The following is a 57,671-nucleotide window of genomic DNA, read 5'->3' as shown; positions in this document are numbered from 1 at the left end:
TTGTAAAGCTCCTGCATCATGAGGGCTGATTTGTCTGCGCTTATTGATTTTGCGATCTTGCGCTGTACAAGGAGGAAGAAGTCGATTTCTTCAGGGATTGCTGCAACGAGTTTTGACCAGATTTCGTTTGCAGAGTTGATGTTCTTGTTGTTTACATAGCGGAGAAGGGCTTTCTTGTAGAATTCGTTTGCCTTTTCTGCGTCATTTTCTGCTGCATAGTGGTCAGCGAGTTTTTTTGCGATTTCTGCCTCTGTAAGGTCTACTTTTACGATTCTTTCGTAAATTGACCACAATTCGGCATTGCCTTCCTGCTCGTAGTTTGCTGCGAGTGTGCGGAGGGCGAATTTATTTGATTTGTCATCAGAGAGGATCGTCTCACACATGTAAACGACGATAGGCTCTTTGTGATTGTTCTGGAAAATGTCAACGAGAGCTTCGAGTGAAGAGTTATCGAGAGAACCCTGCTTGAGGCCGAGCATTCCTGAAATGTAAAGGGCAGTGATGCTGTCTTTTGTGTGAGAAAGCTGCTCGTCACAAATTCCTTTGATTTCGCCTGCGCAGTTTTCACTTCTTGCCTTCTCGACGATTGCTGTCAGCTCAATCAGGTTGTTTTTTGTGTAATTGCTGATTGTTGCACGGGTCCAGGTGTCCTCTTTGAGTTTGGCCTGTACCAAATCCACGAGCTCTTTTGACATAATATACTCCTAAAAATTAAAAAAAGTTCTCTTTTAGCGGGATATACAAAACGGAAGATAGTTATTTTGTATACATTCGATAGATGTTTTCATCATGAACGCGGATCTGAAGAAGACAATCGTTGATTTTCTCCTTGCCTTCATTTGAGCGCGCATAATGGTCGATCAGCCAGAAATACATGTTTATAAGCCGAGGAATGAGAATTCGGGAATCATTTGACGGATCCTTGATTTCGTTTTCTTTGGCGAATATTTCCTGCCTGAGCCTGCCTGGCTCTTGAGCACGAAGCTCTCTTTTTACATTGAAAACTCCGTAAAGAACACCGTAAACAGGAATCCACTCCTGAAGAACGGCACCGATATAACCCTTTTCCTTTACCTGACGAATCAGGCAGCATATTAACTCTGAATCGAGGAAATCAATTTCGATGCGCTGGGCATCGATGAAAAATGCCTCCCGAAACAGGACTTTTGCGTTTTTGTCTTCGCCGCATAATGCGAAACAGTCTGCCATCTCAGCCAGGATTGCAGCAGATTGCGGGGCGATACGATATGCTTCGGTAAGAAGATTTAAGGCCTGCTCGTATTTGCCGAGCTTTTTGCAGCACAAGCCTTTCTTGCGGAACAAATCTGCTTTCTGGCTGGCCGTGCCTTCTTCTTTTGCATGTTCGTATGCGTTGAGCGCGAGCGAAAAAATGCCGCGCTGAAGGGCGTAAATTGTCTTCTGCTGGAAATTTTCTTTTTGTTCGTAATCCTGCTTGAAGCTCTTCCAGCGGGTAATCAGCCCGTCCCCCTGCTCGTATGCCTCCAGACGAGGAAGCCCCTGGACGAAATCGACCCAGTATGAGCAGCACCAGTGGGCAAAGTTGATTTCTGAATTGTCAAAGTTGTATCCGATTGCCTGCTCCAGCACTTCACGCGCCTGAGCCAGCATTCCTTCTTCGAGGAATTTATACGCCTTTGTTAATTCTTCATCAGTTTTAATTCCCATAGTGTACATAATTATTATTATAAAAATGGAGATTTTAGTCAATAAAAAGTTAAAAAAATACAAAAAAGTGGGGTAAAGTTTATAAAGCCTTTTACGCATTATGTCAATAGTTATTTAAGAAAATTTTATAAAAAAATTCCCATTTCTGAATGATTTTCTTCCATTACTCTAATTTTGTTTACAATATCCGCTTCTTTTGATATTATTTAATAGTATGAAAAAGACTTTGTTGGCTCCGTCTTTGCTTTCGGCGGATTTTTCGGATTTGTCTGGCGCAATCAAAAAGATTGAAAATGACGGCGGAAGCATCGTTCATATTGATGTTATGGACGGGGCTTTTGTTCCTCAGATTACTTATGGCCAGCCTGTAATAAAATCTATCCGTAAACTTACGGATTTGCCTTTTGATGTTCACCTTATGGTCGAAAAGCCTGAGCTCATGGTCGATTCTTTTGCCGAGGCCGGGGCTGACTGGATTACATTCCATTATGAGTCAACCGTTCACCTTGACCGTCTTATCCATCACATTCACGATCTTGGTAAAAAATGCGGTATTTCAATCGTTCCGTCCACACCGGTCTCTTTCCTTTCCCAGATTCTTCATCTTGTAGATCTGGTTCTCGTTATGAGCGTTAACCCGGGTTTTGGCGGCCAGTCTTTCATTCCTTATACGCTTGATAAAATCTCTGAACTCAAAAAAATCCGCGAAGAGCAGGGGCTTGATTTTAAGATCTCTGTTGACGGCGGAGTAAACGAAAAAAATTTCGCAGAAATTGCAGATGCGGGAGCAGACATCCTTGTTTCCGGTTCTTCATTTTTCAGCGGAAAGTTAAAATGGGAGAAGTAGCTTGCTGAAAAAGGTCCTTCTTCTTGCTTTTTTGTCGGTTTTCTCTCTCTTTGGCGCTTTTTCCCAGACTTCAGCAAAAGCCAAGTTGAATTCGTCTGACAGCGCAAATTTAAAGCAGGGGGCCGAAGCATACAAAAAAGAAGACTGGACCAGCGCGATTTTCTTTTTGCGCAAGGTAGTTGCCGTTCCAGGTTTTGCCAGCGACGAAAATCTCTTCATGCTCATAAAAAGTGAGATTTATGCAGGAGAATACCGTCAGGCTCAGAATGATTGCGAGAAATTCCTGGAGCAGTTCGCCTTTTCTCCCTATGCGGAATATGTTAAATATCAGAACGGACGGCTTCTTCATCTCCTTGCCCGGAACGAGGATGCGGTCCTTTCACTGAGCGATTTCTGTCATCAGCATTCAGAAAGCGAGCTTTATCCCCTTGCCATCTTCTGGATTGCCGAGAGCTTTTATGACGAATACAATTTTGAAAGCGCCCGCGGACTTTACGAGAGGGTTGTAAATGATTATCCTGCCTGTGAAAAGGCTCCCCAGGCCCAGTACAAGCTTGATTTGATTGAAAGACGGGCCCGCGAGGAAAAACTCCTTTACCTGCTCAAGGTAATCGGTGAGGAAAATCTTTCTACCCGTGAGGAATACGAGAGGCAGCTTCGGGTCTACGCCCTTGAGGATGAAAACGGCGTAAGGCGCTCACTTCTTGACGCTCAGGCCCGCATTGCAGAACTTGAGGCCCTGCTCGGTGACGGTCTTCCTGCTTATGAAGAGGGAATTACTGCTGCCACCGAAGAAAAGAGCCAGCCTGCCGAGCCCGAAAAATGCGAATACTCAAAAAATGATGAGTCATCATCCGGAGTTTCAAAGCCCAAAAATCCTACGGTTCATGTGATTCAGAACGTCAACGAGCCATCCTTCCGGGTCAAGCAGACAAAGACAGGTCAGGGAACTACGGCTTTAAAGAAAGCCGAGGATGCAGAAAAAAATGCTGATGTTCAGGCGTTAAAGCGTAAGGCAAAGCAACTTCAATATTTGCTGGAAGAGCAGTCGGATAAGTCGGAGGAAGCCGAAAAATGAAAAAATACTTTGCCCTTGTCCTTGTGGTTTCGCTTTTGCTTCCTGCTTTTGCAAAAAATTCCAAGAAATTTGATTTGCACGACGGATTTTTTGATGCGGATTATTGTCTTGAGACATATTACGTTCTTTCCGACAGCCTTATTCGCGTCGAGCTTTTTGGAAAATCCGGCACCTTTAATATTTACTGTCTCTCAACCGAAGAAAAGGAAAAGCCTCTGCTTTCTTCCTCAGATTTGAGCGACACCACAGGCTTCCTTCTCAAAGTCGACGAAACCCTTTACCGCCTCAATAAGGACAAGAGAGTTCATCGTGAGCTCAGGCATTTTGAGAACGGTGCCCAGCTGGTTTACACGACAGACGTCAACGTCCGCTTCATCATTGACTTTTCTTTCGAGGCTAGCCTTGAAGACCGGGCCGCTGACATCATAAAAGTCAGCACTTACGTCATAAATCTTTCAAATACACCCCATTATATCGGGCTTAAGGGAATTTTCGACACATCCTGCGGTGAAGTGTCCGCCGTTCATTTTACGACCGACGCCGGCTCAAGAATCCGCAACGAATGTGCCTTTACAAATAAAAACCTCGTAAAGGAGCGGGCTGTTCTTTCTTCTGACGGCATCGTTTCCTTTCAGTTTGTCCTCGACGGACGCATTGTTTCTCCTGTCGACTCGGTAATTTTTGCCAATATCGATGAATTGTACCGCATGAGCTGGGATCCCCTGATCAGAAAGGGGCGGGGCTTCACGAACAGCCGTTCTTACGATAACTCTGCCATTATGATAAAGTGGCCGGGCTTTACTTGTGCGGCTGATACAAAAACAGAAAATACCTTCTATATTGCGGTCGCTGACAAGGGCGAGTCTCCTCGAGGCCTCTTCCATGTTGACAAGCTGCCAAAAACAGACGGAGCAGAAGAGCAAAAAGAAGAGCCTGAGCCAAAAGCACCGAAATTTGACAAACGAAGCGGAGTAGATTTTATAATTCCGCCAATCAGGGACTATCAGCTCGATCCTGCCTATATTCAGGACTTAATCGACCGGATTGACGCCCTGCAGTCTTCTGACAATGTTGACCAAAAAACGGTTTCACGGCTTAATGCGGAACTTGATGCAATCCTTGAAAAGTTGAGGCGGCAGTAAAGAAATGAGTCATTCACCTCTTGAAAAAGCACATTCTCTGCTGCAGCGAAGAAAGTTTTCACATGCAATTTCTCTCCTTGAGTCAGGCAATAATCCTGAGTTCTACCGCGAAAGTTTTGATTATTTCCTTACGGCTGGAATCGCCTGCCTTTACCTTGGCGACACCGGCACTGCAAGCGCATATTTTCAGCGGGCCCGTCATATCCGCATGACCGACCCCACTTTGCTTTGTGCACAGGCCGTGATTTTTTTAATGCGTGGGTATACTGACAAGGCAATCAATTATTATGTCGATGTGCTTGATTATGACCCAAACAACAAAGTTGCTCTTGCCGCCATGGAATTTATCCGCACTCACGGAACTTACGAGGAAGTGATCAAGGCTGTTGATGCTGGTGAAATCAAGAGATTCTATCCTCCGCTTGGCATAAATCCAGACCTTATCAAAAGAATCGCACTCTCAGCACTTGCGGGTCTTGTCCTTGCCTTTCTGATTCTCAATTTCGGCAATTTTTCCCGGACTGCGCGTGGAATCCGCCTGCCTTCTTCCAGCGGAAGGGCTGATTTAAGTTCTCTCTTCCTTTCGGTTGATGAAATGGGTAATGCCCATAAGCAGGATTTGTCCGGAGGTGTCTGCAAGTATATCCTCACCGATTCCCAGATAAAAAAATCCTACGACCTGGCCATGTCAAATTTCCAGAATTACCGGGAAAATGCTTCTCAGGTCGAGATTAACCGGCTTTTAAATTCCAATGCCAGCGATTCAATCAAGGCAAAGGCCAACATGATTTCTACATATTTCAAGGAGCCAACTTTTGACTCTCTTTCTGATTATAACGATAATGTTGAGTACCTTGATGTCGCCAAGGAGCCGGAACTGTATCTGGGCTGCACGGTCGCCTGGTCTGGCCGCGTTTCAAATGCCGTCACCGAAAACGGCTCCTACCGCTGTGATCTGCTTGTCGGCTACGAAAACATGGAAAGGGTCGAGGGCTTTGTTCCCCTTTTCTTTGAGACGGCCCCTTATCCTGCGATTGACGGTGAGAGGCCTGTAAAGGTTCTGGCAAAAATTGAAGTTGAAAATGGCAAGATTTTGCTGAGGGGCAGGGCGGTTTATCAGCCTGTAAAGCGACCTAGTTAAAAAAAATGGAGATATTGGAGATTTTAACCTCCTTTTCTTCAATAAAATTTGTAAAATAATTGAGAATTTTCGGTCTGCATTGCCGAAAATCGAAAAATTCCGCCTATATAAAGGTGGGTGGGGAAAGAAAACATATAAGGTGGATTTATGGCAGAAAAGACACAGAATCAGCCGCCAGCAGACATGGCGGAAAAACTGAAGGCCCTGGAGGCTGCCCGATTGCAGATTGAAAAGCAGTTCGGTGCAGGTTCTTTGATTAAGCTCGGCGCGCAGACTGATTTGACGGGAGTTGACGTAATTCCTTCAGGCTCAATCCTGCTCGACGAGGCTTTGGGTGTCGGCGGATATCCCCGCGGACGAATCATCGAAATGTACGGTCCTGAAAGTTCAGGTAAGACGACCCTGGCTTTGCACGCAGTCGCTGAGGCTCAGAAAATGGGCGGAATCGCGGCTTTCATCGATGCAGAGCACGCTCTTGACCCTGTTTATGCAAAAAATCTCGGCGTTGACATCGACAACCTCTGGGTTTCCCAGCCGGACAACGGTGAACAGGCTCTTGAAATCACTGAAAACCTGGTCCGTTCCGGGGCAGTTGACATCATCGTAGTTGACTCAGTAGCAGCCCTTACTCCTCAAAAAGAAATCGAGGGTGACATGGGTGACAGCATGATGGGCTTACAGGCCCGCCTCATGAGCCAGGCTCTCCGAAAGCTCACCGCAATCGTCGGCAAGTCAAAGTGTATGATTATCTTCATCAACCAGATCCGAATGAAAATCGGAATCATGTTCGGTAATCCTGAGACTACAACCGGCGGTAACGCCCTCAAATTCTATTCGTCAGTCCGACTTGAAATCCGCCGTATCGAGTCAATCGAGGGCAAGGGTGAAGAGGACGCAATCGGAAACCGTGTCCGCGTAAAGGTCGTAAAGAACAAGGTTGCGCCACCATTCCGCAAGGTCGAGCTGGACATCTACTTCGGAAAAGGTATTTCTGCAACTGCTTCGCTTTTGGATTCAGCCGTCAAGCACGGAATCATCGACAAGCGCGGTGCATGGTATACCAGAGGTGATGAAAAGGTCGGTCAGGGTAAGGAAAACGCAATCAACTTCCTCAAGGAAAATCCTGATTACGCAAAACAGATTGAGGCTCAGATCCGCAACGAAGTTTTCCCAGGTCAGATTCTCCGCACCCGTGAGGGAACGGCAGTCTATCCTGAGCAGGAAAAAGCCGTAAACGATGCAAAAAAAGCCGCTGAAAAGGCTGCCAAGGATGCAGAAAAGGCCGCAAAAGCCGCAGCTAAGGCAGATGCTCCAGTTCCGGAGCCGGTTGTTCCTTCTGCAAGCGACGCCCTCTTTTAAATGATTACAGTTTTAGGTCTTGGTTCCAATAAGTCATTTGCTTCTCTTGATTCGCTTCACCTGCTTGCAAGAGCCTCTGCCTTATTGGAGCCGCTTTTTTCAGATTTCAGATTCTCTTCGGTCTACCGCACCAAGCCCATGTATGTCACCGATCAGTCGGATTTTTATAACATGGCTGTTTCGGGGCGCACTGAGCTTTCTCCTCATGAACTTCTTGCAAGGATTCATGAAATTGAGGAGCTTCTTGGCCGTGACCGTAAATCTGAAATCAGGAACGGCCCCCGCTCGGTCGACATTGACATTGAGCTTTACGGGAACGAAGAAATCAATTATTCCGATCCTTCTGATCCCATGAAAAATCTTGAAGTCCCGCATCCCAGACTTTGTGAAAGGGCGTTTGTTTTGATTCCACTTCTTGAAGTTTTGCCGCCAGATGCCGATATAGAAAAGAGAGATTTTTTGGAAAAGTCTCTGGCAAAAACCGGCAGTCAGGGAGCAGAAAAACTTCTTGATTCAGGAGAATTTGCCGGACTTATCGCGGAAACAGGGGCTCAATATGGAAGAAAAGACACTTGCACAGTCGCAGACGACAGAAAATCAGGCAGTAACTGAAGATGACGAGGAGCACAGCGGAAGGGAAAAACGCCGCTACAAGGTCGGAGAATTTGACGGTCCTCTTGATTTGCTCTGGGCTTTAATCCGTGACAACAAATTCAATATTTATGACATTCCTATCGCCGAAATCACCGAGCAGTTCCTTGAATATCTGGATTACGCTGCGGCTGTTGATTTGGGCGACCTCTCTGATTTCTACAAGTGGGCTGCCCGCCTCATTTACATCAAGTCCCGCATGATGCTTCCTGTTGAAGTTAAAATTGAGGATGACCTTGACTTTGACGATCCGCGCGAGGAACTTGTCGAGCACCTTATCGAATATCAGAAATTCAAAAAACTCTCAGACCTTATCGAAGCCAAGCAGGACGAAAATGACTGGAATTTTGAGCGCAATAAGGTTCAGAGACCCCTTCCTTTTGATGACGAAAATCTCTGGGAAAAAATCGACACATGGGACTTGCTTGAGCAGATGCAGAAAATCTTCAAGACCCTGATGAGCCAGTACACTGACCAGAAAATCCTCGATGTTTACGAAGAAATCTCGGTTAACGAAAAAATTACCCTGATGCGTGAGCTTCTTGAGAAAAAAAATGAGTGCATGTTTACGGATTTGCTTGTAAGAAAAGGAAATATCCTCGACGTAATCTGCGCTTTCATGGCGATTCTGGAGGCCGTAAAATTCAAAATGGCCGCAATCTACCAGAACCGCATGTTCGGCGACATCAAGATCTGCCGTTTTGATGCAGCCTAAACTTTTAGTGACATTGAAGAAAGTGCTCTGATTTATTATAATATTCTTTACTTATGGATATAAATCTTGAAAAAGAAGCTGGGCTTGTTGAGGCGGTTTTATTTTTGGAAAGCGAACCGCTCACTGTTGATGCTATTTCTGCCAGCACTCAGCTTTCTGTCGATGTCGTTAACGAATGTATTGAAATCTTAAAAGAAAAATACTCCGCTCCAAATTCAGGCGTGGAGCTTTCTGTGATTACTGGCGGATTTGCACTCACTCCCAAAAAAGAATACTGGGAAACCCTCAAGGAAAAATACGGAAACAAAAACGAGGGTAAGCTTTCCCGCTCTGCCCTGGAAGTCCTTTCGATTATTGCCTACAAGCAGCCTATAACCCGTGCTGAAATTGAGGCTTTGCGAGGCGTTTCTCCGGACAACATGATCCGTCTTTTGATTGAGCGCCAGCTTGTTAAGGAAGTAGGCCGCCGGGACACACCAGGCCGCCCTGTTGAATTCGGTACCACTAAAGAATTCCTGAAGTTCTTCCGCCTTAACTCAATTGCGGAGCTGCCTCAGCTTGATGAAACTGAAAATGAGAGGTTCGTACTTGCCCGATAATTCAAATTCAGCTGCAAATGAAGAAGTCCGATTGCAGGTTTTTCTCGCTCATTCCGGAGTTGCCAGCCGCCGTGCCTCAGAAAAAATCATTCTGGACGGTCGTGTTGCCGTAAACGGTGTCATTGTTACTGAACTTGGCACAAAGGTTAGCGGAAAGGACAAAATCACTGTCGATGGAAAGCCTGTGTTTCTTGAAGAACAGAAGCGTTACGTTCTTTTGAATAAGCCCCTTGGCTATGTCTGCACCCAGTCCGACGAAAAGGGCCGGCCCTGTGCGGTTGACTTGCTCCGTGAAAAATACAGCGAGCGCCTTTACAATGTGGGCCGACTGGATATGTTCAGTCACGGTGCCCTTATCTTTACGAATGACGGTGATTTCGCCGCAAAACTGAGCCATCCGAGCGCAGAAATCGAAAAGGAATACATCGTAGAAAGTTCTCTTCCCTTGCCCCGCTATCTTGCAGAAGATTTCAGGCGGGGAGTCCGTGTGGAAGGTGTCTTTTACAAGGCAAAGGATGTCCAGGAAGTCAATTCCCACAAAATGAGGGTCGTTCTCGTAGAAGGCAAAAACCGTGAAATCCGCCGGGTCTTTGAAAATGCCGGAGTAGCAATCCGAAACCTCTGTCGTGTCCGAATCGGAAGCGTAGAGCTTGCCGACCTTGGTCCAGGCGAATTCCGTGACTTAACGCCGGAAGAAGTATCAAATTTACTGAAATTATGTCGGAGTAAGATAAATTCAGACATTACATAAATTAAAGGAAGGTATTTTATGATAATCGCAATGGACGGACCTGCGGGAACCGGAAAATCTACAATCGCATCTTTGATTGCGAAAAAACTTGGAATCACTTACTTGAACAGCGGAAGTTTTTACCGCGCCCTTACAATGGCCCTCAATGACACTGATATTGAGCTGTCGGACGAAAAGGCCGTGCTTGATTTCTGCAAAAAGCAGAGCCTTGATTATGAGAATTCCCACCTCATTTTGAACGGTAAGGATGTTGAGTCCCACCTTCACGATGACGCGGTTTCTGCAAGGGTTGCCCAGGTTTCATCAATCGTTGAAATCCGCCACCTCGTAAACGAAAGAATGCGTGAGATTACAAACCACCTCGACATCATCTGCGAGGGACGTGACATGACTACGGTTGTATTCCCTAACGCTGACTATAAATTCTATCTCGACGCCTCGATTGACGTTCAGGCCCAGAGACGCTTTGATCAGGGCGTTTCAAACATGACTCTCGAAGAGGTTAAGGCCGCCATCATCAAGCGTGACGAGATTGACCGCAACAAAAAGGAAGGAGCCTTAAAGAGGGCTGAAGATGCCTTCTATATCGATACTTCCGCCTTGACTATTGACAAGGTTTGTGAGATAATATTAAGCAAAATTCAGAAATAAAGGTACAAGTATGGAACAGATGGAAGTGGAAAAGGATGAATCTCAGGAACAGGGTGCAATCCAGACACAATTAGAAGAGTCTCTCAAGGGCCTCAACATTGAAGATGGTCAGATTGTAGATGGAACTGTAATTCAGGTAGCTGATGGTTATGTGTTCATCGACATTGGATACAGAACCGAGGGTCGAATCCCTGTACAGGAATTCGGCAGCAAATTGCCAAATGACGGCGATAAAGTTACTGTAGTTGTTCTCCGCAAAGACGGCCGCAACGGTCCGGAGATTTCTTACACAAAAGCTCAGGCAAAGCAGCTTTGGAAAGATTTCCGCAAATATTTCGATGAAAAACTGCCAATCGAAGGTACAATCGAAAAAGAAGTTAAAGGCGGATTTGATGTAAATCTCGGTGGTGAAATCCACGCTTTCCTGCCAATCAGTCAGTCTGACAGCCAAAAGGTTGAGAATCCTTCTAAACTCATCGGAACTGTTTCTAAGTTCTACATTGAGCGCTTGTATTCAGATAACAAACAGAATGTTGTCGTCAACCGCCGCAAATATCTCGAAGAGCAGATCAACACAGAACGTGACAAGTTCTTCGCAGAAAAGCAGATTGGTGACACCGTAAAAGGTACTGTAAAATCATTCACAAGCTTCGGTGCATTCATCGACTTGGGTGGTTTCGACGGTCTTCTCCACATCAACGATATGTCTTGGGGACACGTTACACGTCCAAAAGACTTCGTAAAGAAAGGCCAGGAAGTTGAGCTTAAGGTTATCCGCCTCGAGCCAAATGAAAAACGAATCAACCTCTCCCTCAAGCATTTCTCAGAAGATCCTTGGGTACACTTCGAGGATAAATATCATGTTGATGACATCGTTGAGGGCACTGTTACAAAACTTACTGACTTCGGCGCATTTATCGAGCTTGAAGAGGGAATCGAGGGCTTGGCTCACATTTCTGAATTCAGCTGGACAAAGAAAGTCAACAAAGCTTCTGACATGGTAAAAATCGGCGACAAAATCAAATGTATGATTTTGGGCTACGATATTCCTGCTGGCCGCGTTTCACTCGGTCTCAAACAGGTTACAGCAAATCCTTGGGACACAATTTCTGACAAATATCCAGAAGGAACAAAAATCACTGGTAAAGTTGTAAAACTTACAAATGCTGGTGCTTTCATTCAGCTTGAGGACGGAATCGACGGCTTCCTCCACGCAGAAGACATTTCTTGGACAAAGAAAGTTAAACATGCTGGCAGCGAGCTCAAAGTTGATCAGGAAGTTGAGGTTGTTGTTCTTGAGGCAGATTCAGAGAATCACAGAATCCGCGTTGGAATCAAACAACTCACAGACAATCCTTGGAAAAAGTTCGCTGAGGAATACAAGGCTGGTTCTACACTCGAGGGCGAAATCACATCAATCACTGATTTTGGTGTATTCGTAAAAGCTCCTGATGGAATCGAAGGTCTTGTTAACAAGGCAAACTTGAGCGATGATCGTGACGTTCCTTATGAAGAGGCTGTCAAAAAATACAATGTCGGCGACAAAATCAATGTCTTCGTTGTTGATGTCAGCGTAGAAAAGGAAAAAGTTGCTTTCTCTGTTAAAGAGTACAAAAAAGCACAGGCTCGCAAAGAGATTTCACAGTACATGTCATCTGCAGAAAACGACGATGACGGTGCTTACACTCTCGGCGACATGATTAAATCTCAGAAAAACAACTAGTTTACTTCGATGAGTGACCTTAATTCGCTTTCGCTTGAACAGTTAAAAACACTCATCGAAATAAATGGTCGAATAAATTCAAATTATTCTGACATAAACGCATTGCTGGTTTATATCCTTGAATCGGCAATGCGTCTTGTTCATTGTGAATCATCTTCACTTCTTCTAAACAAGGAGAACGGTTCGCTCCGTTTCGTAGTTGCCCTTGGTCCAAAAGGTGCCGAGGCAAAAAACATTCCTGTCGCAAAGAATTCCATCGCCGGCTGGGTAGTCGAGAATAACAAATCCCTTATCTTGAATAATGTTGCTTCTGATCCTCGTTTTTCTACTACAGTTCAAGAGAAAACTGGCTATGTAAGCCGAAACATGCTTGCGATTCCAATGCGCGTAAAAGGAAAGTGTATCGGAGTTATCGAGCTTTTGAACAAGGCTGAGCAGCTCGCCTTTAACGACGATGATCTGGCTGTTCTTGAAAGTCTGGCTGATCAGGCTGCAATTGCTTACATCAACGCTGATTCATACCGTTCTGCAAAAGATAAAATTTCCGTCCTCAGTTCAAAAATTGAGAACGGTTCGGATTATCATCCCTTTGTTGCACGAAGTGCGGCAGTTCTTGATTTAATCCGTGTGATTGATGAAGTTGCAAAGACAAACACTACAATCCTTATTACAGGCGAGAGTGGTGTAGGCAAAGAGCTTTTTGCTGAGCAGCTTCATATCAAAGGTTCCCGCCGTGAAAAGCCTTTTGTCCGCGTAAACTGTGCGGCTCTTTCACCGGCCTTGCTTGAAAGCGAGCTTTTTGGTCATGTAAAGGGTGCTTTTACTGATGCCGTTACTGACAGAATCGGTCGTTTTGAGGCGAGTGACGGGGGCACAATCTTCCTTGATGAGATTGGTGAGCTTTCCCTTGACTTGCAGGCAAAACTCCTCCGGGTCTTGCAGGAACATAAATTTGAAAAAGTTGGATCTAACGAAACGATATCCGTTGATGTCCGCGTAGTTGCTGCAACAAACCGTAATCTTGAGCAGATGGTTCAGGACGGTAATTTCCGAAGTGATTTGTATTACCGCCTTAACGTCGTGCCGCTCAATATTCCGCCCTTGCGGGAGCGAAAGGATGACATCGAGCCACTGGCTTCCTTCTTCCTTGACAGGTTCAGCCGCGAAACCAAAAAGAATTTCACAGGTTTTTCTCAGGCTGCCCTGCGTACCTTGTATGACTATTACTGGCCTGGAAACGTCCGTGAGCTTGAAAACTCAATCGAACGGGCCTGCGTTCTTGGAAAACCGCCTATGGTTCAGGCCGAGGACTTACGGATTAATGCCCTGCCTTCTGCAGACTCAGCTTCTTCCGCCAGCAAGGAAATCTCTGATTTTGCCTCGGAAGTTTATGATGAAGATGATAAAACACTAAAAACAGCGATAAACAGATTTAAAGCTGCTTATATAACGAAGATTCTGAATGAAACGTCATGGAATCAGACTGAAGCTGGTAAAATACTCGGCATTCAAAGAACTTACGTTTCGCGATTGCTTAATGAGTTGAATATACGCTAAAATATAGCTAGGAGTAAAAAAATGATTGAAAAAACAGAAAAACAAACTATTGAAACTTCTTTGAACTCTGTTCTGGAAAAATCAAAAGGAATTGTTTTTGCGGTTGCCGCTGTTGTTGTTGTCGTAATTGTAGCAGTTGCAGTATTTGCTACTGTTCGTTCAAAGTCAATTGAGAAGGGGATTTCTCAGGTTGATTCTATCGCTTACAATCTCACAAATGAATCAAAAGATCTTTCTGAGACTGATATTGCTGCACGTCAGGACAAGGCCCTCGAGGAACTTGCAAAACTTTCTGACAAAAGCGGTGTTGTAGGTCTTCGTGCCAACATGCTCGCTGCTGAAATCAATTTCGCAAAAAAGAATTACGATCAGGCTCGCTCTGCATGGCTCAAGGCTATCCAGGCAAAGGGCAAGAACTACACAACTTCACTCTGCTACTACAATGCAGCAGTTTGCAGCGAAAACCTCAACGATTCAGAAAACGCAATCGCTTATTACAAGTCTGCTTCTGAGGACGAGGATTTCCTTCTTGTTGACCATGCTCTTTTCTCTCTCGCTCGTGTAAACGAAGATGCAAAAAAATATGATGATGCAAAAGCAGCTTATGAAAAGCTCAACGAATTGCATTCTTCATCAAGCTGGGCTCAGCTCGCAAAAACACGTCTCATTGCTTTGAAAAACGCAGGAAACATTCAGTAATAAAAGGTGCCGGCAGATGCAGAAGAATTTTCTTTTTCCGATTTTATGCATGATTGCCGGCATTTTTTTGTCCTCATGCGGTCTGGAAACTGTTTTAACTGTAAAGGAACCGACCGTTACCCGTAACGCGCCCCTCTACAGTACGGACGAATATACGAAATGGTATTTCAGTTTTATAACATCTGATGATGACGGGACAAATTTTCTCGGCACGGATGTTTATTACAAGATTTATAACAGCTCGTCAACTTTGAGCAGTGAGCGTTCTTCAATTCTTTCCGTAAATACAAGCACAAACTCTTCTGCCGCACCCACCCGAATGATAGAAACTTATTCCTATCAGCCTTTGGGAACGAGCAAGTCAATTGATTCTTCTGTCTTCTTTCCCCAGGTCAACCGTTCTGTCGTCTTCCGCCTTTTGACTTATGCAAATGCCGATGATTCTTCTGCTGATACGGATGAAAGATACATCGACCATGCCTGTGTCGGAATAAAAAACGAAGGCGACACTGTCTATAGCTATACAGATTATATTCCATTCAGAAACGGCAACCGTAAGTCTTTTGATTTTTTTGACAATAATGAAGATGATAAGGAAAAAAAGACCAGGGACGTTCTGCCTGAATATGGCGATGCGGACTATAAGTGTGCCGAAGCCGACAAGGATAAAACTTTTGATGAATATTACGTACAGATGTTCGCGGTTGGTGTTGCTTTAAATGACGAAACAGTTACTTCAAGCTACAGCCTTGTCCTCGATCTGGGCTCAGTTCCAATTAAGAAGGGCGAATAATTTAATCCTTTTTTACAAGCATTTTTCCTTTCCTTTGCTAGAATATTCCTTATACCAATCTACTACTTATAAGGAGTGTGCTTATGAAGATCAGGGAACTTTCTCAAACAATGTTCGTGCGTGGCGAAGATCAGGTTGCCCGCCTTGAGATGCTTGGTAAAAACCTTTCAGACAAAACGCTTTCCCAAAAAAGAAGGCTGCTTGACCTTATTGTTGGACGTTTTGGCGAGGAAGATATTGAGTCAATTCCAAGTGCCAAAATCGTCAAATACCTCTTTTCGCTTGACCTTTCCAGAAGCTCTTCATGGAAAAATCACTATCTTCAGGTATTTAAGGAATTGTATGGAGAATATGTCTGGAGGACAGGCCTTGAAATCCTTGTGCCCAATTTTCCGCGCTTTTCCAACAGTTCGAAAAAGGCTGACGTTTTTTCTACCGAAGAACTGAACCTCTTTTTTAACAGCGCACTTTGGGAGAACGAGGCTGAATTCCTTCTTTTTTATGTGACGGTGAACTGTGGCCTTAGAATGGGAGAGGCCAGGGGCTTGAAGGCCAAGCAGTTCAATTTCAGGAAACACATTCTTCTTGTGGACGGATTTATCCGCTTTGACGGCTCCAGGACGAATTTCAACAAGTCCGGCAGCATCCGGGAAAAGAAAATCCGGGTCGTGTTTTTGCCGACCGAGCTTGAAAGAAAGATAAAGTCCTATTTCAAGAGAAATGATTTTTCGCCCGAAGACTATATTTTTACGAAAAACGGCAAGCCTTTCCGGGCGGAATTCTGCGACCGGCTTTTTAAGAAAATGCTGGACAGGTCTTTGATTGAAGCCAAGGGGCGGAAACTGACTCCGCATTCACTCCGCTACACTTATGTCACAAGAATGAGGCGCTATCTGAACGGAGAGGTCGTCAGGCTTTTGGTGGGCCATACTTCCCAGGAAATGACCGACTATTACACCAAGCCTTTGATTGAGGACATGATAAAGCAGATTGCTGAAAGCAGGGAGGCGGCTGAAAAAATCTTTTCTTAGAATTTTCATGCTCAATCCGATTGCAAAAAGTCCTACAATCTGATATATTATTTGTCACGAGATTGTAGCTCAGTTGGATTAGAGCATCTGCCTTCTAAGCAGAGGGTCGCGTGTTCGAATCACGCCAGTCTCAGAAGCGGTTCATTTTTGAGCCGCTTTTTTTATGTCTTGAAAAAAAAGCCTAAGTTTGATTTAATAATAGAATAAAAAGGAGTTCTCGATGAAACTGTCTAATAAGTTTTTGGTTTTACTTGGTCTTTTTGCTTCAGCTTTCTTAATTTCCTGCGGGTCTACTGCAACAATGGAAAAATCACAGCCTGCAAAACCTGCTGAAAAAAAGCAATCAATGGGCAGTTCCGGGGGAATTTCAAGCCGTTCCGAGCTTAGCGTTGGTTCAATTAAGAGCCATGGGCTTGATAAGCTGCCAAAGCGCCTTACAGAAGCTCCAAAGTTCGATTTTACAGGCGATTCATTGCAGATTGAACTTGAGAATATGTATTACGACGGATTTGAGGTGATTGCCGACGATTCAGCTTCCGGCTCTTTTGGTCTCCGCCTCGAAAATGAGTCTTCTTGGGCTATCGCAGAGGTCAATTTCCCGGCTGGAACTTATCAGGGAATGGCCAGCGTTTATGCTCCTGACACAAAAAAATCACGCTTCAATGTTTACATCAACAAGGATTCTTACCTAGTTTACGGCTCAGAGCCTCCAATCGGCAAATATGAGCTTACAACCCGCTCTGTCGTAAGCTTTACCCTTGATCAGCCGACTACCGTTACCCTTAAAATTCAGCAGAATGATGTAAATAATCCTGCCAATAACGGCCAGAACGGCATGACTCTTGATTACGTCCTTTTCAAAAAAGTAAACTAAGCAATTAAATGGCCACCCGAATTTACCGATAATGGGTAAGGGGTGGTCATAGTGAAAAAGTTTTTCCTTCTTTCTTTTGTTTTTATCTCTTTTTTTAGTTTTCCTTCAAATCTTTTAGCCCAGAATCTGGATTCGCCAATTGAAAGCCCTGCACCTGAAGAAGAAGCGCTTTCTTTTAAGGAGATTTGGGGCTATGTCATGATTGGAGAAGAAAGCTGTTTTTCCAATGACTATCCGGTTACTGACGTGGGCTATTTTGTCAGCGCCGTGAGCAATTTTTCGGATTTCAGGCCTGTTCCCAAGCGGTCTGAGAAATTCCCGGATTTTAAAGGGCGTATTCATATCGTTTCCAGCGTGGATTCCAAGGCTCAGACCCATCTTCTTCTCGACCCGAAACTTCCCCTTCGCAATAAAATCATAAAGCAGCTGGTAAAGGAAGCCAAGGACTATGACGGCGTTCAGATTGACTGGGAACTTGTAATGAAGGAAGATGCCCACAATTTCTGGAATTTTTTGAAGCAGCTGAAAAAACGCCTGCACGGAAAAATGCTTACGGTTGCGATTCCTGCCAGAACGAGGACTCTGGAAAAAGACGCCTACAACTACGCTGAACTTTCAAAAATCGTGGACAGAATAATCGTAATGGCTTATGACGAGCACTGGTCTACGAGCTCGCCGGGCCCCATTGCTTCCCTTGCCTGGTGCAAGAGAATCGCTGATTACGCAAAGACTGTGATTCCCGAAGACAAACTTGTCATGGGCTGTCCTTTTTATGCCAGGGCCTGGAACAACGAGAGCGTGGGGCAAAAGGCCTACAGAATGTACCGCGTGGACAATGTAATAAAAGACGTTCAGGCTAAGGCCTTTAAAATTTCCGCCAACGGAGACTTAAGCTTTTCTTTCGACACGACGACCAGAGTTACAATGTTTTATGATACAGTCGAGTCCTCTGTTAAAAGATGCAGAAGCTACAGGGAAAACGACATTACCCGCCTTGCATTCTGGCGGGTAGGCCAGGAAAACACGGAATTCTGGGAGAGGCTGAAAATCGAGGGAGCGGATTAGAATCCCGGAACTTTGGGCGCTGTGAATTTCTTTTTCATCTGCTGGAGCAGGTCTATTGCCATGTCTGCGCTCACTTCTTTCTGGGGCTCGTGGTATTCTACCAGGTGCGGCGGAATTTCGTCCAAAAAGCGGCTGGGCTGGCTTTCTACAGAACTGTTCTGTCTGCGACGGCTGCGGCAGCTTGAAATAAGGAGCTTGTCGCGGGCCCTGGTAATTGCAACATAGAAAAGACGCCTTTCTTCTTCGACCGCCGCATCTCCGCCCTCATCAACGGCCCTTCCGTGAGGAATCAGGCCTTCTTCGGTTCCTGCAATGAATACGACCGGGAATTCCAGTCCCTTTGAAGCGTGAATGGTCATCAGGTTGACTTTGCCAAGGTTTTCGTCATCGTCAAGGTCGTCACGGCTTAAAAGGGTGATTCGGTTGAGGTAGTTGTAGAGAGTAGGCTCGCCTGATTCCGGGTTGTTTTCCCAGCGCTCGATTGAGCCGATCAAGCTTTCGATATTGAGCATCTTAAAGCGGGCTGCCTTTTCGGATTTTGGGTTTTCGCCAATCAGATAATCAAAATAACGGATGTTTTCGACCATCGTGCGCACTTTTTTTGCAAGTCCGTGGCCGCCCAGCATCGACTTGTTTCCTTCAATTATGTCAACAAAGGCCTTGAGGTTCTGTTTTGTTCCCTCAGAGAAAGATTCGTCGTCGAAGTCTGGATGAGAGGATTTTTCTGAAATCGTTCCTCCCTGCATGAATAAATCTGCCTCGTTGTCGCCCACTTCAAGCAGGGCGTTGATTGCTTCCCAGAGGGAGCAGGAAAGGTTCTTTGCGATTTCGTTGAGCTTTTCGATTGTAGCCCTTCCCAGGCCCCTTCGCGGTGTGTTTATGATTCGCAAGAGGTTTACGTCATCGTCGTGGTTTGAGATTACGCGCAGGTATGAGATTATGTCCTTGATTTCCTTTCGCTGGAAGAATGAAGTTCCGCCGCTCATGGTGTAGGGAATGTTTTCTGCAAGAAAGGCTTCTTCGATTGCGCGTGACTGGGTGTTTGCCCTCATGAGGACGCAGAAATCATCGTACTTGCGTTTTTCTGAAACACAGATTCCCTGAATCGTCTCAGTGATGAAAGCCGCTTCCGCAGTTTCGTTTTCCGGCATGTAGATTTCAATCGGCTTTCCGTCGCCCTTTCCGCTCCAGAGTTCCTTGTCCTTGCGGTTGGTGTTGTGCTTGATGACGCCGTTTGCAGCCGCAAGAATAGTGCCTGTCGAGCGGTAATTCTGCTCCAGACGGATTTCCTTTACGTCCTTGAAGTCTTTTTCAAAATTGATGATGTTCTGATAGTCGGCACCCCGCCATGAGTAAATAGACTGGTCATCGTCACCAACGACGGCGATATTGTTGTCTGCAAGAAGACGCATGAACTCGTACTGCTGGTGGCTTGTGTCCTGGAACTCGTCGACCATGATGTACTTGTAGCGTTCCTTGTACTTGGCTAAGATTTCCGGATGCTCTCGGAAAAGCTTAATCGGCAGGGTAATCAAATCGTCAAAATCAACCGCGTTGTAGAGCTTGAGTCCTTCCTGATAGCCTTCATAAAGGTCCTTGTACATTTCGTTTTCGATTGTCCACTGCTTGCGGCCAGTCTTGATGTCTGAAATCAAAATTCCAACCTGATAGACGTCGAGTGCGTCAGGGGAGTAGGCAAGTTCCCGGCCTGTTTCCTTAATCAAGGCATTGCGGTCAGTTTCGTCGTAGATTGAGAAATTTTCGCGGTAGCCCAGGGCTGAGATTTCCTGCCTTAAAATACGTACACCGAAAGCGTGGAATGTGGAGATTGTGAGAAGAGGCAGCTTTTTGCCCGTCAAATCCTTGATTCGCTCGCTCATTTCGCGGGCAGCCTTGTTTGTAAAGGTGAGGGCCAGAATCGCGCTCTGAGGAACGCCTGCATCAAGCATGTGAGCAATTCTGAATGTAATTACGCGTGTCTTTCCGCTGCCGGCCCCGGCAATAATCAGAATGGCGCCGTTGATTGTCATTACGGCTTCATACTGCTCGGGGTTCAGCTCGTTTTTAAGATCTGATAAGTCTGTCATGATAAATTTTAATCCAAAAGGAAGTTGTAGTCCGGTGCATTTCCAAATTCGTCTTCCTGCAGGAAGTCGTAAGATGAACTCATAGAAGAATCCATGCGGGAAGTGCCGTCAAGGTCAAATGTAAGCGGATTATTGTCCTTGATAATCAAGTCACTTGCAAAACCGGCCCTGTATAATTCCTGTTCGAGGCGGTAGAGGCCCAGAATCCTTCCTGCTGAGTTTCCAGAATGAACAGTGCAGAGTTCCGTCGGCTGAGTTCCGTCGAGGAAGGTGAGGGTGATTTTGTGGTCTTCGCAGTCTTCTGTTGGCAGGGCGCCTGATACAGAGCAGACTGTGACGTCAACCGTGCCTGTTGAAGGACGGACGAAATTCTTGTATGGAAGGCCTTCGTGTGCTTTCTGCATGAAGCTGGCCATTGCGTAACCTGCCAGAGTAGAACCAGTAAGCTGAAGGCCAAGTGACTGACCCGGTTTATCAAAGCCGAACCAGAAAATTGACGTGTAATATGGTGTAAAACATGCCGTCCATGCGTCTGCCCAGTTCTGGGTGGTTCCTGTCTTGCCGGCTGCCGGAATCGTGTATTTGCGGCCGCTTGAGTCACGGTAGGTGAATTTGGCACCGTTGCCTGTCGGACCTGCCAGAGTACCCGATTTGACTGTGTTTTCAAGCAGTTTTGTCATTGTATAGGCTGTCTGCGGAGAAATAATCTGGGATGCGGCACCTTTTGCCTGCTGCTTCTGCCTTACGTCCTTTTCAGGATTGAGGAAGACATTTCCGTTCTTGTCCTCGACATTTCTAATGGCGATTGGAACGACTTCCTTGCCGCCGTTAGCAAAGCAGGCGTAAGCGTGGGCAAGCTCGATCGGGCGGACTGAACATACGCCGAGGCCAATCGGATAGCCCGGAACAAAGCCACGGTTTGGAACTTCTTCCTTTGGAATGCCGAGAAGGTCGATTGCCCGGTTGATGGCTGTGTCAAAGCCGATTCCGTCAAGAATCTTGAGTGATGGAACGTTCATTGAGTGGGCCAGGGCGTACCAGAGTTCTACGTCGCCCTTCCATTCACCGCGGAAATTCTGAGGAATGTATGGCTTGCCGTCTGCCGTGTGGAAGACGACCGGAGTGTCTGAAATGATTGTGCTCGGAGTGAACTGCTGGGAATCAATTGCGGCGCTGTAATAAAGGGGCTTGAAAGATGAGCCCGGCTGCAATTTAGCCTGAACAGCTCGGATAAACTGGTTTTCGCCGTCGAATTTGCTTCCTCCGACCAGGGAAGTGATGTAGCCTGTTGAGTTTTCGATGGCAATCATCGTTCCTTCGATGACGTTCTTTCCGACATTGGATTTTGCTACGGCATTTGCCTTGTTTGCGATTCCGACTTTGAGTGAATCGACGCCACAGACCAGGGAGAGGACATCGACGATAGGATTTATTGTTTTTGTGTATGTCGAAAGGGCAAGAGCCTCGTTGCGCTGCTGGGAGACCTTGAGCTCGCCAAGATTGAAGGTGAGCGTGAGAAGCTCAGTCAGCGGTGTATAGATTTTGAAGGCCTCGTTCTGGCGCTCTGAACTTGAACGCTGGTAGCTGCGGTTTGCGTAAGCTATGTAGCGCTCCATCGTGTTCTGGGCCGCAATTTGATTTTTGAGGTTGAGGGTTGTGTTTACGGTAAAGCCGGAAGAATAAATGTCGTCCGTGCCGTAAATCATGTTTGAAAGCTCGCGGCGTACATATTCGGAGAACCAAGGGGCATTGTCATCGCGGGTGCGGATCTGGGTGTTTCCTGTTCGCGTGTAATCGAAATTTGCCCAGTATTCTTCAAATGATGAGTCTGACTGTTCCTGAGTGATGAGGCCGCTTTCGACCATGGCTGAAAGAACATATTTCTGCCTGTCCATTGCCCTGTTTGGGTACTCGAATGGATTGTAGTGGGCCGGGTTTGAAAGCTGAACTACGAGAATGGCTGCCTCGGCCGGTGTGATTTCCGTGGCACTGTGGCCGAAATAGTATTTGCTTGCGGCGTTGACACCGTATGTGCCGCCACCGAAGTAGATTTTGTTCAGATAAAGCTCAAGGATTTCGTTTTTGGAGAAGCGGCGCTCCATCTGGATTGCCCACCAGAGTTCCTTGAGTTTTCGCATGTAGGACATGTCGCGGCGGTCGCAATAGATGGTGCCTGCAATCTGCTGGGTGAGGGTAGAACCGCCTCCCAGTGAAAGGTGCAGGGCCTGACCGACTACGGCACGGAAAAGCGCCTTGATTGAGAAACCGTGATGGCTGTAGAAAATGCGGTCTTCGCGTGAGACGAGGGCGTCAATCATGTGCTGGGGAAGATGATTGATGCTGATGATTTCACGCTTTTCTTCGCTGGCAAGTTCAGTGATTAATTCGCCGTTGATGTCAAGAATCCTTGTGGGAAGAGCCGTGTCAAATTCAGTGAAGTTTTCGTTGTCGATTATGTATTTTGTATTTGAAAGGGCAAGACCAAGCGAAATTCCAAAAACGCCTGCAAAGAAAAAAAGCCCTGAAATCATTACGACAGTAAATTTGCTTAATTTTTGCATTTACATAGAATACAATTTATAGAAGATAATGTAAAGATTTGCCGGGATTTTGCTTAGTCAAAGAAAAGGGGCTGCCAATTGGCAGCCCCAATTGCCCATCAGGCAAGTCGGGCACCAATGGGTGGGAGGGGATAATTGCGTGCCCGACTTTTATATTATCGCTAGAATTTGCCGAAATCTTTAGTGGAATTGAAAAAGAATTTTAGTCTTCTTCGGAGATTGATGCGTCTACGTTGAGGTTGACTGAATATGTGCGGCCGTTCATTGCAGAGACAGTTTTTACGATTTCGTAGTCGCCCAGAATGAACTTGACCGTGTGCTCGCCCTGAGTGACGATTATCGGCTCAGATGAGACTTTAATCGGATTGCCGTCGAGGAAGACCTGAGTGTCCTTGGGGCAGAGAAGCTTTAAGAGAGGCTCGATTCCGCGGAGATTTACGGAAAGGGATGTGGTTTTTGCCTGCTCGATACGGAAGGTACGCAGTTCGTTGCGGTATGAGTCGCTGACAATGGAAAGATGATGCTCTCCTGTGGTAAGGATTTTGTGCTTGTAATCCTGAACCGGAAGGTCATCAATAAAGACTGAATATTGCTTTTCTTCGGAAGAGGGCGGATTGGTTGTCAGGGCCAGGGCTCCCTTGTTTTTGAGAACAGGTTTTGCCGTAATTTCAAGAATGGAATTTTCGAGAGACTCAGGAACACCCTTCATTACCATCATAAAGCGCAGGAAAATGCCTGGAAGGGCCGGCTGCACCGGTAACTTGACGGAATAGGGATTGTCCTTGATTGAAAAATCATTTGAGACAGGCGCGTAAATTGTGAGCGAGAAATTGCCCGGAATTGTAGCGACGTGAATGTGCTCTCCGTAATAGCTCTGGGTGTTTTCGCTTGGGCTTGGTTCCAGTCCTTCGTAAAGCATGTAGGCGACTGAATCCCGCCAGGTGACTAGGTCTTCCGGAATTTTGAGGTTAAGCTCGACTCCGCTGATGTATGTGAGGTCTTTGGGAAGGGTGACCCAGAGGGCATCGTTGATTCCGCTTTCGACCGTGATTTTTTCTGTGATTCCGTTGAAAGCGATTGGAATGAGTTTTCGGACGCGGAAATTCTCAGCATGGGCAGAAAGGCCTGCAAGAAAGAGCAAAGAGAAGATTATTGATTTCCTTGAAAAGCTGATTTTTGATTTTTTGCGTGAAAAATTCATAATTCCAATCAATATAAACAAGTATAGTACATGAAGAATTATTTTTCTATGGCAGGGAGAGGAAATTTGCTGAAATTTATCTAAAATTTTAGAACATTTTTGCCGGATCTTTTGGAGTTCCGTTTTCCCTGACTTCAAAATGCAGGTGGGGTCCGGTTGAAGCTCCTGTCGTGCCGACAAGACCTATGCATTCCCCGGTTGATACCGCTTGTCCTTTTTTTACGAGGATTTTTGAAAGGTGGGCGTAAAGGCTGGTCGTGTTTTTGTCATGGAGAAGGACGATGTAATTTCCGTAGATTTCGCTGTAGGCCGCTGTCTTGACCCTTCCGTGCTTGCAGGCGAAAACTTCCGTTCCGATCGGGGCTGCAAGGTCTATTCCTGCATGGAATTTCCATTTGCCTGAAATCGGGCTTGTTCTGTAGCCGAATTCTGACGTGATGATTTTTTTGCTCAGGGGCAGCTGCATTCCCGTGTCGTGGAAAAAGGCTATCTGGGTTGGTGAAAAGGTCAGTGAGGGAAGAAAGTAGAATTCCCGGTCGTCGATTTCAAAGACTTTCGTTTCCTCACTGATAAAAGAAGCAAATTCCTTTTGGAGAAGGATTTCAAGGGCTGACGAGGCATTTTTTGGAATGTAGAGTCCCTGCTGGACCGGCAGAATCAGCTGCATTCCTGGCTTTACGGCCTGGGGATTTGAAATTCTGTTTATTGTAGCGAGTGTTCCCTGGCCTGTCTGAAAGCGGGCGTAGAGTCCGTTGAAAGTGTCGAGATATTTGTCCGGATCTTTCGTGACGGTGTATCTATAGAAAAGATTTTTCGGCTTTTCCATGTTTTTTGTGCGGCTTTCGCTCATGTTTTTGATTTTGCTCTGGAGCTGCAGGTCTTTTTGGTATTGAAGCCAGATTTCGTTTTCCTGCCGGATTCTTTCGTTCTGTTCCCTGATTTCTTCGAGTTCTTCCAGCGAACTTGCCTTTCCCTCTGGCTTGGGAGACTGATTGCGGGGATTTTGAATCTGCGGAAAATCTTCTGAATACAGCGGAATGATTTTGGGGGCTTCTTCGCCTGTGTAAGGAATATCAGAAATTTCCTGAGACTGGATTTGCGGGGAGAAGAGGCTTATTAATATGAGAAGGGATGCGGGCTTGAATTTTCTCATTTTTACAGATTTTCTGATGAAAGTTCAGTGCTTTTGGATTTCAGGATTTTTGATGCAAGAATGAAGAGGGCAGTGGCGGCAAGTAAAATCAAAAGGGCGGGCAGCCTTGAGCCTTTGGTTACGAAAATGAAGGAAAATGAAAGGCCTGCCGCTAGAATCAGAAATTTTACCAGAAAAAAGACTGCGGCTTTCGCTCCATGTTTTTTGATTTGCTTTATGAAGATGAAAATTAAAAAGGCTGCGATAAGGAAAGTGACCGTAAAGGAATAGAAGGTTGAAAATGTGGTTGCGCAAAAATAAAGTGGGAAAATAAGAAGTGAAGATAAAAGCGCACATGCAAAAATCAGAAAAACAAACATGAAAATATTGTAAAGCAAGACTTCGAAAAAAAAAAGGGCTGCCCTAAAAATGAAGGACAGCCTTTGCAAAAATATTAAGAAAACTTATGCCTCGCTGATTGCGCTTGCAGGGCACTCAGATGCACATGTTCCGCAGCTAACGCATTTTCCTGCGTCGATTTCGCGGTGTCCGTTGTTCTCTGAGATTGCTCCGACCGGGCAGTCAGGTTCACAAGTTCCACAGTTTACACATACGCTTGGATCAATTTTCATTGCCATAATTAGTTACCTCTTAATTAAGATTTGTAAAAATATTGTAACATCGAAAAAATCAGAAAACAAGTGGGCAGAGTACGAATTGCTTATTGCTAACATCTGAAAATGATAAGAATATTTTTGCTGGAAAGAAAGTCTTCCCTGTGCTAGAATTGTTCTTTATGGAAAAGAATTCAGAAAACATCAAAAAAATCGCATCCATGATTGACCACACTAACCTCAATCCGTGTGCGACAAAAAAAGACATTGAAAAACTGTGCGAAGAGGCAAAAAAATTCGGCTTTGCCTCTGTCTGCGTTAATCCTTATTATGTTCCCCTTGCGGCGTCTTTGCTTGAAGGAAGCGAAGTTAAGGTCTGCACCGTTGTAGGCTTCCCTCTTGGTTCTGTCTCAATTGATGACAAGGCCAGCGAGGCAGGTCTTGTTGTTGACGAGGGCGCCCGTGAAGTCGATATGGTCGTTAACCTGGGCCTTGTAAAAGACGGTGACTGGGAAGACGTTTTTGAGGACATTTATGCAGTCCGCTGTGCAATCAATGACGTCGTTGTTCCGGGCGACCCGAAAATCATCCTCAAGGTAATTTTGGAAACCTGCTATCTTTCTGACGAAGAAATCGTAAAGTGCTGCGAGTGTGCGGAAAAGGCTGGGGCTGATTTCGTTAAGACTTCGACAGGCTTTGCAATCCTCAAAGGTGCAGACGGAAAGCTTTTGCCTAACGGAGCGACTGTTCACGCCGTTGAGCTCATGCGAAAGACTGTCGGCGACAGGCTTGGAGTAAAGGCAAGCGGCGGCGTCCACAACTGGGAAGAAGCCGTAGCCATGGCCAATGCCGGTGCAAGCCGAATCGGAGCCAGCGCAGGCGTTCAGATCGTCAGTTAATGCGTAATTTTTCAACTCCCGCCCTTATTCTTTCCGTGCAGATAAGCGGGGAAAGCAACCGGCGGGTTACTATTTTTTCTCCTTCCGAGGGAATCCATTTTGCTACTCTTTACGGCGGGCCCAAGTCTAAGCTTCGCTCGCTTGTATCGCCCATGAATTCGGGCGTGATTTATCTTTACCGCGATGAAGTCAAAAAGCAGACCAAAATCACTGACTTTGACGTCAAAAACTGTCATCTTTCATTCCGGGAAAATCTTTTTAAGACTTATGCGGCTTCCCTTGCAACGGAAATTTTAATTAAGACAAAGTGCGCGGGCTTTCCTGAGGAAGCCTGGAAAATCGTGAACGGCTTTCTGGACGGAATCGAGCTTTCAACTGAAGACGAAAGCCGTCTGGGGCTGATCCGCTTTTTGTGGCGCTATCTTGGGCTTTTGGGCGTGCGGCCTGACTCTGCTGTCTGCTGCAACTGCGGCTCATCCCTTCATGCCCAGAAATTTACGGAAGATTCACTTTCACAAAAATACATTTATTCGCCTTTTGAAAACGGCTTTTCTTGCCCTGACTGTGCCAGTCTTGAAAAAGGAAACATCCAGCTTTCAAAGTCCTCGATCACATATCTTGAGGCAATTTCTTCCCTTTCGCCAAAAGAGGTCAGAAAAATCACTGTCTCAGGAAAAAGTCTTTTGGAAATGAAAAACCTGGTGTATAATTTAATAGAGCAGAATTGCGGTTCTAAACTTAATTCATTGGAATCGGGAATAGGAATTTTATAAGTGGAGGTTCATTTATGGTAGATTACACAGAAGGCTCTGGAAAGCAGTATCATACTGGAGTAGGGCCAAATGATATCGGAAAATACGTGATTATGCCGGGCGATCCCAAGCGCTGCGCAAAAATTGCTGAGCATTTTGACAATGCCAGGCTTGTTGCTGACGTCCGCGAATATACAACTTACACAGGCACTCTCGAGGGCCTTCCTGTTTCGGTCACTTCAACTGGAATCGGTGGTCCTTCGGCTTCGATTGCGATTGAAGAGCTTTCAAAATGCGGTGCCCACACATTTATCCGCGTTGGAACCTGTGGCGGCATGCAGGAAGAAGTCATGGGCGGTGACATCGTAATTGCGACAGGAGCCGTCCGCATGGAAGGGACAAGCCGAGAGTTTGCTCCGATTGAGTATCCTGCCGTTGCAAACATTGAGTGCGTAAATGCCCTTATGAACGCGGCTTCAAAACTCGGAGTTCCAAACCACACTGGTGTCGTCCAGTGCAAGGATTCATTCTTCGGGCAGCATGAGCCAGAGGTTATGCCAGTGAGCTACGAGCTCGAAAATAAATGGCAGGCATGGCTGCGCATGGGCTGCCTTGCAAGCGAAATGGAAAGCGCGGCTTTGTTCATAGCAGGCCAGTTCCTGCGGGTGCGGGTAGGCTCATGCTTCCTCGTTGTGGCAAATCAGGAGCGCGCAAAAAAAGGCCTTCCGAACAAGCAGGCCCACGACACCGAGGCTGCAATCACCGTTGCGGTCGAAGCGTTGCGTGAATTGATATTGAAGGACAAAAAATCAGGGAAAATCTAAGGGCTAGGGTATGTAGCCCCGAAGTTGCCGGCTTGCTGGCAATGAGCGTGAGCGAAGGGCGGAAGGCCCGACCGCCGCTTGCGGCGGTAGCCCCCAATTTTTTACAATCTGATTCCTACGATAAGTCTGTCCTCGCCGTTTTCCTTGACGAGGGAGACTTTTACCGTGTAAGGCCTTGCTTCTCCGCCCATCATAATCCGGGCGTGATACATGTAAAGGCCTTTTTTTTCTATTGCATCCATGATGGTTTCTTTGTAAAAGTCTTTCTGGAAGGCTTCGATATCGTCGGGGTGGAGAACCTTTGCTGAATTATTGCGGGTAATTTCAAAAAAGTTTGTTCCGCCTTTTGGAAGATTTAGCTCTGAATAATCTTTTGAGGCACTGTATTCGGTAAATTCTTCGGTTTCTGGATTTACGACATACATGCAGATAAAATCGCCCGAAAGGGACATGAGCCGTGAGTAGATGATTTTTTCCTGCTGGGCCTGTTCCGCAATCTTTTTCTGCTTTACCTGTGAGTCAACGTTGCTCAATGCGATGATTAGGTTTTTGCCGCCGTTCATCCGCATCACTTTCATGTTTACGTATATGAGTTTGCCGTCTTTTGTGATGCGGTAGTCGATTGAAAATCTTCCCTGTTCGGTAAGTTCCTTTTTTATATTCTCGACTGTAAAGATGCTTGCGAACATTTCACGGTCTTCTTCGTAGACAACCTGATTGACGGTTTTCATTTCGCCGCCGAAGAAATTTTCGCCGTGCCTTTCTGATGTCATTATGTCTTCGCCAACGTTCGATGTGTATTCGATGTATTTGCCGGTAGCAATGTTGACGTAAAAAAGCTTGAAGTAATCGGATGCAAGGGCTTTTGCGATGTTCGCGTAAGTGATTCCTTCTTCTGGAGATTTTATTGAAAGAACGCAAACTGCAAGTGCTTTTGTCTTTTTGACATGGTTTGTGGCCAGGTGCCGGACAAAGAAATTTGCAGTGGAGCCGTCTGAAAGAATTTCGTCTGTGAATGTGTTTTTGCCGTCTTTTGCGACCTGCATTGTGACTTTGAAAAAGTGCGAGCCCTGACCTTGCTTGGCCGTCTGTATCGGAATCGGAGTTCCTTCGATTGTCATTCCAAAGCAACGTGCGAAAAAGTTGCGGTAAGACTGGTTTGTGCGGACAAAGCGTACGTAATCATCGTCGAGTTCGATAATCGCCATAGGCAGCGTGTTGAAAATGTTGTCAAAGTCCTTTTCGCTTCCGTTGCTGATTACAGAGAGGTCATGAAGGTTTATCTGACCAATTGTTTCGTAGTATTTTGTTTCTGCCGGATTTTCAAAGCCGATGGCGATTTTTGTATCGATTCGCTCGAGAATCTGCTCTAGGGAATTTGGCTTGCTGTAGAAAAATCCCTGAATTTTTGAGCAGCCGATTTCTTTAAGGAACTGAAGCTGTACTTCTGTTTCAACGCCTTCGCATACTGTATCAACTCCAATTGCAAATGCCAGCTTCATTAACTCCGAGAGAATGATTTTGCCGTTGTTCTTTTCGTCGAAGTGACGCATGAAACTCATGTCGAATTTGATGAGGTTGAATGGAATTTCTTTGAGAACATTAAGAGATGAATAGCCTGCGCCGAAATCGTCCATCCAGACCTGAAAGCCCAGTTCCTGGAAGCGGGCAATCTGCTTTATCATGAAGTCAAAGTCGCTGCCGATTACGCTTTCGGTGATTTCGATGTTGATTTTGCTTCGAGGAATGCCTGCGATGTCAACTCTCGTGCGGATTTCCTCAACGATGTCGCAAGATTCGAAATCTGAGCGAGAGAGGTTGATTGAATGTGAGACTACAGAAATTCCCTGAGACTCAAAGTATTTCATCTTTTCGAGAACGCGCTCAACCACGTAGAGGTCAATTTTGTAAATCAGATTTTCTTCTTCGAGAACGGGAATGAAATCTGCCGGGGAAAGGAAGCCTTTTATCGGGTCAATCCAGCGGGCAAGTGCTTCCTCGTCACAGACCTTGCCGTTTACGGCACGCACGATAGGCTGGTAGTAGACTGTAATCCATCGTTCGGAAATTGCCCGGTTGAGGTTTTCGATTATGTAGCGGTGAGTTTCTTCGGCTTTTCGTGTTGTCTGGTCGTAATATGCGACGCCTTCTTTGTTTTCGTTTTTGAGGGTGTCACATGCGAGTTTGGCGCGGTCACAGGCAACGTTGATGCTTACGTCTTCGGTCTGATACTGGTAGATGCCGATGTGGGGATAAATTCCTGCCGTTGTATTGAAGATTTTGCAGCGCTCCAAAAAGTCACGGAGATTTTCCTTTATTTTTGTGTCGTCTGCAATGACTGCAAAGTGAACGCCTCCAAGACGGCAGCAGTTTTCTGCGTCAAAATAAGAGGCCATGATTGATGCGAAAGACTGAAGGTACTGGTTGCCGTCTGCAAAGCCGTTTTTCTGGTTGAAGTCTTTCATGCCCTGCAGACTTAAAAAGAGGAGTGCCGGTTGACCATTGTTTTTTACTATACTTTCTTTACGGGCTGCTGAAATCTCGAAGAAATAAGTCATGTTGGGCAGCTTTGTAATGTAGTCGTAATAATTAGCATCCATGGAATTTATTATAACACGTTGTCTGCATAATACAAATTCTTTTTTATGTTATTTTAAACTTTCTGTCTGTGGTTTATATTTTTTTTGATTTATGATATTCTCTAGGCGGAAAAATCATGAAAAACTGGATTAAAAAGAGAATTTCGCGCGAGGATGTCAGCGCTTTATATGATAAATTCGGCGTGAATGCGCTCACGGCTTCAATTCTGGCCCGCCGTGGAATAACAGAAGGAGGGGACGTTCAGTTCTTTCTGGAAGATGACCTTCGCTTCATGCACAATCCCTTTCTTTTTGCCAACATGGAAGATGCAGTTGACAGAATTCTTCAGGCAAAGGATGAGGGCGAGAACGTTTTGATTTTCGGTGACCGTGACGTTGACGGAATCACTTCCACAGCCCTTCTTTATGACTGCCTCACTTCACTTGGAATCAACGTAAGCTGGCGGCTCCCCGGCGGAACTGACCCCTACGGCCTCAACAAAAATGCCGTCGACGAATTCGAGAAAAATTTCGGCTCCCTGGTAATTACAGTTGACTGCGGAATTTCCAATGTCGAGGAAATCGCCTACGCCACTCAAAAAGGCATGGACGTAATCGTAATCGACCACCACACGCCGCCTGAAGTTCTTCCAAGTCCTGCAATCATCGTAAATCCAAAGTGCGAGGATTCTGGCTATCCATTTAAAGACATTTCCGGCTGTGCCGTTGTTTACAAGGTCGTTTCGGCCCTGCGCTTTGCGGCAAGCGGGCTTTACAAGAACGAGGTCGCACTTTTAGCGGCAACAGCTTCTGCAAACGGCGATGAGTGCACGATTGAAGTCCTCAAATTGCAGAATCTTGTCGAAAAAGGCAGCCTAAAAGTTACTGTCCGCGCCGGAACTTCAATTTCCGACACCAGGCTGGTGGACTTTCTTCGCGGCCAGCAGATTTTTGTCTGGGATGAAAAGACAACGTCTTCTTTGCTTGCCCAGATTTTCGGAAGCGGGGCAGAGTTCAACTTTATGGACTTACGGGGCGAGGTTGCAAAAGTTTTCCCTTCGATGGCAGCAGAATCCCTTTCTTCCCTCAAGTCAAAGTCAAAACTGGCCCGCTACAACCCGGAGCAGAATTCAGAAATCAAAGGTTTCTTCAATATATTCGTCACTTTTGTAAACGCCCAGCTTTCAAAACAGTTCCCTTCTTATGCAAAGGCAAATGAGCGTGACTTACAGCTTGTGGCGCTTGCGGCTCTTGCGGACATCATGCCGCTCAAAAACGAAAACCGCATTTTCATCCGCCACGGAATCGCTTCAATGAACAAGGGAAATGCCCGCGAAGGCTTGCGTGAGCTTCTTTCAATGCAGGGCTTGCTCGGAAAACGGATTAACGCGACTGACTTGTCATGGAACATAAATCCTGCCCTGAATGCGACAGGCCGTCTGGGTCAGCCGGAAATCGGTCTGGAATTATTTTTGGAAAAAGACGCAGCTAAGCGCACTGAAATCGCCCAGAAAATCATTGCCATGAACAATGAGCGCAAGGCTCTGGGCTCAGAGGGCTGGAATTTTGCGGCACTTCAGGCCAAGGACAGCATTCAAAAATACGGCGGAAAACTCTGCGTTATTATCGATGATTCAGGCCAGCAGAAAATCAACCGGGGTGTTTCGGGCACGATTGCAGGCAAGCTGGTCAATCTCTACGACATTCCTTCGATGGCAATCACATTCGTTGACGAAAACGCAATCGGCTCAATGCGAAGCTGCAGGGGCTTTGAGGTCCTTTCCCTGCTGGACAAAATGGCTGATCTCTTTGTAAGTTACGGCGGTCACGCTTATGCGGCGGGCTTTACCTTCAAAAAAGACCGGCTGCCTGAATTCCTTGCGGCACTGGACAAATTTGCCCCTCAGATTGAGCTTTCAAATTCCGAAGCCGAGCAGATCAACATCGATGCTGAAATCCCCAACGATTACCTCAAGCCTGATTTGCTTACTATCGTTGATGATTTTGAGCCTTACGGAGAAGAAAACCGCGAGCTTACCTTTATGAGCCGCAACCTTCGTATTTGTGACGCGGCCGTCATCGGAAAGACCGAGCGCCAGCACCTTAAGCTCACGTTCGATTTGGGAAAGACCAAGTGGCCTGCGATGTTCTGGGGAGGAGCAGAAAGCCTTCACCGCGACTTTGACAAGGGTGATAATGTTGACGTTCTGTATCAGGTGGGGCGAAACTGCTATAACGGCGTGGAAACTCCCCAGCTGATTATCACGGATATTCGGAAAAGCCTGTAATAATTAGCAATTAGCAATGTGCAGTTAGCAGTAGGGCGTTCCCCTTCGGGGCGGGCTTTTCGCACTTCCGCGCTAACCGCGCTCCATACCGCAAGCGGTACTGCTTCGCAGGTGCTACAATCCCTAACGCTTAAAACTATGATGAGGAAAAATTATTGTCAGTTACAAATGAACAGCTTGTGAATCTTACAGCTCATATTTCTTATTTCAAAATGCCTACAAACCTGGGATTCATTCAGTTTGTTGATAGGGCTGGGGAGAAGTGCATTTATATCGTTGATTCCGGGAATGATGAGACAAACGGGGCCAGAATTCTTGATTTTATCCGCGAGAATTTTTCTGATTACAAACTCAAAGTAATCCTGAACACTCATTCCCATGCTGACCACTGCGGCGGCAATTCCTTTCTTGTGAGGAATAGCCGCTGCCAGGTCTGGGCTTCAAAGGGTGAGGCCTATCTCATGGAATTCCCTGACATTGAGACTCAGCTGGTCTGGGGCGGCACTCCGATTCATGACATTCGCTCAAAATATCTTCTTGCGGAAGCCTGTAAGGTTGACCGGGTTTTTGACGGAGAGGAAGAAATCGAGCTTCCTTGTAAAGAGGGCAAAATTTCCCTCAAAGTGATTTCTCTTCCGGGGCACTATCTTGATCAGGTGGGATTTTTGCTTACTGACACGGACGGAAAGAGCGTTCTTTTTGCAGGCGACGTCCTTTCAGGCAGGAATTCAATAAAAAAGCACTGGATTCAGTATCTGCTGGACGAAACAAAAACAAAAGACTCCCTTTTTAAAATTTCCAAGATTGACGCTGATTTTTACATTCCGGGGCACGGCGATATTGTTAGTGAAATCGAAGGAATTGCCGAACTCAACCTGCTTGCAATTCTTGAGACCGAGGACATGATTATTGACGAGCTGAAAAAGCCCAAAACGATGGAAGAACTTTTGAAAGCCGTAGCCGACCGGAGCAACATCACGCTGAAGACCAGCCAGTACTGCCTTATCGGAAGCACCCTCCGCTCCTATCTCAGCGGCTTGTACGAGGCTGGAAAAATTTCTTATGTAATCGAAGAAAATAAAATGATTTGGAAATCGATTTATTGACATAAAACGCATCTTCTTATAGAATATACTAATCACTTTAAGGGGTAGTTATATAATGATTTTTCCTTTGGAAAAGACCGTAAAGTTTAATGGTAACATTTATGAGGCCACAGTTGCAGCAAGCCACCGTGCTTATCAGCTGGCTATGGTTAAAGATGAGCGTATCGAAGAGAATGACGGAAAGGTCGTTTCCCTCGCCGCTAAACAGCTTTTCAATTCTGAGGTTCAGTACCGCCGGATTGAAGATAAATAAGGACAAAACAAACTGCCCTTGACGAAAGAGCTGTTTTTGTTGATAATAAATCTAAATCGAGACTAAGGAGTGCCATCGTGCCTTGTGGAAAAAAACGAAAGCGTCAGAAGATTGCAACACATAAGCGAAAGAAGATGCTTAGACGAAACCGACATAAGAGTAAGTAATAGTTTGACAGCGATTTAGCTAAAAAGCTATTCATTCTTTGTCAAAAGAGACCGCCAAAGTTTTATGACTTTCAGCGGTCTTTTTTTTATGGAGAACGATTACGATTCTTTCAAAAATTACATCTCCGTCTGACTTAAAAAAAGTTTCGGAAAAAGACTTGCCGAAGCTATGTGATGAAATACGAAAGCGGATAATCGAAACCGTCGCAAAAAACGGCGGTCATCTTGCCAGCAATCTGGGCGTGGTTGAGCTTACCCTGGCTCTTCACCGGGTTTTTGAAAGCCCGGAGGACGCGATTATCTTTGATGTAAGCCATCAGTGCTACACTCACAAACTTTTGACGGGGCGTTATAAAGATTTTTCTTCTCTCAGAAAGCACGGCGGCATTTCAGGCTTCACTCGCCGTGATGAAAGCCCTCATGATTATTTTGATAACGGTCATTCTTCCACTTCAATTTCCCAGGGGCTTGGTCTTCTTGCGGCCTGGGATAAAATCGAAGAAGAACAGAGGGCTTTAGGCCGTAAGCCAAAAAGCCGCAAGGTTGTCGTAGTCATCGGCGACGGAGCTTTAACTGGCGGTCTTGCTTACGAGGCTCTGGCCCATGCAGGTCAGCTTTCCAAAAACCTTATCATCGTTTTAAATGACAACCAGATGTCGATTTCTCCAAACAACGGTGCGATTTCGCGTTATTTAAGCTCGCTCACAATGACCGGCTTTTACCAGCGCTTCAGGTATTTCGTTGACGGCATCGTTGATAAAATCCCGAATTCAAAAAGCCACATCGGAAAATTCATTTACAGATTCAAGCGTGCCATTAAAGGCATGTTTTTGAGCAATAATTTCTTTGCGGACCTGGGCTTTGAGTATGTCGGTCCCCTTGACGGTCACAATATCAAGGAACTTGAAGACAATCTTCGTCGTGTACGCCGTCTTCCCAAGCCTGTTATCGTTCACATCCTCACCAAAAAGGGCAAGGGCTATTCTCCTGCCGAAAATGATCCTTCCAGCTTCCACGGTGTCGGTCCCTTCCAGATTTCAGACGGCAAGATGGAAAAATTCGACACCTTAAGCTTTACCGAGGCTTTCAATAACACCCTCATGGCTCTTGCCCAGAAAAACAATAAAATCATGGCCATTACGGCTGCCATGTCAAAGGGAACAGGCCTCGACACCTTTGCCCGCCATTACCCGGACCGCTTCTATGACGTTGGAATCGCCGAGGAACATGCGGTTACTTTTGCCGGCGGACTTGCCTGCGGCGGAATGATTCCAATTGTTGCGATTTATTCCACATTCATTCAGCGTGCGATTGACCAGATTATTCATGATGTAGCCCTTTCAAATCATCATGTAGTATTTATGTTTGACCGGGCCGGTGCCGTTCCCCAGGACGGTGAGACTCATCAGGGCATTTTTGACATAGCCTTGCTTCGTCCGGTTCCGAACATGACCATTCTTTCTCCTGCGACTGCCCTTGACTTGAGCCTCTGCCTCATGTGGGCTGTGAACGCCAAAAGACCTGTTGCAATCCGCTATCCAAAGCTTTCCTGCCCAAGCGAGCTTGCTCCATTTGAGGGCGAGTTAAAAGAGGGGCGGGGAGTCCTGCTTAAAAATTCTGACTTTGCTCCAAACCTCAGCCTTGATTTTGATGAATCTGCGGCTTCTGAGGGCTCTTCTGCCAAAAAAATGCTCTTAGTCTGCACTGGCGGCATTTTTGATGAAAGTTTGATTGCGGCCCGAAATCTTCTTCAGAAGGGAGTTAACACTGATATTTATTCCCTCCGCTTTATCAAGCCTTTCGACGAAAATTACTTCCTTTCTCTTGCAAAAAATTATGATGAAGTTGCCGTGATTGAGGATGGAGTTAAGACCGGCGGAGTGGGCGAGTACATTGAGAACCTTCTTTTTGAGCATGATTTCAAGAACGTAAAGGTTTTCGCTTTCCCGGAAAAATTCTTTGGCCAGGGAACTAGGGCTGAGGTCTTAAGTGATGCAGGTCTTTCTGCGCGAAAAATCGTGGCTAATCTTCTTGCCTAGTTAGTCTATCGGTGATAATCTCTTTTCATCATGAAAAGCCTGAATTTAAAAAATCGTACTATTACCACTGAATTGCCAGCCTTTGTTATGGGAATCGTGAATGCGACTCCTGATTCTTTTTTTGACAAAAGCCGAGGCGGTGTTGATGACGCCCTTCGCCTGATTGATGAAGGTGCTGACCTTCTTGACATTGGCGGTGAATCTACCCGGCCCGGAAGTGAATATGTTAGCGCAGAAGAAGAAATCCGCCGGGTCATTCCTGTCATTGAGGGAGTGCGTAAAGTTTCTGACATTCCGATTTCTGTCGATACCCGAAAATTTGAAGTCATGAAGGCTGCTTTTGAGGCCGGAGCCGATATCCTCAACGATATTTCTGCCCTTGAAGACGATGAAAGACTGGCTCCCTTCTGTGCTCAGGTAAAAATTCCCGTGATTTTGATGCACAAGCGGGGAAATCCTTCGACCATGCAGAAAAACACCGTCTATGAAAATGTTTTTGACGAAGTGAACGAATATCTTGAGGCCCGCGTGGAATTTGCCCTTGCAGCCGGAATTGAAGGCGGAAAAATCTGGCTGGACCCGGGAATCGGCTTCGGAAAGAATATGGATGACAATTTTGAGCTTATCCGCCGCTGCGGTGAATTTCTGGAAGGAAAATATCCCCTTCTCATGGCCCTTTCCCGCAAAACCTGTATCGGTCAGGCGACCGGCCGGGAAGTTGCAGACCGTCTTTCAGGCACTCTTGCGGCGGACTTGCTTTCGGTGGAGAGAGGGGCTTCAATGATCCGCGTGCACGACGTAAAGGAACATGTCGATACTCTTAAGATTCTGAGCCAGGTGAGCAAAAAATAATCTCTGTCAATCTGCCTTAATCTGTGGTTAAATTTTGCAATATAAGTTATAATATTTGGCGGAGCTATTTAATTGAACGCTTTTGACGGATTACAAACAGTTTGGAACCTTATTCGCCCTATTATCGATGTGGGCATCATGACTTTCCTGCTTTACAAGGCGTATCAGATTATCGTCAAGACAAACGCCATGCAGATTATCAAGGCAGGGATCATGGTCGCGCTTTTTTACGCCTTTGCCTTCCTCTTTAAGCTTTCAACCCTGCTTTGGATTTTGAACAAGCTCGCTCCTGGCTTTGCAATTGCCTTTGCAATCATCTTCCAGCCTGAGCTGCGCAAGGTTTTCCTTAAAATCGGTCAGAATGAACTTTTTACCTTTGGCAACCGCTCCCGCCACACTTATGTTGATACGGCAGTCGTTGCTGCTGAGACCCTTTCAAAACTCAAAAAAGGTATGCTTGTTGTCTTTACCCGCCACACCAGGCTTGATGACATCATCGAAACAGGTACAAAACTCAATGCTGATATTTCTTCGGCCCTTCTGGTCACGATTTTCGGTCATGAAACACCGCTTCATGACGCCGCCTGCATCGTTCAGAACGGAAAAATTCTGGCGGCCGGCTGTTTCCTTCCTTTGAGCGAGCAGTTTGACATCAGAAAGACTTTCGGAACCCGCCACCGGGCTGCCCTTGGTCTTGCCGAAACTACTGATGCCGTCGTACTTGTCGTTTCAGAAGAGACCGGCGCAATCAGTCTTGCTTACGACTCAAAACTTCACTACGACTTAAAGCCCAGCCTGGTCACAAAAATGCTGGAAAATCTGCTCGGAGTTTCTGCTGCCCAGCGCACAATAGAGGACACAATCGATGAAAGCAAAGCAAGTATTTGATAAACTGATTGAAAACTGGCATATCAAGGCGATTTGTTTTGTTATTGCTCTTTTTCTCTATGTGATTTACCAGAATCAGAGCGTTGACAGCAAGGTTTTCTCCGTTCCCCTCACGGTTGAGTCAAAAAACGGCTTCGTTTCAGTCGCACCCCATCCCCGCACTGTCGTCGTTTCTGCCCGGGGAAAGGGCGAGGAACTTGCCCAGGTCCGTGAAAGTGACCTAAAGGCTTATCTTGACTTGAATTACGTTTACAAAGACGGAGTCTATGATTTCCCTGTCCTGATTACTCTTTCGGATTCTGCCAGCATCCTCAATCCTCTTGAGCTTAAAGTTACGCCGGAAATTGTACGGCTCAGGGTTGAAGAAGAAGTCACTTCCTATGTTGATATCATTCCTTCTATAAGCGGCAAGGCTGCCTACGGTTATGATGTCAAAAAAGTTTCAGTTTCTCCAGACCAGATTGCAATCACAGGCCCAAAGACAATGATTGACAACTGCGAGCCCCTTAAAACTCTGAACGTCACGACAAACGGAGCAAAGAGAAGCTACACGGTCAAAACAAAGGTGGAGCAGAAAGGTCTTTTTATCAAGCATGATGACATCGAAGTCGCAGTAACTGTTGAAATCGAAGAACTTGAAGGAAGCAGGCAGTTCACGAAACTTCCTGTAAAAATCGTAAACCTTTCGCCGGAACTTGAAATCCGCGCCATGACTACTGATGTTACGGTTACCCTCAACGGTTCCCTTGCGGCCCTGGAAAATTATAAGCCGCCTGAGTCTTTCGTTACGGCAGACGTTTCTCATATTGCATCGGCCGGCACCTTCTATATCGATCTTGCTTATTCAGTGCCCAAGCGCTATTCACTTGCCGAGGGCTACACCAAAAATATTCCGATTACTTTCACTTTAAAGCAAAAATCTGCTCCTGAAAGCCCGGAAGAAGAAAAGGTTACTGTCCTTGAAAATGCCGGCAGCCTCGAAGAAAAGACGGAGAAGCTTAAATACCGATGATGTTTGGAGTTGGAACTGACATTGCCAAAGTTTCTCGTTTTGAAAAATGGGTAAAAAATCCTGAGATGATCAAAAGGTTTTTCAATGAATGTGAGATTGTCCAGGTCGAAGAAAGTCTGATTGAAAAAAGGCTTCACTTTCTTTGCGAGCATTATGCAGCCCGTTTCGCGGCCAAGGAAGCTTTTGCAAAGGCTCTTGGAACTGGCTTTGTGGGTCTTGAACTATCAGATTTTGGCATAAAAAAAGACGAAAATGGCAGGCCGGAATTCTTTTTCGGGTCAAAAACTGCCGATATAATAGAAGAAAAGTGTGGAAAAGGGTCAAAAACCTTCGTTTCCATTTCACATGAAAAAGAATATGCTGTATCATTTGTAGTAATAGAAAAGGGAGTGTAAGATGTACAGAAAATCTGCAAAAAAAGAAGAAGATCCTGATAAAAAGCCCAAACTTTCTTACTGGTCCAAGACCAAGTGTATCTGCCCGGTCTGTCAGCGTCCTTTTGAAAAGGAAGAAATGCTCACAGGCAGCGGACGAATGAACGCCGGTGACTTGACCGATGAGCTTCACAGAAAATACATTCCTTCTGAAAAATATGGTGCGGTTTATCCTTTGATTTATGCCGTTGGTGCCTGTCCGCGATGTCATGTTGCATTTTTGTGGAAGGACTTTGAGGACATCAAGGATCCTGCTTCAATCGATGCCCTTCGTGACGACGACGAAAACCGCAAAAAGAAGGTTGAGGCAATTTTCCCTCATTATGAGCTGACCCGCGAAAGAAATCTTTTGGACGGCGCTGCCATGTATTATCTGGCCCTTCTTTCCTATGAAAAGGTAGATTTGGCTTATGCTCCGACTTTCAAGCGCGCCATGATTTCCCTGCGCCTTGCCTGGATTTGCAATCATTTGAACGAAACAATTCCCGGCTACAACTATGATTACATTGCAAAACAGTTCTATCAGAAGGCAACTTTCTTCTATGAGCAGACCATGATTAATGAGATGAGCCGGGTTGAGTCATTTTCTCCGGTCAGCAACTTCGGTCCTGACATCGATAAAAACTACGGCTATGACGGCATGATTTACCTGATCGGCCTGCTCGAATTCAAATACGGCCAGACAGATGATCTGCCCCTGCGCTATAAAAAACTTGATGCGGCAAAAAGAGCCATTGCGCGTGGCTTTGGTTTGGGTAAGTCTTCAAAGGCAAAACCAGGCCCTCTTCTGGAGAACGCGCGAAACCTCTACGATAAAATCACGGACTTGATAAAAGAATCGAACACGATTGATTTCAGTGACGATGATGATGACGAAGAATAATTAGCAATTAGCATGAGAAATTAGCAATGAGAAATATTCTTCTTACAGTCTCCTATGACGGCACGGATTTCTGCGGCTGGCAGAGGCAGGACAAGAGTGATCTTGGAAAGCCCGTCCGAACCGTTCAGGGCGAAATCGAAGCTGCCCTTGAAAAACTGCACAAGCAGCCTGTAAAACTCACTGGCAGCGGACGAACTGATTCGGGCGTTCATGCCTTTGCCCAGACGGCCAATTTTTTTTCTCCGATAGACTCAATTCCTGCTGAGCGCTATGTCCCGGCACTAAACGCATTTTTGCCGGATGATATCCGCATTGTCGGCTCAAAGGAAGTGGACGAGGATTTTTCATCAAGATTTTCCGCCACAAGCCGCACTTACCGCTATTTTATCCACACCGGCAATCCTTTTGCCAGCGAAATGCGTTATGTCTGGCCCATTCACCACAAGCCGGACCTGGAAAAGCTCAACAAAATGGCGGGCTACTTGAGGGGCGAGCTTGACTGTGCTACTTTTGCGGCGGCCGGGGATGCAAGCCTTTCGACTTTCCGCTACATTGAGGACGCGCATTTTTATGCCGATCCAAAAAATCCGGAAGTCATTGTCTTTGAGATTACGGCAAACGCCTTTTTGTGGAAGATGGTCCGAAGCCTCACTGGCAGCCTGATTTTCTTTGAAAAGAGCAGAAGGGAGCCTGAATATTTCAAGGAAGTTTTGGATTCGCATGATCGCAGCAAGGCAGGTCCCACGGCTCCGCCAACAGGCCTCTTCCTCTACAGCGTAAGTTTTGAGGGCGAAAGGAGACACGTTTAATGACGAAAGACGAAAAGACTAAAATATACAATCTGCTCAAAGCCGCCTCGGATAATCTCTGCGGCTACTTTTCACCTGATTTTGCAGGCGATGTGCCTGAATTTTCAGATGATCCCGAAATCAGCAATGAGAAATCAGCAAGTAGCAATCAGGCTTCTTCTCAGCCGGAGCTTGCTTCGGATTCAACTCTTTCTCACATCAACAAGAAAATCTCTGAGTGCAAGAGGTGTGGCCTTTGTGCTGGCAGGCGTAATGTCGTTCCGGGAATGGGCGTTCCTAATCCCTTTGTGCTAGTAATAGGTGAGGGCCCCGGCGAGGAAGAGGACAAGCAGGGAAAGCCCTTCGTCGGGCCTGCCGGTCAGCTTCTGGACAAAATGCTGGGCGCAATCGGACTTTCCCGCGACAAAAACTGTTATATTGCAAACATCGTAAAGTGCCGTCCGCCTATGAACCGTAATCCCCTGCCGGAAGAAGCCGATGCCTGCCGGCCTTTCCTTGACGCCCAGATTGCGGCCTTAAAGCCAAAGGCGATTTTGTGTGCTGGCAGCGTTGCGGTCAAAAATCTCTTCCATACAAATGACGGCGTGATGAAGCTGCACGGTCAGGTTCTCGACTTCAAGGGAATTCCTGTCGTCACAACCTGGCACCCAAGCGCCCTTCTTCGTGCCCCGGAGAACAAGCGCCCGGCCTGGGAAGACCTCAAAGTCTTCAAGAACGTGCTTCTGGGAATCGAACCTGATTATTGTAAATGAAACGCTTCCTTCAGGTCGTATTGAATATTCCTCTCAACCAGTCCTTCACTTACCTTGACTTGGAAAATCCGGACGGAAAAAGCCGGGTGGGATTTCGTGCGGACTTGAAATTCGGAAACCGCCGCATGACGGGCTTTATCGTCGGCGAAAGTGAAAGCCTTCCTGCTGACTGTCCGGTTGAAGAGGCTAAAATCCGGCCCATTCTCAGACTTTTGGACGAAGAGCCTCTTTTTGACAGTGAAATTATTGAGCTTGCGAAGTGGATTTCCCATTATTATCTTTGCTCGGTGGGCGAGGCAATTTCCTCGATGCTGCCGGGCGGCCGTCGTGAAAGTGATGCGGGCGGTTTTTCTTTCCTTGAAGAGACTCCCGACACCAAGGCGCGCACTTTGAGTGACGAGCAGCAAAAAGCGGTGGAAGAGATTTTGGGAATTAGCAATGCAAAGGGGGAAGTCTCCCCCTCGGCTGCAATGGCTTCGCCATTTCCGCCTACCCCCTCTGCGGGAGTTACCAGCAACGCCCCAAACTTACATTATCTTTATGGTGCTACCGGCACTGGCAAGACCGAAGTTTTTATGCAGGTTTGCGAACGGCTTTTGGCGCAGGGAAAGGGCGTGATTTACCTTGTCCCGGAAATCGGACTTACTCCCCAGGTGACACAGGCTGTCGCTTCGCGATTTGGGAACACTGTTGCCGTCCTTCACTCAGGACTTACTCCCAGCCAGAAGCTTTCTGAGTGGCGTAGGATTTTGAACCGGGAAGCCCGCATTGTAATCGGAGCCAGGAGCGCAGTTTTTGCTCCCCTTCCAGACCTCGGCATGATTATAATCGACGAGGAACATGACGGCTCCTATAAATCCGGGAATACCCCCCGCTATCACGCAAGGCAAGTGGCAATGTACCGCTGTGCCAGAAAGCAGATTCCCCTTCTCATGGGAAGCGCGACTCCGAGCGTTGAAGCCTGGAATATGATGAAATCAGGCGGAATCCAAAGGCACGTCCTCACCCGGCGTCTTGCAGGCGGTGCCATGCCACAGGTCAAATGCGTAAACCTCACAGGGCTTTCCATCGACGGCGCGATTTCTCCTGTCTTACAGAAAGAAATTGAAGCAACTCTGGCCGAAAAGAGGCAGACAATACTTTTTTTGAACCGCCGCGGCTTTACTCACTTTTTCCGCTGCAATTCCTGCGGATTCGAGCTCAAGTGCAAGAACTGCTCGGTTTCGCTCACTTTTCACAAGGCCGAAAAACGCCTCCGCTGCCATTACTGCGGATATTCAGTTTCTCCGCCCCAATCCTGTCCTGAGTGCGGCTCCCTTGATGTGGGCTATTCTGGCTTCGGCACGGAATTCATCGAAAACGAAGTAAAGGCAAAATTCCCCAACGCCCGCATAGTCCGCGTGGACACGGATTCAGTTTCCCACAAGGGCGAGCTGACTGAAAAAATCGATGCCTTCAAAAAAGGCGAATACGACATCATGCTGGGCACCCAGATGGTTGCAAAGGGACTCAATTTCCCCAACCTCAAGCTGGTCGGCGTAATCCTTGCGGACACAGGCCTTCACATGCCGGATTTCCGTGCCGCAGAAAAAACTTTTGCCCTTATTACCCAGGTTTCGGGTAGGGCAGGCCGCTTTTTCCCCGACGGAAAGGTTTTGGTTCAGACTTATTGCCCGGATTCTGCCCCCATTGCCTATGCCGTGGCCGGAAAAACCGAGGAATTTTACGAAAGTGAAATCCAGACCCGGCAGATGCTTTCTTTCCCGCCCTTTGCAAGAATCTTGCGCATGGTTTTCCGCGCTCCATCTGAGGCGCAGGCCCTATCTGGAGCTAACGGAGCGGCTTCGATTCTCCATCAGATTTTGCGCAGCCTTTTAGCCAGACCCTCAAAATTCCAGGAATCTGCAAAATTCACTGAAATCTTAGGACCTGCCGAGTGTCCTCTTTCAAAAATCGCGGCCAATTACCGCCAGCAGATTATTTTACGCGGTCCTTCAGTCTCCCTTCTTCAGTACATGGCCCATACCTTTGCAGAAAATTACAAGGCTCCGGGTGAAGTTTATATTGAGTACGATGTTGACCCAGTATCGCTTCTTTAGGTAAAATTATAGACTATATGAAAATCGCGATGTTTACTGATGCATACTATCCTCGCATTAACGGCGTCACAGTTTCTGTTCATTCCTATGCAACCGAGCTTGTGAAATTTGGTCACACAGTCTGCATCGTTTGCCTCGAATATTCCGAAGAACAGCAGCGCAGTTCCTTTTTTGATGAAAAAGACAGCGATGAAAAGTCTCCCTTTAAGATTGTGCGTATACCCTCATGGTCATTCAGCGCAATTTCAAAAGAAGACCGGGTAGCCCGCTTTGACAAATGGCGGCGGGTCAAAAAGGCAATGAAGGAATTTCAGCCTGACGTAATCCATATAAATTCAGAATGGGTCATAGGCTATTTCGGCGCCCTTTATGCCCTTCATTATCACGTTCCCTTTGTCTTTACTTTTCATACGATGTGGGAAGATTACCTTGCAAATTATGTGAATTTTCTTCCAGATGCAAGTCTCCGCAGAATCGGCCGTTCTGTCGTAAAATTCTATCTCAAAAGGGCTGATTTGATTATTGCCCCCACCAAGAAAATTGCCTCGGTCGTTCATGATTATGGAATCCAAAAGCAAGTTGAGATTCTTCCGACAGGAATTCCAGACAGCCGGGAAAAGTATTCCCTCATCCGCCAGACGGCAATCGGCCTGCAGCTTTCAAAAAAATGTCCCCAGCTCAAGGGTAAAAAAATCCTGCTTTTCGTAGGCCGCATCGTAAAAGAAAAAAATCTTTCCTTCCTTTTCGATGTCCTTGAAAACGTGCAGAAAAAGCTGCCTAAAACAGCCCTGCTTTTTGTTGGCGGCGGTCCATATCTTGATGAATTAAAGTTGATTTCGGAGCAGAGAAAACTGTCAAAGTCAGTTGCTTTTGCAGGCTACATTCCTTCTGCTGATCTGCCTTATTTTTACAGACAGGCTCAGGTTTTTGTCTTTCCAAGCAAAACGGAAACTCAGGGACTTGTCACTGTTGAGGCCATGCTTTCGGGGCTTCCGGTTGTTGCAATCGGCGAGCTCGGCACTGTTGATGTCATGCAGGGAGACCACGGCGGTTTCATGGTTGGTGACGATGTCGGCCAGTTCAGCGATAAAGTCATCGAACTGCTTAAAAATCAGCAGCTGCGCAAAAAAAAGTCTCAGGAAGCACTGGAATGGGGCAAAAAATGGAAGATTTCAGCCCTTACCCCGCGTCTGGAAGAATGTTATGAGCGGGCAATGCTGATCCGGAAGGCAAAAGGTTAATAGAATCTTCCCCGCTAAAATAGGAGTTTTTTATGAAAAAGTTTTTCTTTTTATTGATTTCACTTTTCACTTTTCATTTTTCGATTTATGCCCGCGGAGAGCAGGAGCTTGTTCCTTGCGGACACTGGATTTATGATTCGATTCTTGCGATTTCACTTGATTCCGGCATCGTGAATTTTGCAGACTGCGCACCATATTCAATTCAGGAACTTAAAGTTTACCTTTCTGAAATTGATTATGATTCCCTGAGCGAAGCTTCAAAAGTTGAATACGACAAGATTTTCGAATATTTTGATGAGGAAACAAAACTTTCAATCGGCTATGACATTCTTTCAATCGGAATGGAGCCGAGCTTAAATATTTCGGGCTTCGGCAAGTCTTCTTCGGACATTGACTGGGTTTTTGACCGCTATTCAAGAAAGCCTCTTTTGGATGCACCTGCAACAATTACAGCCGGTGATTACGCCACCCTCAGCATGGACACTTATCTTGCCCAGAACCGGGGAATGACTTTGCACAATTACAATTATACAAACGTTCCCCTTGCTGCCGATCAGATTGACATTGAATTCCCGGACACTGGCTATTTTTCAACAGGCAAAATGCTGACTGAAAAAACTGGCTTCGGTTTTCAGCTCGGAAGCGGCTCCCGCTCAGTCGGAAAAACTCTGACAGGCTCAATGATCTGGTCTGACTACCTTACAGGCGTCGCCTATGGTCAGATGGAATTTTACAATCCTGTCTTCAAGTACACAGGCTCTGTTTCTCAGTTCAACGTAGACAAGTACCTCTACGCCCATCAGATTGACGTCCGTCTTTTCAAAAAACTTCAGGTCACTTTCCTTGAGGGGCTTTTGGTTTATGCGCCGATGGAGCTCCGTTTCATGAATCCCTGGACGGTTTTCCATGGCTTTGCGGCCTGGCGTGATTACGATTCTTCTGCCGATGATACTGAATCCCACACCTGTGACTATTTCGGCGTAAAATTTCAGTTTGCTCCGGTCAGAAACCTTCGCTTCTACGGACTTTTTGCAATGACTCAGTTCCAGACTCCATTTGAGACAAGCAATTTTGAGGAAGATTCCACTCCAAACGGACTTGGACTCCAGGGCGGCACTGACTTTTTCATTCCAGCCGCAGGGGGAAGATTCCGCTTCTCCATCGAAGGAAGCTGGGCAGACCCTTATCTTTACATAAAGGAAAGTCCAAACTGGTCAATGGTCCGCACCTACAGCGAAAACATCGGCGATTACTCAGTCTTTTACGAATGGCTGGGCTCTCCTTTCGGTCCGGACACGATTTCCGCAGAGTTGAAGATGGGCTATGAAGTTCCGTCAAAATGGTCTGTCGATTTGATTTATCTTTACATGGCCCGGGGCGAATATTCAGGCTCTTCTGTTTTCAATCCAGATGTTTGGGGCGGATCAAAACGTCCTGATGATGGAAAAGAACTTGGAGACAGAAGCCGGTCTGCTTACAGCTGGCCTTTCCCGGACACTTACGCGGGCGAGGAAAATCAGAGTTACCGAAAGAGCCTTCAGTCACTTGCAAGTCCGAGCGGTACTCCTGAATACGTAAACAGACTTTCTCTTCGTGCAAGCATCAAGCCGGCTGATTATCTGACCTTTGTCTTGCAGCCAAGTTATGTCATGATTTTCAACAGACACAATCAGCAGGGTGAAAATGTTAAGGGATTTGAAGTCGCAGCTGCCCTCAACTTGAATTTTATTAAATTTTAATAGGAAATCTGAATGAAAAAATTTTTCTATCTCTCTTGCGCCCTTTTTTTCTTTGCTAATCTTGCATTTTCTCAGACCAGCGTTGAAATTAACGATTCCTTCTATAATCAGGCCCAGGTCTGGGAACTCAGGGCTTTGACGAGCACCTTGCCCCAGCTCAGGCCTTATCCTGTGAACGTCATCAAGCGTATCCTCAACGATGTCATTGAAAATGGTTCTGAAAAGGATGTGGAAGTGGCAAAAGCTGAGTACGAGCGGATTTTTGAAAAGCCCTGGTCTCCGTATTTTAAGGCGACCGGCGGTGCAAAATTCAGCAAAAACAAATTTGACTCAGAATCCGAAAACAAGATAAACAAGGATTTTCACACTGAAATTGGAATCGGTGGCGATGCGGCCCTTCATGATTTGGTCTGCGTGGGCTACAAATTCGGCATTTACGGCCAGAAAAATGATTTTGCAGATCATTCTCCGCTTTACACAATTATGGAAGAAGACTCAATTTTTGACCCTGTTGATGCAGGTCCCCTTACGGCTTACCTCAACTGGAACATGAATCTTGCAGTCGGAAATGAATGGGTCTACGGAAGCGGCGGCATGAACCGTCTTGGTTTCGGAGTCTTTCATGGTGACGGACTTGCCTTGAATGATGCTGGCTATCATTCTGCCAACATCACTTTTAACACTACAAGCGAAAAATGGAGCTATGCTTCGGCCTATGAGACTATCGGCGTCACCAGAAACATGGGAAAAGAGGCTACAGACGGAAACAACTGGCTGGAATCTGGCAAGTATCTTGCTTTCCATGCCCTCAAATGGCACGCTTTTGAAAAATTCAACCTGACTTACTATGAAAACATTATTTTCGGCCCCTATAATAATCTTTCATACATTTCTCCGGCTCCCTACTATGCGGTTCAGAATATCGGCGGTGCCAACGACAATCTTCAGATGGGCCTGCTTTTTGAAATCAAGCCGGTCAAGGGCTTGAACTGGGCTACAGATTTTTTTGCTGACGACATTGAACTGAACGAGGTTTTAAAATTCAATTTTGACACAAAACTCCGCTTCGGCTTTCAGTCCGGCCTGATTTATGCTCCTGAAGATTCAGTATGCTCAAAAATTTCTTTCAATTATACTGCAATCATGCCTTATGTTTACGCCCACTGGCAGTATGATGACGCAAATTCAGGCGGCTTTACAGGAAAAACCTGGAACCGCCAGAATTACACGAACAGCGGAATCAACATCGGTTCTTCACTCGACCCGAACTCTGATAAAATTTCTTTGACAGCGACATTGAAGCCTTACAAGAATCTTTCGGTCAATCTTTTCGGCAATTTCATCCGCCATGCCAACGGTGCTGAAGATTTCTCGGATGATGAGGCGGCTGAATACATGCTTGCAAAAAGCGGAACTTACGCCACAAACGGAACCCTTTATATGAGCCAGATGTTTTCAAGACCGGACAAGGACAGCGGCGGTCATGTCGATTCAGCCTGGGAAAAACTCGGTTTCATGACCAGCGAGCACAAAATGTATGTGGCTCAGCTGGGAGCAAATGCCGAATACACTTTTGCCCGCACAAAATACGGCCGCTTCAGCCTCTGTGCAGGCTACACCTTCGAGTACATCAAAAATAACGGAGTGAACAATCACCTCTACCGGGGCGGCCTGGACTACACGGCAAATGACGACGGCACATTCTCAGCCGGTGGAAACACTTATTTGTCATGGGAAGATTTGAAAAAATCATCTTATGTGCAGAATGCAATTAAGGAAGCCCGGGAAAACTGGGCAAAGCAGCTTTACGACAGCGTAAACAACTACGTCAGCGTGTCGATGAAATACAGTTATTAATTAGCAATTTACGGAGCAAATTATGGAATATAGCAAATTTTATATCGGAAAAATCGGCGAGCTTATTTTAAAGGGCTCTAACATCAAGATATTTGAGAAGCAGCTTGTCCGCAATACCAAGGCTTACCTTAAAGATGTCAATGCCCGGGTTACCTTGCAGGCAGGCCGCCTTTATGTTGAATGTGACGAAGAGGCTCAGGAGAGGGTAGAATTTGCACTTTCTCACCTGATTGGAATCACCGGCTGGGCTGAGGCCGTCATTGTCGAAAAAAATATCGAGGCTATCAAGCAGGAAGTTTTGAATGAGGCCATTAAAGCCCGCGATGCCGGAGCAAAGACATTTAAGCTTGAGTCCCGCCGAAGCGACAAGTCTTTCCCTTATGACCATTACGGAATCTGCTCGGAAGGCTCAAGCCTTGCCTACAATCAGAAAATACTTGATGTCGATGTCAAAAATCCTGATGTCGTAATCATGGTCGAGGTTCGTGACCGCTGCTTCGTTTACTCAAACAGAACTAAAGGCCGCCGCGGATTGCCTGTTGGCGTGAGTGGAAAGGGACTTCTTCTTCTTTCTGGAGGCCTTGATTCCCCGGTTGCAGGCTACAGAATGCTGCGCCGCGGCATGACAATTGACTGCGTTTATTTCCACGCCTATCCATACACAAGTGATGAAGCCCGCGAAAAGGTCGAGCACCTTGCAGAAATCTTGAGCGGCTACGGACTTAGAATTCACATCAACACGATTCCCTTTACCGAAGTTCAGATGCAGATTAAAAAGAAGTCTCCTGAAAATTACACGACCCTCATGCTCCGCCTCTGCATGATGAAAGCCGCAAACATGCTGGCAGAGCGGATCGGGGCAAGCTGCCTGATTACGGGCGAAAGTCTCGGGCAGGTTGCAAGCCAGACAATCGAAAACATGAGCTGCACAGAAAGCATGGCCGAGTATCCTCTTTTAAGGCCTCTGGTCGGCACGGATAAGGAAGAAATCGTCGAAATCGCCAAGGAAATCGGAACTTACGAAACATCAATTCTGCCATACGAGGACTGCTGCGTTCTTTTCAGCCCCCGCCATCCTGTCCTTCGCTCAAGTGTTGAGGAAGCCCAGAGAATTTACAAGGAACTTGAGATTGACGATCTGGTCCGAGAAGCATTTGAAAAGCGCGAAATCAAACTTTACGAGGTCTAATTTCCCGGTAAAATCTTAAATATTCCGCACTTTTTAAAAATTTTTTTTGGATTTTTCTGACTTTCTTTCATTTGCATTGCCGAAAATCGAATTTTTTTGGCAATTAATATGTAGATGAAAGGAGGTAAAATATGAAAAAAAATTTCATCAACCAGTTTTTTGGTCTTGTTTTAATTTGTGCCGGAATCATTATTGCAGTCCTTGCTTTTGTGGCTCCTGTGTCATGCCGCCTGACGGAAGAGGGAATTGAAATCCTGCCCGCCGATACGACCGCTCCGGAAGTAGAAGACTTTTCTGTCACCGGAAGCAGAACTCTTTCCTTAGCCTGTTCCGAGAAAATTGTCCTCGACAAAATCTTCATCCATGAGCTTTCTGATGAAAGTTCTTTTGAGGACTCCCTTTTCCCTGGCTCTGACGAAGACAATGCTTTTGCCGTAGCCAATGTGATTTCCTACAGTGAGGACGGTAAAAGCGCTGAGGTGGAAGTTTCCGAGGATATGACTGTCGGCAAGTCCTATGTCTTTTCCGGGGTTGTTTATGACATTACGGGAAACAGCCTTGAATTCAGCCAGAAATTCCTGGGCTACAATGCAAATCCTGCCCGCCTTATCTTCAACGAAATCCGCACGACCTACAACAAGTCAAAATCAGCAGTCGAATTTATCGAATTCTATGTCTTAAAGTCCGGCAATTTGTTCGGTCTTGAATATGTCAGCAGCGCTAACGGTGAGGCAAAAAAATATTCTTTCCCGGCAATTGACGTAAAGAGGGGAGAATACATCACCCTGCACGGAAAAGTCCTCGAAGGCATGGAAGAAGATGCGGTGGACGAGCTTGACGATACTCTTTCCCTTTCAAAAGCCTTTGAAAGCTGTGATGAAGCCCGGGATTTATGGAGAAGGGGAGATGAAAAAATTGTCTCTAATACGGATGTTCTTATCCTCAGGGATTATCTTTCAAAAGAAATAAAAGACGCCGTTCTTTTAAGCCAGTCGGGCAAAAAAGCCTGGCCCAAAAAGGCAATGACCGAATATGCGGAAAAAGCCTTTTCCCTCGGAATATGGCCTGAAGGTTCCCTGCCTGAAAATGCAGTCTCCACGGATTCAATGACTTCTTCGATTTTCCGTTCAATTTCGCGCCAGAACGTTAAGAAAATTGCAGAAAGCTATTCCGATGAGGCATCTCTTCCCAAATATATCGCAAGTTACGCCTCTGACTGGATTGTCACCGACAAGCTTACCGAGAACAAGGTGACGGTTTCCGGTGCTACTCCAGGCTACGAGAACAGCTCGAATCCATATGGAGGAAAGTAGCTAGCAATTTGCCTTAAAGTGTGCTAATATAAAAGAATGTCTGAATTATTAGCACCTGCCGGCAATATCGAGGCACTTGATGCCGCTATCGGCGAAGGTGCGGACGCAGTTTATCTTGGTCTCAAAAGCTTTAATGCGCGTCTCCGCACCTCAAATTTTGCATGGAATCAGTTTGAAGCGGCTGTTTCTTCACTTCACCGCCAGAACAAAAAAATCTATGTCACAGTAAACACTGTAAGCGAAGAGCGTGATTTGGAGCGTCTCTATCGTTTCCTTTCTTATCTCAACAAAATCGGTCCTGACGGCCTTATCGTTCAGGACTTGGGCGTTATCCGCATGTGCCAGGAGTTTTTCCCGAATTTGGAGCTTCATGGTTCAACTCAGATGAACGTCGAGAGCGCAGCCGGAGTCAATCTCTTGAGCAAGGCTGGCCTCAAGCGGGTTGTCGTTGCACGCGAGCTTGGCCTGGAAGAAATCAAATACATCAAGTCTCACACAAATGCAGAGCTTGAAATTTTCGTACACGGCGCATTGTGCGTAAGTGAGTCGGGCCTCTGTCTCTTCTCAAGTTTCCTTGGTGGAAAGAGTGCCAACCGTGGCATGTGTACACAGGCCTGCCGTCGTTTTTATACTGTAGATTCTGAGAGCGATGGCGAAAAGCAGGGATATTATTTTTCTCCTTGTGACTTGCAGCTCATTGAACAGATCCCTGATTTAATGCAGCTTGGTGTAGAGTCTTTCAAAATCGAAGGCCGCATGAAGAGTGCAGAATACGTTGGTTCGGTCGTAGCGGCTTACCGTTACCTCATGGACAACTGGGAAAAGGACAAAAAAGGTTCTCTTGCAACTGCCAAGCGAATGCTTTCAACTGATTTTGCCCGTGCCAAAACATCTTACTGGTACAACTTCAAGACAAATGAAGAGGGCGTAGAAAAGGCCGGAAGCCTCATCCTCAATCCTGATCAGGCCGGCGGAACCGGAATTTACCTCGGAAAAATCTCTTTGTTCGAGCAGGCCAGCGACCAAGCCAAAGAAAAGGCCCGCGAAGCTGCAGGCCCGGACGCAAATCCTGAAGATTACAAGATTACAATGGTTCACCTTTCCGGCGGAAGCTATGACCCGGAAGTCGGAGACTCAATCCGCCTGCACCGCCAGGACGATTCTGGCCGCGTAAGCCACAAGGTCCGCACGGTCACAACAGACGAAAAGGGCCGCCGCTTTATTGATGTTCCTCTTGGCTTCAAGCGCGGTGATTCCGTTTATCTTTTGCAGACTAAGGCTATGTCCAAGCGCTATCCGAGGGTTCTTCCTTCTGACATAGGCAAGTACCGCCAGCAGCCGGGAGCCGAAGTCCTTCCAGTCTTGGATTTGACGCCTGTCGCCAAAAACGAGCTTTCTTATTTCCCTGAGGGCCTCTACATTCAGGTTTCTACGGTTTCCGATTTGTTCCAGGCAATCTCAAAGAATCCTGTCCGCGTGATTGTCGAGTTCAACTCAGAAACAAGATTTGATTTGCTCGAAAAAAAAACAAAGCTTCCTATTTCGAAAAAGCAGATAATCATTTCCCTTGACCCATATTGCCCGGCCTCAAAAGAAGAGCAGCTCGCTTCTGATTTGAACGCTCTTATCGAAGACGGCTACTCAACTTTCGTAGTAAACAATATCGGTCACATTTCCATGCTCCGCGGTAAAAAGGTCAACATGATTGGCGGACCTTACCTTTACACCTTCAACCGCTGGGCTGCATCTTGGTTTGAAAATCAGAATATCGGGGCCTTTATCACGCCTCTCGAAAATTCATGGGACAACCTCAAGATGACCTGGGAAGAAAATGTCCGCAGCAGGGTTCTTGTTACCGTTTATGCATATCCGGCTCTCTTCCGCATGCGTTTCCGCCTGCCAGAAAGCTACGACTTCCTTTACTTCAAGGACAAGGAAGAAACTCTTTTCAAAGTCAGCTCAACTGTTGACGGCTCTGTCGTCATGCCGGAAGCTCCATTCTCAATTGCCGACAAGGTTGACATGCTTAACAGCGACGGCTTCAAGCGAATTCTTCTTGACTTCTCCCGAACAAAGGTTACTCGTCAGGAACTCAAGATGATTTCTACCTCGATGATAAAAAAACAGCCGGTTCCTGAGTCATCGCGCTTCAACTGGAAGAACGGATTCTACAGCCTTGAAAAGATGGAAATCTACAAGGCCATGAACGAAAAAGCCGAAGCCGAAAAGCAGGCCGGAATCAGCCGCTCTCCTTCAAGGGGCAGGGGCCGGGCCGATGACCAGCGAAAAGGCGGTAAAGGCGGCCGCTCTAAAAAGTGGCATAAATAGCAAAGGCTAAAACAAGCACGGGCAGAGGAGTCTTTTATCTTGCTGTCGCGTGCTTATTTTTTAGCCCTTGATTTTTCTAAAAGACTGCTTCACCTCCATCTCCATCCAGGAATTCATTTTCGCCAGAATCAGACTGGGATTCAGCCATTACTCCTTTTGCCGCAAGTTCTGCTGCATTTTTAGCATCTTCGGCGTTTTCTTCAATTTTTGCCGGCTGAAAATCAATATGTTCTGCGACAATGAAAACTTTTGATAAGCTTTTTCCTTCCGGGGTTTTCCATCGCTCCTGTTTGAGACGTCCAACTACGCGAAGCCCGCGGCCTTTCGTTGCCATTCTTGCAATTCGGCTGCTGAAATTTTCGCCCCAGGCTTCTACGTCGAAAAAAGCGACCTCCGTCTGGAATTCACCATTCATGTCCTTGTAGCTGCGGTTTGTTGCGATTGGAACGGTGCAGACCCGAGTTCCCTTTGGAGTTGCCTTTACATGACAGTCACGGACAACCCTTCCTTCGATCAAGATTTGATTCATCTGGTTCATAATTTTTCTCCAAAATAAAAGATGTGCACAAGTCAGAGCCGGCCGAACTCCTTCTCATGCTGAACAAGAGATTTGCTTCTCTCTTTGTACACATATTTATTTCCAAAAAAAATCGATTTTCGGCAATGCAAATGATAAAAAGGCAGTAAGTTACAAAAGAAAGTCAGAATAGTTATAAAAAATTGGGGCAGAAAGACAAAAAAAATCCCGCCAAAAAAGCGGGATGTCTTCACTTACATCGGAATGTTTTTTACAAGCTTGACCATGTAGAGCTTTATGTACATCAAAAGCGCGTCATGCTCGCCGATTTTCTGAAGGCTTGGAGCCGTCATCAGGCTTTCGGCAAGGCTCTGGATTCGCTTGGTTGTAAATCCGTCAGTCTTCATCGTGCGCAAAGTCTTTCGGATGTAGTCGCGGATCAAAGAATTTACGTCCTCGGTAAGGTTGTTGTGAACGTCTTTGCCCAGGCGCTTGTTCCAGATGTGCTCGTAAGAATCAAGCTCGCGGTCAAGGGTTGAAGATGCAGGAACATAAGCCTGTTCTGCAGAACGAGCCGCATCGCGCAAAGCAACTTTTTTGCTGATGGTTGCGTTCTGTGCCAGCATAGCTGTTTCTTCGTCTTCCTTGCGCTTTGCAGATTCACTTTCGCGGTAAAGCTCTGCCTTTGTCTTTCGGGTTTTGTTGCGGTTTTTCTTTGGCGGCCTGAGCAGCATCTTTGCAATCCATGAGATGATTGGCAGGGAATACCAGAATGGAAGCATGATTTTTGCATCATTCAAAAGTTCCTGCCGGCTCATGAGAAGAATGTCGCTGTATGGCAAAAGCTGGCCGTTTACAAAAAGGCTGACCTTGCTTGTATCGTCACCGCCCGAAGCATCGTAACTGAGAAGGGGAAGGAATGAAGAGTGAAGAAGGGCGCTCAAAATCGGAGACTGGATTCGGATTTCCTTTTCAAGACGGTCTTCGAAAGCTCCCTGATCCTTCATTTCAGGCAAAAAGTCGAACTGCTTGAGAACTTCTGACCAGTGGGTTTTGATTGCATCAAGAACGGAAATGCGGGCATCAGTACAGAGCCTGAGAATCAAATGAAGAACCTTGCTCTTGAAGATGAAATAGCGCTTGTCATCATATGTCTTAAATACAAGGATTTCCGGCAATTCCTGAACCGGTGCTTCCTGAGTCTTTTTGTGGAGGTAGTCCTTGAGCTCTTCCTCTGTGTACTGGCCGAGAAGAGGAACGCCCTTGTTGTCAGTGAATTTTGTGATTTCTTCGAATGTGAAGTAGTAAGGCGGCTTGAGAAGGAGGCCTTCAAGAGTTTTGATGGCACCTTCGCGCTTGGCCTTTTCCTGGGCTTCGTTCTTGAAGTAATTTGCGCCAACCTCAGTGATGTAAACTGCCTGGAGGCATGACAAATCTTCCTGGGTGTAGTCCTTGATTTTTTCGTAATCCTGCTTGATAAAGAAACAGAGCTGGTTCCAGAGGTAGAAACTTTCGGTTGTCTGGCTCAATGTTTCGAGCGAGTGGTCTGGCCTGTCAACGAAAGCATTGAAGAAATTTTTGACAATCATTTCGCGGCCCGGGTTTGAGACCGTGAGTTTTTTAAGGAAGTAGTCATGGTGCTCTTCTTTTTTGAGCATGTTCTGGATTTTGCCGACTGCATCCTCAATCAAAGTGACGACTGAAACGGTTGACGGCAAAAGAATTGAAGGCGCGTTGTGGGGAAGTGAAAGACCGTAGAGCACCTTGTCGTTTAAATCCTGATGCTTCAAAAGGCGGCCGATAAGCTCAGCGGAATTTTCCTGAGTGACGATTCCTTTGGGCGTGCCTTTTGGCAAATCAGCTTCTGAAGGGAAGGGAAGTGACGGGTTTACGGAAATGTCCTTGTAACGCTCCGCAAATCTCTCGATATAATAAGGAATTACAATAATACCTTGTTTTTCGGGATTGGTGTTTGTAAGCATTATGAGCCTTGAGTCCACAAGTTTGTCAAGCTCAGTCTGTAGGGCGGGAACCGGGTCTTCGAGATAGCAGGCGAGTGATGGCTGCTCATCAAGGTGATGCTCAGAGTATCTTTTTAGATATTCACAGAAATCCTTATAATCAACAATTGCACTTTTTTGTCGTGATGCAAAAAACTTTAATAAAACTATAATACTGGTTGTGGTTGCCATATATTTATATTATCAGTAAATTATTATAAAATAAAGAGGAAAAATAAACTGAAAATTTAAAATTTATTTTTCAAAGGAGTCAAAAAATAATGCTTTCATCTAGAATGGAAAATCTGCATCCATATGTTCCTGGCGAGCAGCCAAAGGACAGAGTTTACATAAAGCTCAATGCCAATGAAAATCCTTACCCGCCGTCACCAAAAGTAAGCAAAGCCCTGCGCTCAGCAGTCAAAAATCATCCTGAAAAACTTGCTCTTTATCCTGACCCTGATTCAAACGAGCTTAAAGAAGCCATTGCCGATATGCTCAACAAGACTGGCGGAGTTTTGTGCCGTGCCAATCTCGAAAAAGGCAAGAAAAATGGAAGCGGTGCCACAGTCACTCCTAGTGAATTTGATAAAATTCCTTTCGTCGTTACACCTGAAATGATTTATGCAGGAAACGGCTCTGACGAGGTTTTGAGTTTTGTTTTTTACGCATTTTTTGACTCCGCTAAAAAACTCGTTCTTCCTGAGCATACTTATTCCTTCTATCCGGTTTACGGTGGTTTTTACAACATTCCGCTTGATAAAATCCCCCTCAAAGCCGACTGGACCCTCGATAAGGAAGCCATGCTTGATGCTGCCAAAAAAGAAAATTCCAGCATCATTTTTGCAAATCCGAATGCGCCTACCTCAATCGGTCTTACAAGGGATGAAGTCC

Annotated in this window: 48 protein-coding genes, 1 tRNA gene and 1 pseudogene (2 of these 50 cut by a window edge); 39 read left to right on the top strand and 11 right to left on the bottom strand. The window is 46.1% G+C overall.

The features are described 5' to 3' along the window. Nucleotides 1-695, bottom strand: the start of a protein-coding gene (gene greA / locus HNP76_RS06155; RefSeq protein ID WP_184658549.1) for a transcription elongation factor GreA. 2,029 nt of this gene lie to the left of the window's left edge; the window shows 695 of its 2,724 coding nt (coding positions 1-695); it begins with the start codon at nucleotides 693-695; its stop codon lies beyond the left edge, outside the window. A gap of 61 nt (nucleotides 696-756) precedes the next feature. Then, nucleotides 757-1,695 carry a tetratricopeptide repeat protein gene (locus tag HNP76_RS06150; protein ID WP_246462606.1) on the bottom strand — a complete coding sequence of 313 codons (939 nt, stop codon included), beginning with the start codon at nucleotides 1,693-1,695 and terminating at the stop codon, nucleotides 757-759. Between the two features lie 205 nt (nucleotides 1,696-1,900). Between HNP76_RS06150 and rpe the strand changes: the two genes are divergently transcribed. The 17 genes and pseudogenes from rpe to HNP76_RS06060 all read left to right on the top strand — a co-directional run bounded on the left by rpe (nucleotide 1,901) and on the right by HNP76_RS06060 (nucleotide 18,362). Then, on the top strand, nucleotides 1,901-2,533 hold the full coding sequence (rpe, locus tag HNP76_RS06145; protein WP_184658547.1) for a ribulose-phosphate 3-epimerase: 633 nt from the start codon (nucleotides 1,901-1,903) through the stop codon (nucleotides 2,531-2,533). A gap of 1 nt (nucleotide 2,534) precedes the next feature. After that, a complete protein-coding gene (locus tag HNP76_RS06140) occupies nucleotides 2,535-3,611 on the top strand; it encodes a tetratricopeptide repeat protein (RefSeq protein WP_184658545.1) in 1,077 nt (358 codons plus the stop codon). After that, nucleotides 3,608-4,753: a hypothetical protein gene (locus HNP76_RS06135; protein WP_184658543.1), complete on the top strand. Its 1,146-nt coding sequence runs from the start codon at nucleotides 3,608-3,610 to the stop codon at nucleotides 4,751-4,753. Before HNP76_RS06140 ends, HNP76_RS06135 begins: the two co-directional genes overlap by 4 nt. Nucleotides 4,754-4,757: 4 nt before the next feature. Further along, the gene (locus tag HNP76_RS06130; RefSeq protein ID WP_184658541.1) at nucleotides 4,758-5,894 is read left to right on the top strand and encodes a DUF8514 domain-containing protein; all 1,137 of its coding nucleotides are present in this window, start codon (nucleotides 4,758-4,760) and stop codon (nucleotides 5,892-5,894) included. A 147-nt stretch (nucleotides 5,895-6,041) separates the two neighbouring features. Beyond that, nucleotides 6,042-7,253, top strand: coding sequence for a recombinase RecA (gene recA / locus HNP76_RS06125; protein ID WP_184658539.1), 1,212 nt, complete (start codon nucleotides 6,042-6,044; stop codon nucleotides 7,251-7,253). Beyond that, nucleotides 7,254-7,865 (top strand): 2-amino-4-hydroxy-6-hydroxymethyldihydropteridine diphosphokinase, encoded by a 612-nt coding sequence (folK, locus tag HNP76_RS06120; RefSeq protein ID WP_184658537.1) that lies wholly within the window; start codon nucleotides 7,254-7,256, stop codon nucleotides 7,863-7,865. Beyond that, on the top strand, nucleotides 7,810-8,619 hold the full coding sequence (locus HNP76_RS06115) for a segregation and condensation protein A (protein ID WP_184658535.1): 810 nt from the start codon (nucleotides 7,810-7,812) through the stop codon (nucleotides 8,617-8,619). The genes folK and HNP76_RS06115 overlap by 56 nt, the downstream gene beginning before the upstream one ends. A gap of 53 nt (nucleotides 8,620-8,672) precedes the next feature. After that, entirely contained in the window at nucleotides 8,673-9,218 is a 546-nt protein-coding gene (gene scpB, locus HNP76_RS06110) for an SMC-Scp complex subunit ScpB (protein ID WP_184658533.1), read from the top strand. Continuing rightward, on the top strand, nucleotides 9,181-9,969 hold the full coding sequence (locus HNP76_RS06105; protein ID WP_184658531.1) for a pseudouridine synthase: 789 nt from the start codon (nucleotides 9,181-9,183) through the stop codon (nucleotides 9,967-9,969). Before scpB ends, HNP76_RS06105 begins: the two co-directional genes overlap by 38 nt. Nucleotides 9,970-9,987: 18 nt before the next feature. Continuing rightward, nucleotides 9,988-12,343: pseudogene (gene rpsA / locus HNP76_RS06095) on the top strand (30S ribosomal protein S1). A 9-nt stretch (nucleotides 12,344-12,352) separates the two neighbouring features. After that, nucleotides 12,353-13,900 (top strand): sigma-54-dependent Fis family transcriptional regulator, encoded by a 1,548-nt coding sequence (locus tag HNP76_RS06090; RefSeq protein ID WP_184658525.1) that lies wholly within the window; start codon nucleotides 12,353-12,355, stop codon nucleotides 13,898-13,900. Nucleotides 13,901-13,921: 21 nt separating this feature from the next. Continuing rightward, a complete protein-coding gene (locus HNP76_RS06085) occupies nucleotides 13,922-14,599 on the top strand; it encodes a tetratricopeptide repeat protein (protein ID WP_184658523.1) in 678 nt (225 codons plus the stop codon). Nucleotides 14,600-14,615: 16 nt separating this feature from the next. Further along, nucleotides 14,616-15,392 carry a hypothetical protein gene (locus tag HNP76_RS06080; protein WP_184658521.1) on the top strand — a complete coding sequence of 259 codons (777 nt, stop codon included), beginning with the start codon at nucleotides 14,616-14,618 and terminating at the stop codon, nucleotides 15,390-15,392. Nucleotides 15,393-15,475: 83 nt separating this feature from the next. Then, complete coding sequence (locus HNP76_RS06075; RefSeq protein ID WP_184658519.1) at nucleotides 15,476-16,423, top strand: tyrosine-type recombinase/integrase; 948 nt, start codon at nucleotides 15,476-15,478, stop codon at nucleotides 16,421-16,423. 58 nt (nucleotides 16,424-16,481) lie between these two features. Then, nucleotides 16,482-16,556, top strand: a tRNA-Arg gene (locus tag HNP76_RS06070). An 87-nt stretch (nucleotides 16,557-16,643) separates the two neighbouring features. Further along, nucleotides 16,644-17,297 (top strand): hypothetical protein, encoded by a 654-nt coding sequence (locus HNP76_RS06065; protein ID WP_184658516.1) that lies wholly within the window; start codon nucleotides 16,644-16,646, stop codon nucleotides 17,295-17,297. A gap of 51 nt (nucleotides 17,298-17,348) precedes the next feature. Beyond that, a complete protein-coding gene (locus tag HNP76_RS06060; protein WP_184658514.1) occupies nucleotides 17,349-18,362 on the top strand; it encodes a glycosyl hydrolase family 18 protein in 1,014 nt (337 codons plus the stop codon). Here HNP76_RS06060 and HNP76_RS06055 read toward each other — a convergent pair. The 6 genes from HNP76_RS06055 to fdxA form a co-directional block, all read right to left on the bottom strand. Then, nucleotides 18,359-20,449: an ATP-dependent helicase gene (locus HNP76_RS06055; protein WP_184658512.1), complete on the bottom strand. Its 2,091-nt coding sequence runs from the start codon at nucleotides 20,447-20,449 to the stop codon at nucleotides 18,359-18,361. The genes HNP76_RS06060 and HNP76_RS06055 overlap by 4 nt on opposite strands. Nucleotides 20,450-20,457: 8 nt before the next feature. Then, on the bottom strand, nucleotides 20,458-23,010 hold the full coding sequence (locus HNP76_RS06050; protein WP_184658510.1) for a penicillin-binding protein 1A: 2,553 nt from the start codon (nucleotides 23,008-23,010) through the stop codon (nucleotides 20,458-20,460). A gap of 202 nt (nucleotides 23,011-23,212) precedes the next feature. Further along, entirely contained in the window at nucleotides 23,213-24,211 is a 999-nt protein-coding gene (locus tag HNP76_RS06045) for a hypothetical protein (RefSeq protein ID WP_184658508.1), read from the bottom strand. Nucleotides 24,212-24,299: 88 nt separating this feature from the next. Next, nucleotides 24,300-25,364 (bottom strand): peptidoglycan DD-metalloendopeptidase family protein, encoded by a 1,065-nt coding sequence (locus HNP76_RS06040; protein ID WP_184658506.1) that lies wholly within the window; start codon nucleotides 25,362-25,364, stop codon nucleotides 24,300-24,302. A 2-nt stretch (nucleotides 25,365-25,366) separates the two neighbouring features. Beyond that, a complete protein-coding gene (locus HNP76_RS06035) occupies nucleotides 25,367-25,723 on the bottom strand; it encodes a hypothetical protein (RefSeq protein ID WP_184658504.1) in 357 nt (118 codons plus the stop codon). Nucleotides 25,724-25,807: 84 nt separating this feature from the next. Beyond that, nucleotides 25,808-25,981, bottom strand: coding sequence for a 4Fe-4S ferredoxin (fdxA, locus tag HNP76_RS06030; protein WP_184658501.1), 174 nt, complete (start codon nucleotides 25,979-25,981; stop codon nucleotides 25,808-25,810). A 158-nt stretch (nucleotides 25,982-26,139) separates the two neighbouring features. On the opposite strand from fdxA, the gene deoC reads away from it, so the two are divergent. Genes deoC through udp form a run of 3 tightly spaced genes read left to right on the top strand, consistent with a single transcriptional unit; the run spans nucleotide 26,140 to nucleotide 28,432 of the window. Continuing rightward, nucleotides 26,140-26,856 (top strand): deoxyribose-phosphate aldolase, encoded by a 717-nt coding sequence (gene deoC, locus HNP76_RS06025; protein WP_184658499.1) that lies wholly within the window; start codon nucleotides 26,140-26,142, stop codon nucleotides 26,854-26,856. Beyond that, nucleotides 26,856-27,629, top strand: a complete 774-nt coding sequence (recO, locus tag HNP76_RS06020; protein ID WP_184658497.1) for a DNA repair protein RecO — start codon at nucleotides 26,856-26,858, stop codon at nucleotides 27,627-27,629. Before deoC ends, recO begins: the two co-directional genes overlap by 1 nt. A gap of 14 nt (nucleotides 27,630-27,643) precedes the next feature. Further along, on the top strand, nucleotides 27,644-28,432 hold the full coding sequence (udp, locus tag HNP76_RS06015) for a uridine phosphorylase (protein WP_184658495.1): 789 nt from the start codon (nucleotides 27,644-27,646) through the stop codon (nucleotides 28,430-28,432). A gap of 101 nt (nucleotides 28,433-28,533) precedes the next feature. Here the strand turns inward: udp and HNP76_RS06010 are convergent, their stop codons facing one another. Next, on the bottom strand, nucleotides 28,534-31,032 hold the full coding sequence (locus HNP76_RS06010; protein ID WP_184658493.1) for an EAL domain-containing protein: 2,499 nt from the start codon (nucleotides 31,030-31,032) through the stop codon (nucleotides 28,534-28,536). A 116-nt stretch (nucleotides 31,033-31,148) separates the two neighbouring features. Here HNP76_RS06010 and recJ point away from each other — a divergent pair, with 116 nt between their 5' ends. From recJ to HNP76_RS05920, 18 genes are all read left to right on the top strand, one after another. Next, the gene (gene recJ / locus HNP76_RS06005) at nucleotides 31,149-33,299 is read left to right on the top strand and encodes a single-stranded-DNA-specific exonuclease RecJ (protein WP_184658491.1); all 2,151 of its coding nucleotides are present in this window, start codon (nucleotides 31,149-31,151) and stop codon (nucleotides 33,297-33,299) included. A gap of 155 nt (nucleotides 33,300-33,454) precedes the next feature. Further along, nucleotides 33,455-34,405 (top strand): MBL fold metallo-hydrolase, encoded by a 951-nt coding sequence (locus HNP76_RS06000; RefSeq protein WP_184658489.1) that lies wholly within the window; start codon nucleotides 33,455-33,457, stop codon nucleotides 34,403-34,405. Between the two features lie 55 nt (nucleotides 34,406-34,460). Next, the gene (locus HNP76_RS05995; RefSeq protein ID WP_184658487.1) at nucleotides 34,461-34,658 is read left to right on the top strand and encodes a DNA-directed RNA polymerase subunit omega; all 198 of its coding nucleotides are present in this window, start codon (nucleotides 34,461-34,463) and stop codon (nucleotides 34,656-34,658) included. 265 nt (nucleotides 34,659-34,923) lie between these two features. After that, on the top strand, nucleotides 34,924-36,864 hold the full coding sequence (gene dxs, locus HNP76_RS05990) for a 1-deoxy-D-xylulose-5-phosphate synthase (RefSeq protein WP_184658569.1): 1,941 nt from the start codon (nucleotides 34,924-34,926) through the stop codon (nucleotides 36,862-36,864). Between the two features lie 30 nt (nucleotides 36,865-36,894). Further along, nucleotides 36,895-37,716 carry a dihydropteroate synthase gene (folP, locus tag HNP76_RS05985; protein WP_184658485.1) on the top strand — a complete coding sequence of 274 codons (822 nt, stop codon included), beginning with the start codon at nucleotides 36,895-36,897 and terminating at the stop codon, nucleotides 37,714-37,716. Nucleotides 37,717-37,788: 72 nt separating this feature from the next. Continuing rightward, complete coding sequence (gene cdaA / locus HNP76_RS05980; protein WP_184658483.1) at nucleotides 37,789-38,604, top strand: diadenylate cyclase CdaA; 816 nt, start codon at nucleotides 37,789-37,791, stop codon at nucleotides 38,602-38,604. Further along, a complete protein-coding gene (locus HNP76_RS05975; protein WP_184658481.1) occupies nucleotides 38,582-39,616 on the top strand; it encodes a CdaR family protein in 1,035 nt (344 codons plus the stop codon). The genes cdaA and HNP76_RS05975 overlap by 23 nt, the downstream gene beginning before the upstream one ends. Further along, nucleotides 39,613-40,011, top strand: coding sequence for a holo-ACP synthase (acpS, locus tag HNP76_RS05970; protein WP_184658479.1), 399 nt, complete (start codon nucleotides 39,613-39,615; stop codon nucleotides 40,009-40,011). Before HNP76_RS05975 ends, acpS begins: the two co-directional genes overlap by 4 nt. A 1-nt stretch (nucleotide 40,012) precedes the next feature. Continuing rightward, a complete protein-coding gene (locus tag HNP76_RS05965) occupies nucleotides 40,013-40,933 on the top strand; it encodes a DUF2225 domain-containing protein (protein WP_184658477.1) in 921 nt (306 codons plus the stop codon). Nucleotides 40,934-40,959: 26 nt separating this feature from the next. Further along, nucleotides 40,960-41,742, top strand: coding sequence for a tRNA pseudouridine(38-40) synthase TruA (truA, locus tag HNP76_RS05960; protein WP_184658475.1), 783 nt, complete (start codon nucleotides 40,960-40,962; stop codon nucleotides 41,740-41,742). Further along, nucleotides 41,742-42,494: a uracil-DNA glycosylase gene (locus HNP76_RS05955; RefSeq protein WP_184658473.1), complete on the top strand. Its 753-nt coding sequence runs from the start codon at nucleotides 41,742-41,744 to the stop codon at nucleotides 42,492-42,494. Before truA ends, HNP76_RS05955 begins: the two co-directional genes overlap by 1 nt. Beyond that, on the top strand, nucleotides 42,491-44,593 hold the full coding sequence (priA, locus tag HNP76_RS05950; RefSeq protein WP_184658471.1) for a replication restart helicase PriA: 2,103 nt from the start codon (nucleotides 42,491-42,493) through the stop codon (nucleotides 44,591-44,593). The genes HNP76_RS05955 and priA overlap by 4 nt, the downstream gene beginning before the upstream one ends. Before the next feature lie 17 nt (nucleotides 44,594-44,610). Beyond that, a complete protein-coding gene (locus HNP76_RS05945) occupies nucleotides 44,611-45,834 on the top strand; it encodes a glycosyltransferase (RefSeq protein ID WP_184658469.1) in 1,224 nt (407 codons plus the stop codon). A 32-nt stretch (nucleotides 45,835-45,866) separates the two neighbouring features. After that, nucleotides 45,867-47,573, top strand: coding sequence for a hypothetical protein (locus tag HNP76_RS05940; protein WP_184658467.1), 1,707 nt, complete (start codon nucleotides 45,867-45,869; stop codon nucleotides 47,571-47,573). A 12-nt stretch (nucleotides 47,574-47,585) separates the two neighbouring features. Then, nucleotides 47,586-49,430 carry a hypothetical protein gene (locus HNP76_RS05935; RefSeq protein WP_184658465.1) on the top strand — a complete coding sequence of 615 codons (1,845 nt, stop codon included), beginning with the start codon at nucleotides 47,586-47,588 and terminating at the stop codon, nucleotides 49,428-49,430. Nucleotides 49,431-49,452: 22 nt separating this feature from the next. Continuing rightward, nucleotides 49,453-50,619, top strand: coding sequence for a tRNA uracil 4-sulfurtransferase ThiI (gene thiI, locus HNP76_RS05930; RefSeq protein ID WP_184658463.1), 1,167 nt, complete (start codon nucleotides 49,453-49,455; stop codon nucleotides 50,617-50,619). 131 nt (nucleotides 50,620-50,750) lie between these two features. Beyond that, nucleotides 50,751-51,932, top strand: coding sequence for a lipoprotein TP_1001-related protein (locus HNP76_RS05925; protein ID WP_184658461.1), 1,182 nt, complete (start codon nucleotides 50,751-50,753; stop codon nucleotides 51,930-51,932). A 36-nt stretch (nucleotides 51,933-51,968) separates the two neighbouring features. After that, the gene (locus tag HNP76_RS05920) at nucleotides 51,969-54,260 is read left to right on the top strand and encodes a peptidase U32 family protein (protein WP_184658459.1); all 2,292 of its coding nucleotides are present in this window, start codon (nucleotides 51,969-51,971) and stop codon (nucleotides 54,258-54,260) included. A 76-nt stretch (nucleotides 54,261-54,336) separates the two neighbouring features. Here HNP76_RS05920 and HNP76_RS05915 read toward each other — a convergent pair whose 3' ends face one another. Together HNP76_RS05915 and HNP76_RS05910 are read right to left on the bottom strand one after the other, a co-directional pair. Further along, nucleotides 54,337-54,798, bottom strand: coding sequence for a single-stranded DNA-binding protein (locus HNP76_RS05915; RefSeq protein ID WP_184658457.1), 462 nt, complete (start codon nucleotides 54,796-54,798; stop codon nucleotides 54,337-54,339). Nucleotides 54,799-55,031: 233 nt separating this feature from the next. Next, entirely contained in the window at nucleotides 55,032-56,969 is a 1,938-nt protein-coding gene (locus HNP76_RS05910) for a hypothetical protein (protein ID WP_184658455.1), read from the bottom strand. 89 nt (nucleotides 56,970-57,058) lie between these two features. Between HNP76_RS05910 and hisC the strand changes: the two genes are divergently transcribed. Then, nucleotides 57,059-57,671 carry the 5' portion of a histidinol-phosphate transaminase gene (gene hisC, locus HNP76_RS05905; protein ID WP_184658453.1) on the top strand. It continues 557 nt past the right edge of the window, so only the first 613 of its 1,170 coding nucleotides appear in the window; the start codon lies at nucleotides 57,059-57,061; its stop codon lies off the right edge, out of view.

The organism is Treponema ruminis (assembly GCF_014201975.1).
GTDB classification, from domain to species: Bacteria; Spirochaetota; Spirochaetia; order Treponematales; family Treponemataceae; genus Treponema_D; species Treponema_D ruminis.
This window is presented reverse-complemented; position numbering and strand designations above follow the sequence as displayed.

Bases quoted from the DNA above. Each gene is read 5' to 3' on its own strand.
- HNP76_RS06150 (WP_246462606.1), bottom strand. From the start codon at position 1,695: ATGTACACTATGGGAATTAAAACTGATGAAGAATTAACAAAGGCGTAT.
- rpe (WP_184658547.1), top strand. From the start codon at position 1,901: ATGAAAAAGACTTTGTTGGCTCCGTCTTTGCTTTCGGCGGATTTTTCG.
- HNP76_RS06135 (WP_184658543.1), top strand. From the start codon at position 3,608: ATGAAAAAATACTTTGCCCTTGTCCTTGTGGTTTCGCTTTTGCTTCCT.
- HNP76_RS06130 (WP_184658541.1), top strand. From the start codon at position 4,758: ATGAGTCATTCACCTCTTGAAAAAGCACATTCTCTGCTGCAGCGAAGA.
- recA (WP_184658539.1), top strand. From the start codon at position 6,042: ATGGCAGAAAAGACACAGAATCAGCCGCCAGCAGACATGGCGGAAAAA.
- folK (WP_184658537.1), top strand. From the start codon at position 7,254: ATGATTACAGTTTTAGGTCTTGGTTCCAATAAGTCATTTGCTTCTCTT.
- HNP76_RS06115 (WP_184658535.1), top strand. From the start codon at position 7,810: ATGGAAGAAAAGACACTTGCACAGTCGCAGACGACAGAAAATCAGGCA.
- scpB (WP_184658533.1), top strand. From the start codon at position 8,673: ATGGATATAAATCTTGAAAAAGAAGCTGGGCTTGTTGAGGCGGTTTTA.
- HNP76_RS06105 (WP_184658531.1), top strand. From the start codon at position 9,181: ATGAAACTGAAAATGAGAGGTTCGTACTTGCCCGATAATTCAAATTCA.
- HNP76_RS06090 (WP_184658525.1), top strand. From the start codon at position 12,353: ATGAGTGACCTTAATTCGCTTTCGCTTGAACAGTTAAAAACACTCATC.
- HNP76_RS06085 (WP_184658523.1), top strand. From the start codon at position 13,922: ATGATTGAAAAAACAGAAAAACAAACTATTGAAACTTCTTTGAACTCT.
- HNP76_RS06080 (WP_184658521.1), top strand. From the start codon at position 14,616: ATGCAGAAGAATTTTCTTTTTCCGATTTTATGCATGATTGCCGGCATT.
- HNP76_RS06075 (WP_184658519.1), top strand. From the start codon at position 15,476: ATGAAGATCAGGGAACTTTCTCAAACAATGTTCGTGCGTGGCGAAGAT.
- HNP76_RS06065 (WP_184658516.1), top strand. From the start codon at position 16,644: ATGAAACTGTCTAATAAGTTTTTGGTTTTACTTGGTCTTTTTGCTTCA.
- HNP76_RS06055 (WP_184658512.1), bottom strand. From the start codon at position 20,449: ATGACAGACTTATCAGATCTTAAAAACGAGCTGAACCCCGAGCAGTAT.
- HNP76_RS06050 (WP_184658510.1), bottom strand. From the start codon at position 23,010: ATGCAAAAATTAAGCAAATTTACTGTCGTAATGATTTCAGGGCTTTTT.
- HNP76_RS06045 (WP_184658508.1), bottom strand. From the start codon at position 24,211: ATGAATTTTTCACGCAAAAAATCAAAAATCAGCTTTTCAAGGAAATCA.
- HNP76_RS06040 (WP_184658506.1), bottom strand. From the start codon at position 25,364: ATGAGAAAATTCAAGCCCGCATCCCTTCTCATATTAATAAGCCTCTTC.
- HNP76_RS06035 (WP_184658504.1), bottom strand. From the start codon at position 25,723: ATGTTTGTTTTTCTGATTTTTGCATGTGCGCTTTTATCTTCACTTCTT.
- fdxA (WP_184658501.1), bottom strand. From the start codon at position 25,981: ATGGCAATGAAAATTGATCCAAGCGTATGTGTAAACTGTGGAACTTGT.
- deoC (WP_184658499.1), top strand. From the start codon at position 26,140: ATGGAAAAGAATTCAGAAAACATCAAAAAAATCGCATCCATGATTGAC.
- recO (WP_184658497.1), top strand. From the start codon at position 26,856: ATGCGTAATTTTTCAACTCCCGCCCTTATTCTTTCCGTGCAGATAAGC.
- udp (WP_184658495.1), top strand. From the start codon at position 27,644: ATGGTAGATTACACAGAAGGCTCTGGAAAGCAGTATCATACTGGAGTA.
- HNP76_RS06010 (WP_184658493.1), bottom strand. From the start codon at position 31,032: ATGGATGCTAATTATTACGACTACATTACAAAGCTGCCCAACATGACT.
- recJ (WP_184658491.1), top strand. From the start codon at position 31,149: ATGAAAAACTGGATTAAAAAGAGAATTTCGCGCGAGGATGTCAGCGCT.
- HNP76_RS05995 (WP_184658487.1), top strand. From the start codon at position 34,461: ATGATTTTTCCTTTGGAAAAGACCGTAAAGTTTAATGGTAACATTTAT.
- folP (WP_184658485.1), top strand. From the start codon at position 36,895: ATGAAAAGCCTGAATTTAAAAAATCGTACTATTACCACTGAATTGCCA.
- HNP76_RS05975 (WP_184658481.1), top strand. From the start codon at position 38,582: ATGAAAGCAAAGCAAGTATTTGATAAACTGATTGAAAACTGGCATATC.
- acpS (WP_184658479.1), top strand. From the start codon at position 39,613: ATGATGTTTGGAGTTGGAACTGACATTGCCAAAGTTTCTCGTTTTGAA.
- HNP76_RS05965 (WP_184658477.1), top strand. From the start codon at position 40,013: ATGTACAGAAAATCTGCAAAAAAAGAAGAAGATCCTGATAAAAAGCCC.
- truA (WP_184658475.1), top strand. From the start codon at position 40,960: ATGAGAAATATTCTTCTTACAGTCTCCTATGACGGCACGGATTTCTGC.
- HNP76_RS05955 (WP_184658473.1), top strand. From the start codon at position 41,742: ATGACGAAAGACGAAAAGACTAAAATATACAATCTGCTCAAAGCCGCC.
- priA (WP_184658471.1), top strand. From the start codon at position 42,491: ATGAAACGCTTCCTTCAGGTCGTATTGAATATTCCTCTCAACCAGTCC.
- HNP76_RS05945 (WP_184658469.1), top strand. From the start codon at position 44,611: ATGAAAATCGCGATGTTTACTGATGCATACTATCCTCGCATTAACGGC.
- HNP76_RS05940 (WP_184658467.1), top strand. From the start codon at position 45,867: ATGAAAAAGTTTTTCTTTTTATTGATTTCACTTTTCACTTTTCATTTT.
- HNP76_RS05935 (WP_184658465.1), top strand. From the start codon at position 47,586: ATGAAAAAATTTTTCTATCTCTCTTGCGCCCTTTTTTTCTTTGCTAAT.
- thiI (WP_184658463.1), top strand. From the start codon at position 49,453: ATGGAATATAGCAAATTTTATATCGGAAAAATCGGCGAGCTTATTTTA.
- HNP76_RS05925 (WP_184658461.1), top strand. From the start codon at position 50,751: ATGAAAAAAAATTTCATCAACCAGTTTTTTGGTCTTGTTTTAATTTGT.
- HNP76_RS05920 (WP_184658459.1), top strand. From the start codon at position 51,969: ATGTCTGAATTATTAGCACCTGCCGGCAATATCGAGGCACTTGATGCC.
- HNP76_RS05915 (WP_184658457.1), bottom strand. From the start codon at position 54,798: ATGAACCAGATGAATCAAATCTTGATCGAAGGAAGGGTTGTCCGTGAC.
- HNP76_RS05910 (WP_184658455.1), bottom strand. From the start codon at position 56,969: ATGGCAACCACAACCAGTATTATAGTTTTATTAAAGTTTTTTGCATCA.